The organism is Globicatella sulfidifaciens DSM 15739 (genome assembly GCF_900167405.1).
Taxonomy (GTDB): Bacteria; Bacillota; Bacilli; order Lactobacillales; family Aerococcaceae; genus Globicatella; species Globicatella sulfidifaciens.
Window position 1 is genome coordinate 57,672 of the sequence record NZ_FUWO01000005.1, and the last position, 57,671, is coordinate 115,342.

49 protein-coding genes and 1 pseudogene (2 of these 50 cut by a window edge) are annotated in these 57,671 nt (G+C 36.4%); 43 read left to right on the plus strand and 7 right to left on the minus strand.

Translation table 11 applies throughout. From position 1 onward, the window contains the following. On the plus strand, positions 1-793 hold the 3' end of the coding sequence (gene adhE / locus B5D12_RS03930) for a bifunctional acetaldehyde-CoA/alcohol dehydrogenase (protein ID WP_078755590.1). It extends 1,850 nt beyond the left edge of the window; the window shows 793 of its 2,643 coding nt (coding positions 1,851-2,643); its start codon lies beyond the left edge, outside the window; its stop codon occupies positions 791-793. A 639-nt stretch (positions 794-1,432) separates the two neighbouring features. Here adhE and plsY read toward each other — a convergent pair. Then, positions 1,433-2,044 carry a glycerol-3-phosphate 1-O-acyltransferase PlsY gene (plsY, locus tag B5D12_RS03935; protein ID WP_078755591.1) on the minus strand — a complete coding sequence of 204 codons (612 nt, stop codon included), beginning with the start codon at positions 2,042-2,044 and terminating at the stop codon, positions 1,433-1,435. A 738-nt stretch (positions 2,045-2,782) separates the two neighbouring features. Between plsY and parE the strand changes: the two are divergent. From parE to B5D12_RS04000, 13 genes and pseudogenes are all read left to right on the plus strand, one after another. Further along, a pseudogene (parE, locus tag B5D12_RS03940) lies at positions 2,783-4,828 on the plus strand (DNA topoisomerase IV subunit B); the annotation flags it as partial. A 274-nt stretch (positions 4,829-5,102) separates the two neighbouring features. After that, positions 5,103-7,580: a DNA topoisomerase IV subunit A gene (gene parC, locus B5D12_RS03945; RefSeq protein WP_078755593.1), complete on the plus strand. Its 2,478-nt coding sequence runs from the start codon at positions 5,103-5,105 to the stop codon at positions 7,578-7,580. Between the two features lie 248 nt (positions 7,581-7,828). After that, complete coding sequence (gene truB / locus B5D12_RS03950; protein WP_078755594.1) at positions 7,829-8,746, plus strand: tRNA pseudouridine(55) synthase TruB; 918 nt, start codon at positions 7,829-7,831, stop codon at positions 8,744-8,746. Positions 8,747-8,771: 25 nt separating this feature from the next. After that, complete coding sequence (ribF, locus tag B5D12_RS03955) at positions 8,772-9,761, plus strand: riboflavin biosynthesis protein RibF (protein ID WP_078755595.1); 990 nt, start codon at positions 8,772-8,774, stop codon at positions 9,759-9,761. Next, complete coding sequence (gene hemW, locus B5D12_RS03960) at positions 9,751-10,908, plus strand: radical SAM family heme chaperone HemW (protein ID WP_234982907.1); 1,158 nt, start codon at positions 9,751-9,753, stop codon at positions 10,906-10,908. The genes ribF and hemW overlap by 11 nt, the downstream gene beginning before the upstream one ends. A 9-nt stretch (positions 10,909-10,917) precedes the next feature. Further along, positions 10,918-11,814 carry a YitT family protein gene (locus B5D12_RS03965; protein ID WP_078755597.1) on the plus strand — a complete coding sequence of 299 codons (897 nt, stop codon included), beginning with the start codon at positions 10,918-10,920 and terminating at the stop codon, positions 11,812-11,814. Positions 11,815-12,281: 467 nt separating this feature from the next. After that, complete coding sequence (hrcA, locus tag B5D12_RS03970; RefSeq protein ID WP_078755598.1) at positions 12,282-13,295, plus strand: heat-inducible transcriptional repressor HrcA; 1,014 nt, start codon at positions 12,282-12,284, stop codon at positions 13,293-13,295. Between the two features lie 21 nt (positions 13,296-13,316). Then, positions 13,317-13,919: a nucleotide exchange factor GrpE gene (gene grpE, locus B5D12_RS03975; protein ID WP_078755599.1), complete on the plus strand. Its 603-nt coding sequence runs from the start codon at positions 13,317-13,319 to the stop codon at positions 13,917-13,919. 25 nt (positions 13,920-13,944) lie between these two features. After that, positions 13,945-15,771 carry a molecular chaperone DnaK gene (gene dnaK, locus B5D12_RS03980; RefSeq protein ID WP_066124738.1) on the plus strand — a complete coding sequence of 609 codons (1,827 nt, stop codon included), beginning with the start codon at positions 13,945-13,947 and terminating at the stop codon, positions 15,769-15,771. A 247-nt stretch (positions 15,772-16,018) separates the two neighbouring features. Beyond that, positions 16,019-17,161, plus strand: coding sequence for a molecular chaperone DnaJ (dnaJ, locus tag B5D12_RS03985; protein ID WP_078755600.1), 1,143 nt, complete (start codon positions 16,019-16,021; stop codon positions 17,159-17,161). A 335-nt stretch (positions 17,162-17,496) separates the two neighbouring features. Continuing rightward, positions 17,497-18,246 carry an isoprenyl transferase gene (locus B5D12_RS03990; RefSeq protein ID WP_268762607.1) on the plus strand — a complete coding sequence of 250 codons (750 nt, stop codon included), beginning with the start codon at positions 17,497-17,499 and terminating at the stop codon, positions 18,244-18,246. Between the two features lie 9 nt (positions 18,247-18,255). Next, complete coding sequence (locus tag B5D12_RS03995; RefSeq protein ID WP_078755602.1) at positions 18,256-19,050, plus strand: phosphatidate cytidylyltransferase; 795 nt, start codon at positions 18,256-18,258, stop codon at positions 19,048-19,050. Between the two features lie 192 nt (positions 19,051-19,242). Continuing rightward, on the plus strand, positions 19,243-20,913 hold the full coding sequence (locus B5D12_RS04000) for a formate--tetrahydrofolate ligase (RefSeq protein WP_078755603.1): 1,671 nt from the start codon (positions 19,243-19,245) through the stop codon (positions 20,911-20,913). 354 nt (positions 20,914-21,267) lie between these two features. On the opposite strand, the gene B5D12_RS04005 is transcribed toward B5D12_RS04000, so the two are convergent. The 3 genes from B5D12_RS04005 to B5D12_RS04015 are packed head-to-tail and all read right to left on the minus strand — an operon-like array spanning position 21,268 to position 23,722. Then, the gene (locus B5D12_RS04005) at positions 21,268-21,615 is read right to left on the minus strand and encodes a hypothetical protein (protein ID WP_078755604.1); all 348 of its coding nucleotides are present in this window, start codon (positions 21,613-21,615) and stop codon (positions 21,268-21,270) included. Beyond that, positions 21,612-23,030: a Y-family DNA polymerase gene (locus B5D12_RS04010; RefSeq protein ID WP_078755605.1), complete on the minus strand. Its 1,419-nt coding sequence runs from the start codon at positions 23,028-23,030 to the stop codon at positions 21,612-21,614. The genes B5D12_RS04005 and B5D12_RS04010 overlap by 4 nt, the downstream gene beginning before the upstream one ends. Before the next feature lie 2 nt (positions 23,031-23,032). Beyond that, complete coding sequence (locus B5D12_RS04015) at positions 23,033-23,722, minus strand: LexA family transcriptional regulator (RefSeq protein WP_066124721.1); 690 nt, start codon at positions 23,720-23,722, stop codon at positions 23,033-23,035. A 256-nt stretch (positions 23,723-23,978) separates the two neighbouring features. Between B5D12_RS04015 and B5D12_RS04020 the strand changes: the two genes are divergently transcribed. Then, a complete protein-coding gene (locus tag B5D12_RS04020; RefSeq protein ID WP_159443855.1) occupies positions 23,979-24,863 on the plus strand; it encodes a metallophosphoesterase in 885 nt (294 codons plus the stop codon). Between the two features lie 384 nt (positions 24,864-25,247). Here B5D12_RS04020 and B5D12_RS04025 read toward each other — a convergent pair whose 3' ends face one another. Further along, a complete protein-coding gene (locus B5D12_RS04025; RefSeq protein WP_078755607.1) occupies positions 25,248-26,063 on the minus strand; it encodes a Cof-type HAD-IIB family hydrolase in 816 nt (271 codons plus the stop codon). Between the two features lie 110 nt (positions 26,064-26,173). On the opposite strand from B5D12_RS04025, the gene B5D12_RS04030 reads away from it, so the two are divergent. Beyond that, the gene (locus B5D12_RS04030; RefSeq protein WP_071409227.1) at positions 26,174-26,485 is read left to right on the plus strand and encodes a metal-sulfur cluster assembly factor; all 312 of its coding nucleotides are present in this window, start codon (positions 26,174-26,176) and stop codon (positions 26,483-26,485) included. A gap of 11 nt (positions 26,486-26,496) precedes the next feature. Further along, positions 26,497-27,003: an acyl-CoA thioesterase gene (locus B5D12_RS04035; RefSeq protein ID WP_078755608.1), complete on the plus strand. Its 507-nt coding sequence runs from the start codon at positions 26,497-26,499 to the stop codon at positions 27,001-27,003. Positions 27,004-27,139: 136 nt separating this feature from the next. Here B5D12_RS04035 and B5D12_RS04040 read toward each other — a convergent pair whose 3' ends face one another. Further along, the gene (locus B5D12_RS04040; protein ID WP_078755609.1) at positions 27,140-27,769 is read right to left on the minus strand and encodes a lysophospholipid acyltransferase family protein; all 630 of its coding nucleotides are present in this window, start codon (positions 27,767-27,769) and stop codon (positions 27,140-27,142) included. 102 nt (positions 27,770-27,871) lie between these two features. Between B5D12_RS04040 and B5D12_RS04045 the strand changes: the two genes are divergently transcribed. The 19 genes from B5D12_RS04045 to B5D12_RS10540 all read left to right on the plus strand — a co-directional run bounded on the left by B5D12_RS04045 (position 27,872) and on the right by B5D12_RS10540 (position 47,243). After that, positions 27,872-28,630, plus strand: coding sequence for a glutaminyl-peptide cyclotransferase (locus B5D12_RS04045; protein ID WP_159443856.1), 759 nt, complete (start codon positions 27,872-27,874; stop codon positions 28,628-28,630). 551 nt (positions 28,631-29,181) lie between these two features. Further along, entirely contained in the window at positions 29,182-30,327 is a 1,146-nt protein-coding gene (gene tgt, locus B5D12_RS04050; RefSeq protein WP_078755611.1) for a tRNA guanosine(34) transglycosylase Tgt, read from the plus strand. Positions 30,328-30,380: 53 nt separating this feature from the next. Next, positions 30,381-30,725 (plus strand): preprotein translocase subunit YajC, encoded by a 345-nt coding sequence (yajC, locus tag B5D12_RS04055; protein WP_078755612.1) that lies wholly within the window; start codon positions 30,381-30,383, stop codon positions 30,723-30,725. 560 nt (positions 30,726-31,285) lie between these two features. Continuing rightward, positions 31,286-31,759 (plus strand): ribosome maturation factor RimP, encoded by a 474-nt coding sequence (rimP, locus tag B5D12_RS04060; protein WP_078755613.1) that lies wholly within the window; start codon positions 31,286-31,288, stop codon positions 31,757-31,759. 24 nt (positions 31,760-31,783) lie between these two features. Further along, complete coding sequence (gene nusA / locus B5D12_RS04065; RefSeq protein WP_078755614.1) at positions 31,784-33,085, plus strand: transcription termination factor NusA; 1,302 nt, start codon at positions 31,784-31,786, stop codon at positions 33,083-33,085. A 24-nt stretch (positions 33,086-33,109) separates the two neighbouring features. Next, positions 33,110-33,409, plus strand: a complete 300-nt coding sequence (rnpM, locus tag B5D12_RS04070; protein ID WP_066125739.1) for an RNase P modulator RnpM — start codon at positions 33,110-33,112, stop codon at positions 33,407-33,409. A gap of 1 nt (position 33,410) precedes the next feature. Next, positions 33,411-33,716 (plus strand): L7Ae/L30e/S12e/Gadd45 family ribosomal protein, encoded by a 306-nt coding sequence (locus tag B5D12_RS04075; RefSeq protein ID WP_078755615.1) that lies wholly within the window; start codon positions 33,411-33,413, stop codon positions 33,714-33,716. 94 nt (positions 33,717-33,810) lie between these two features. Then, on the plus strand, positions 33,811-36,138 hold the full coding sequence (gene infB, locus B5D12_RS04080; RefSeq protein WP_078755616.1) for a translation initiation factor IF-2: 2,328 nt from the start codon (positions 33,811-33,813) through the stop codon (positions 36,136-36,138). 154 nt (positions 36,139-36,292) lie between these two features. Beyond that, the gene (gene rbfA, locus B5D12_RS04085) at positions 36,293-36,664 is read left to right on the plus strand and encodes a 30S ribosome-binding factor RbfA (RefSeq protein ID WP_078755617.1); all 372 of its coding nucleotides are present in this window, start codon (positions 36,293-36,295) and stop codon (positions 36,662-36,664) included. A gap of 341 nt (positions 36,665-37,005) precedes the next feature. Further along, the gene (locus B5D12_RS04090) at positions 37,006-38,145 is read left to right on the plus strand and encodes a glycosyltransferase (protein WP_159443857.1); all 1,140 of its coding nucleotides are present in this window, start codon (positions 37,006-37,008) and stop codon (positions 38,143-38,145) included. Between the two features lie 9 nt (positions 38,146-38,154). Next, positions 38,155-39,570: a lipopolysaccharide biosynthesis protein gene (locus tag B5D12_RS04095; protein WP_078755619.1), complete on the plus strand. Its 1,416-nt coding sequence runs from the start codon at positions 38,155-38,157 to the stop codon at positions 39,568-39,570. Between the two features lie 96 nt (positions 39,571-39,666). Continuing rightward, positions 39,667-40,947, plus strand: coding sequence for an O-antigen ligase family protein (locus tag B5D12_RS04100; protein WP_078755620.1), 1,281 nt, complete (start codon positions 39,667-39,669; stop codon positions 40,945-40,947). Continuing rightward, positions 40,944-41,996, plus strand: a complete 1,053-nt coding sequence (locus B5D12_RS04105) for a hypothetical protein (RefSeq protein WP_078755621.1) — start codon at positions 40,944-40,946, stop codon at positions 41,994-41,996. Before B5D12_RS04100 ends, B5D12_RS04105 begins: the two co-directional genes overlap by 4 nt. Positions 41,997-42,007: 11 nt before the next feature. Then, positions 42,008-42,763, plus strand: coding sequence for a glycosyltransferase family 2 protein (locus tag B5D12_RS04110; protein WP_078755622.1), 756 nt, complete (start codon positions 42,008-42,010; stop codon positions 42,761-42,763). A 175-nt stretch (positions 42,764-42,938) separates the two neighbouring features. Continuing rightward, a complete protein-coding gene (locus B5D12_RS04115) occupies positions 42,939-44,321 on the plus strand; it encodes an efflux RND transporter periplasmic adaptor subunit (RefSeq protein WP_078755623.1) in 1,383 nt (460 codons plus the stop codon). A 1-nt stretch (position 44,322) separates the two neighbouring features. Continuing rightward, complete coding sequence (locus tag B5D12_RS04120; RefSeq protein WP_071409211.1) at positions 44,323-45,093, plus strand: ABC transporter ATP-binding protein; 771 nt, start codon at positions 44,323-44,325, stop codon at positions 45,091-45,093. After that, the gene (locus B5D12_RS04125) at positions 45,086-46,312 is read left to right on the plus strand and encodes an ABC transporter permease (protein WP_234982908.1); all 1,227 of its coding nucleotides are present in this window, start codon (positions 45,086-45,088) and stop codon (positions 46,310-46,312) included. Before B5D12_RS04120 ends, B5D12_RS04125 begins: the two co-directional genes overlap by 8 nt. A 149-nt stretch (positions 46,313-46,461) precedes the next feature. Further along, on the plus strand, positions 46,462-47,019 hold the full coding sequence (gene frr / locus B5D12_RS04130) for a ribosome recycling factor (RefSeq protein ID WP_078755625.1): 558 nt from the start codon (positions 46,462-46,464) through the stop codon (positions 47,017-47,019). 89 nt (positions 47,020-47,108) lie between these two features. Continuing rightward, positions 47,109-47,243, plus strand: coding sequence for a hypothetical protein (locus B5D12_RS10540; protein WP_268762605.1), 135 nt, complete (start codon positions 47,109-47,111; stop codon positions 47,241-47,243). A 322-nt stretch (positions 47,244-47,565) separates the two neighbouring features. Here the strand turns inward: B5D12_RS10540 and B5D12_RS04140 are convergent, their stop codons facing one another. Further along, positions 47,566-48,945, minus strand: coding sequence for an N-acetylmuramoyl-L-alanine amidase (locus B5D12_RS04140; protein WP_078755627.1), 1,380 nt, complete (start codon positions 48,943-48,945; stop codon positions 47,566-47,568). Between the two features lie 880 nt (positions 48,946-49,825). Here B5D12_RS04140 and hisS point away from each other — a divergent pair. The 7 genes from hisS to B5D12_RS04175 form a co-directional block, all read left to right on the plus strand. Continuing rightward, positions 49,826-51,145, plus strand: a complete 1,320-nt coding sequence (gene hisS / locus B5D12_RS04145) for a histidine--tRNA ligase (RefSeq protein WP_078755628.1) — start codon at positions 49,826-49,828, stop codon at positions 51,143-51,145. 2 nt (positions 51,146-51,147) lie between these two features. After that, on the plus strand, positions 51,148-52,917 hold the full coding sequence (aspS, locus tag B5D12_RS04150) for an aspartate--tRNA ligase (RefSeq protein WP_078755629.1): 1,770 nt from the start codon (positions 51,148-51,150) through the stop codon (positions 52,915-52,917). Between the two features lie 12 nt (positions 52,918-52,929). After that, complete coding sequence (locus B5D12_RS04155) at positions 52,930-53,829, plus strand: deoxyribonuclease IV (protein ID WP_066126089.1); 900 nt, start codon at positions 52,930-52,932, stop codon at positions 53,827-53,829. An 80-nt stretch (positions 53,830-53,909) separates the two neighbouring features. Beyond that, positions 53,910-54,575, plus strand: coding sequence for a DNA alkylation repair protein (locus tag B5D12_RS04160; RefSeq protein ID WP_078755630.1), 666 nt, complete (start codon positions 53,910-53,912; stop codon positions 54,573-54,575). 228 nt (positions 54,576-54,803) lie between these two features. Next, the gene (gene sufC, locus B5D12_RS04165; RefSeq protein ID WP_078755631.1) at positions 54,804-55,574 is read left to right on the plus strand and encodes a Fe-S cluster assembly ATPase SufC; all 771 of its coding nucleotides are present in this window, start codon (positions 54,804-54,806) and stop codon (positions 55,572-55,574) included. A gap of 11 nt (positions 55,575-55,585) precedes the next feature. After that, positions 55,586-56,896 (plus strand): Fe-S cluster assembly protein SufD, encoded by a 1,311-nt coding sequence (gene sufD, locus B5D12_RS04170; RefSeq protein ID WP_078755632.1) that lies wholly within the window; start codon positions 55,586-55,588, stop codon positions 56,894-56,896. Further along, on the plus strand, positions 56,889-57,671 hold the 5' portion of the coding sequence (locus B5D12_RS04175) for an aminotransferase class V-fold PLP-dependent enzyme (RefSeq protein ID WP_078755633.1). 435 nt of this gene lie beyond the right edge of the window; only the first 783 of its 1,218 coding nucleotides appear in the window; its start codon is at positions 56,889-56,891; its stop codon lies beyond the right edge, outside the window. The genes sufD and B5D12_RS04175 overlap by 8 nt, the downstream gene beginning before the upstream one ends.

Here is a 57,671-nt window from a genome sequence, read left to right on the forward strand (position 1 = left end):
GACACCATTTGCGGTTATTTCAGACAAGAAAAATAATATGAAGTACCCGTTAGCAGACTACTCATTAACACCAACTATTGCAATTATTGACCCTGCATTAGTAATGACAGTGCCAGATTTTGTAACAGCAGATACCGGTATGGACGTGTTAACGCATGCGATTGAAGCTTATACATCATTAATGGCAAACGATTATACCGATGGTTTAGCATTACAAGCGATTAAGATTGTATTTGAATACTTAGAACGTTCTGTTAAAGAAGCAGACTTTGAATCTCGTGAGAAAATGCATAATGCTTCAACAATGGCGGGTATGGCATTTGCGAATGCATTCTTAGGAATTTCTCACTCAATGGCTCATAAGATTGGTGGATTCTTCCATACTGTCCATGGCCGTACGAATGCGATTCTATTACCATATGTTATTCGTTACAATGGTACACGCCCTGCAAAACAAGGTAACTGGCCAAAATATAACTACTATAAAGCAGATGTTCGTTACCAAGATATTGCACGTTTATTAGGACTTAAAGCTGATACACCAGAAGAAGCAGTTGCTAGCTTAGCTCAAGCGGTTTATGACTTAGGTGAACGTTGTGGTATCCAAATGAGTATTAAAGCTCAAGGCGTGGACGAAAAAGAATACATGGCACGTGCAGAAGAAATTGCTTATCTTGCATATGAAGATCAATGTACACCTGTTAACCCACGTTTAGCATTAGTAAGTGATATGAAAGAAATCATCGAGGATGCTTACTATGGATACAAAGAGCGTCCAGGTCGTTTAAAATAATTTAGTTGATAGAAAATAATAAGAGCTTTGTGCTGATGCAGAGCACAAAGAACTCTTATTAACACGAAGCACAAAATAATTCGCTTCCTCTTCGTGTTAACTTCAATTGTGGACTAGTTTTTATGGGAGATAATGTCTAGTCATTTAGTATCGGAATAGCCAATCGGCTATTCCGTTGTTTTTTGTAAAGAAAACAGGCCAAGTGTAACATCACTTGGCCTGTTATTAATAAGGTTATACAAATTTTGTGTGGCCCCACCAGAAGAGAGTATTTCTGGTGGGCATCCACTAAATATTTAGTAGAGAAAATGGAATGGGTAAGAAGTGGAAAATGATCTATTGTTTTCTTGGCAATCTTCATTATTAAACACTCGAGTTTTAAGTATGTGTAAAAAAAGATTCACAAAAAAGAAACAGAGTTCTACCAAACATTTTTTTCAACAACAAGACAGCTGTCATGTTGTTGAATCTCTCACTTGAGAATAAGTACAAGCTTGATAGAGAAACATACCAGAGATATTTTCCAATCTTTCCTTAGAGAATCATCGATGGACATTGCTTTCTAAACTATCCTTAAAAAACAAGCAAGCCCCCGACAAAAAGGATAGCTAGTATATTATTACTCAATGATATTAGGTGTTATTTGCTATTATTTGTTGGTTTTCTAAGACCGAAATTAATACGACTTTCTTCACCTTTCATCAAACGTACCACATTAGTACGATGGCGATAAATCATAAAGGCGGCAATTGCGACAAAGCCAAGACCAAAAATTAACGGTTGGGTAAATAAAACATATAAGGCGGCTAATGAATAACTGGTTATGGCGGCTAAACTAATGGTACTTGTTAAATAGATTAATATAAATAACACTAATACAAAGCTTAGACCAATGAAAAAATTATAACCAGCTAGTACGGCAAAAGAAGTTGCGACCACTTTTCCACCACGAAAATTGGCAAAAATAGGATAAGCATGACCTAAAATAGCAGCTATACCGGCTCCCATGATTACCCAATCGGTATGAGGATAAAAGTAATGTGCCAGTAACATCGCTACCAGCCCTTTTAAAACATCGATTACTGAGACAAAAACAGCAGCTTTAAATCCAAAATTACGTCCAATATTGGTGGCGCCACTATTACCACTACCTAATTCTCGCACATCAATTTGGTGTTTCATTTTTGAATACCAAACACCGGTTGGAATTGATCCTAATAAATAACAAATAAATAAAAATATAAATTGCATAATAAACCTCCATCTTTGGATATACGCTATTATTTTACATTAAATAAAGTGAAACAACAATGATTAACTTATCTTATTTAAAAAGCAGGAGGCTGGGCAAAAACTTTTTAAATTCTGTTCAGGCATATCTATTTAATTCAAAGCGCAGTGGTTGAGTGGCCTCAATTGGCGTCTTAACGAGTTAGGTATAAACATAAAAAATTCAATCAAGTTATTACTCGATATTTAAAAGCGCAGTGGTTGAGTGGTCTCAAACTGCGTCTTAAGATAGCTGAGTATAATCTTGGAAAATTCGATCACGTTATTGTGCGTTAATTTATAGCGCAGTGGTTGAGTGGTCTCAAACTGCGTCTTTCGACTTGTTTGAGGCCTACTCAACTGTGCGGGGGTAGGCCAACGAAGCGAAAATCATTCGATTTTCTACTTCTGGTCTACTCCCAACTGTGCGGCGGGAGGCCGACGAAGCGAAAATCGTTTAATTTTCTACTTCTGGTCCACTCCCAACTGTGCGGGGGTAGGCCGACGAAGCGAAAACTATTCGATTTTCTACTTCTGGTCTACTCCCAACTGTGCGGGGGTAGGCCAACGAAGCGAAAATCATTCGATTTTCTACTTTTGGTCCACTCTCATGTAAGTTGTATTTGCTTAAATTACAAATTTCGAGTAATATTTGAAAAGCAGTAAAGTTATTTGCTATTATAGAAGAGTTGAGTATAAGAAAATTTTAGAGGTGATTAAATGTCAGAAACAAAGACGACACCAATTCAATATAATGATGACGCGATTCAAATATTGGAAGGTTTGGACGCAGTAAGAAAAAGACCAGGGATGTATATCGGTTCGACAGACCAAAGAGGATTACATCATTTAATTTATGAGATTGTCGATAATTCAGTCGACGAAGCTTTATCTGGTTTTGCTGATTATATTAAAGTAGAAATTAAAGCAGATGGTAGTGTTCGAGTACAAGATAATGGCCGCGGGATGCCGGTTGGTCAGCATGCAAGTGGGGTACCGACCATTCAAGTTATTTTAACTGTCCTCCATGCGGGGGGTAAGTTTGGTCAAGGGGGTTATAAATCCTCCGGAGGACTTCATGGTGTGGGCGCCAGTGTGGTAAATGCTTTGTCTTCATGGTTAGAAGTGACCGTTGAACGTGATGGCAATCTTTATCGAATGCGATTTGAAAATGGAGGGAAGCCTGCTACTAAATTAGTTAAATCAAAAGCTTCAAGTAAATCGGCTCATGGTACTACCGTGCATTTTATGCCAGATAAAAGTATTTTTGGTAATGCTCAAATTAATTCGGAAGTGATTGCTGAGCGATTAAGAGAGTCTGCCTTTTTATTAAAGGGCTTAACGATAGAATTAGTAGATGAACGCCATGACTACCAAGAACTTTTTCATTATGAAAAAGGTTTAGAAGATTTTATTCAATATTTAAATGAAGAAAAAGATGTATTGGGTGATGCGTTTAGTTTTTCAGCGGCAGTGGAAGAATTTGAAGTTGATTTTTCAATGCAATACAATGACGGATATTCCGAAACAATTTTATCATTTGCTAATAATGTTCGGACTGCTTCTGGGGGAACACATGAAGTCGGTATGAAAACCGGGATTACTAAAGCGTTTAATGATTACGGTCGTAAAGTAGGTCTAATTAAAGAAAAAGATAAAAACTTAGAAGGTAGTGACGTTCGCGAAGGTTTGACAGCTGTGGTATCTGTTCGTATTCCAGAACAATATTTACAATTCGAAGGTCAAACCAAAGAAAAATTGGGTACACCTAAAGCCCGGCCTTTAGTAGAAAATTTAATGTATGAACGTCTTTCAAGTTTCTTAAATGAAAATGGGAACTTTAGCCAAATGATCTTACGCAAGGCGATTCGTGCTCGTGAAACCCGCGAATTGGCGCGTAAAGCTAGAGAAGCCGCTCGTAGTGGGACTAAAAAATCATCACAAGAAAAATTGATTTCTGGTAAGTTAACCAAAGCTCAATCAAAAGATGCGAGTAAAAACGAATTATACCTAGTCGAGGGGGATTCAGCTGGTGGATCTGCAAAATTAGGCCGTGACCGCCGTTATCAAGCTATTTTGCCATTACGTGGTAAAGTAATTAATACTGAAAAAGCGTCAATGCAAGATATCATGAAAAACGAAGAAATCAATACGATGATTTATACTATCGGGGCAGGAGTAGGAACTGATTTTGATATTAATTCATGTAATTACGATAAAATTATTATTATGACCGATGCGGATACCGATGGGGCTCATATTCAAGTCTTACTCTTAACTTTCTTTTATCGTTATATGAAACCATTACTTGAAGCAGGAAAAGTTTATTTAGCAATGCCACCACTCTATAAAGTTTCAAAAGGTTCTGGTAAGAAACAACAAATAGAATATGCTTGGACCGATGAGGAGTTACAATCAGCTATTAAGAAGATTGGGCGAGGCTATATTTTACAACGTTACAAAGGTTTAGGGGAAATGAATGCGGACCAGTTATGGGAGACAACGATGAACCCAGATTCTCGAATTTTAATTCGTGTAACGATTGATGATGCGGCGCAGGTTGAACGCCGTGTGACGACCTTAATGGGAGCGAAAGTTGAACCGCGTCGTAAATGGATTGAAAGTAATGTTCAATTCACGATGGATGAAGAAGATACTTTATTAAAAGAAAACCAAGGGACTAGTCAGTCTACTGACCAAACAACTGAAGAGTTAATTAAAGAAGCTCATGGATTGAAGGATGATGATGAAATAGACACATTGGAAGAAGCAATGGATTTAGAAAATGCTGAAAATAGTAGCCCTAATCATCATGTAGTAGACGAGACCAATGACATGACCGAACAGAGTTCAAACGATACGAAAAACACTACTAATCGTAAAAGCAAAAAGCAATCAACGGTTAACCGTCCAACAGCCAAAACAACAAAGAAAAAATCTACTCAATCAAAATCAAAGACAGTAAAAAAAGAGACTGATAAGCCATTGGATAATGAAGATGATGAAAATGGCCAGTTAGAATTATTTTAGGAGGTAAAACATGGTAAAAGAAAATATTCAAGAATTAAATTTTGCCAGTGTCATTGGAGATCGTTTTGGACGTTATTCTAAATACATCATCCAAGAGCGTGCTTTACCTGATATCCGTGATGGCTTGAAACCGGTACAACGCCGTATTTTATATGCAATGTACATGGACCGCAATACCGCTAGTAATCCATACCGTAAGTCTGCTAAGACAGTAGGGAATGTAATTGGTAATTATCATCCTCATGGGGATTCTTCCGTTTATGAAGCGATGGTCCGCATGAGTCAAGATTGGAAATTACGCGAAACCTTAATTGATATGCATGGTAATAACGGGAGTATGGATGGCGACCCAGCAGCGGCTATGCGTTATACGGAAGCGCGTTTATCACCTATTGCCGATGAGTTATTACGTGATATTCAACATGAGACGGTTGAGCATCTGCTAAACTTTGACGATACACTAGAAGAGCCAACTGTTTTACCTGCTCGTTTTCCAAATTTATTAGTCAATGGTGCCACTGGTATTTCGGCTGGTTATGCCACTGAAATACCACCTCACAATTTAGGTGAAGTGATCGATGCAGTTGTCTATATGTTAACCCATAAGCGTTATCGTTTAGATGATATTATAAAATTAATTCCTGCACCCGACTTTCCCACAGGGGCGATTATTCAAGGGGCAGACCAAATCCGTAAAGCCTATGAAACGGGTCAAGGAAAAATTGTCGTACGTTCTTTAACTGAAATAGAAGACCTGAAAGGTAATAAGCAACAAATTGTGGTGACGGAATTACCATTTGATGTTAATAAAGCCAAATTAATTCAACGTTTGGATGATATTCGTATTCAGAAGAAAATTGAAGGGATATCGGAAGTTCGTGATGAAAGTGACCGAAATGGTGTGCGTGTGGTCATTGAATTAAAACGTGAAGTGAATGCTGAAGGAATCTTACAATACTTATTAAAAAATACTGAATTACAAGTTAATTATCACTTTAATATGGTCGCAATTCATAATCGCCGTCCGGAAGTGGTAGGCTTATTGCAAATGTTAGAAGCTTATATTGATCATCAAAAAGAGGTGATTACAAAGCGTACCAAGCATATGTTAACAACCGATAAAAAACGTCTACATATTGTTGAAGGTTTAATTCGGGTTGTGTCGATTTTAGACGAAGTGATTGCGGTCATTCGTAATTCTGATAATAAAGCAGATGCTAAGCGTAACTTAGAACGTGAATTTGATTTTTCAGAGGTTCAGTCAGAATCAATCGTTAACTTGCAATTATATCGTCTAACGAATACGGATATTGAGGCATTACAAAATGAAAAGCTTGAATTAAATGAGCGTATCATGATGTATCAAAATATTTTAAATAATGAAGATATATTGAAAAAAGTATTGGCCAATGAATTAAAAGACATTAAAAAGCGTTTTGCATCACCAAGAAGAACCATTGTTCAAGCTAAAGTGGAAGAAATAGTCGTTGAAACGAGCATTGTGATTCCCGAAGAACAAGTTTATGTATCAGTAACGAATGAAGGCTATATTAAACGAACCAGTGTTCGCTCTTTTAGTGCTTCTGATACGACTGACTTAGGAAGTCGCGATTTGGATTATCCTATCTTTGTTAAAGAGATGAGTACGCATGATGCGATTGTGTTAATTACGAATAAAGGTAACTATATTCATTTACCAGTTCATGAATTACCAGATATTCGTTGGAAAGATATGGGAATGCATATTTCAACTAATTATCATTTAGAAGATGGAGAGCAGTTAATTGCCGCTTTTAAATCGGTAATGGAACCAGACAAATTAAAGCCTGAAGCGAACCCAACATTGGTATTGACTAGCCGAAATGGTAAAATTAAGCAAACAACTTTATCACAATTTACAACTTATCGTAGCTATAAAACTAAGACGATGATGGCAATGAAATTACAAGATAAAGCAGATGAATTGGTGTCAGTTAACCTAGCAAAAGTCGACCATGATTATCAAGTGGTTGTAATTACTAAGAAAAGTTATGGAGTCCGTTATGAATTGTCAGAAGTGGCGATTAGCGGAACCAAAGCACAAGGTGTAGTGGCAATTAACTTGAAGGATGATGATCAAGTAGTCGCTTCATTATTAATTGATAAAGCAGTGGAACGTCCACAATTATTAGCATTAACCCAGAGAGCAAATATCAAACGTTTTGACGTAGAGATTATCTCTCAAGTGAATAACCGCTCCAGTCGGGGACATTTATTATTAAAAGAATTAAAAACGAATCCACATCGCTTTATTCAAGTTTTAGCTTTACAAAAAGGAAATATACCAGTAGTTATCTTAGGTGACACTGGTAAAACACTCGAAATTAAGGCGATGGATATTGCTATAACCGACCGCTTATCAAACGGATCTGCTATTCAAGAATTAGAAACTTTAGGTAAAGTTGTCGGAATGTATCCTGCGCGCTTAAAAATGTTAGATGAGGAATAGTTTTATTTCGATAGGCTCCATCAATAGGATGATAAATATTGATGGGGTCTTTTTTATTTTTTAAGGTGTGAAATGCGCATAAATTTGCTTTTAATCGTCTATCGTTTTCAGTTTGGCTTGTTTGAGAAAGCTTAGTACAACTCATGATAAGTATTTATTAAGTATATAATGAAAAATTAGTTAATCACTCACAAATGAAAGCAATATCTGATATAATTAATTTTGTATGTAAAGGAGAGAGGCACAGCATGAGAGGCTTATTACCCATTTGGAAAGAAAAAGGCATGACCAGTCATGATGTCGTTTTTCGTCTGCGCAAACTATTAAAAATGAAAAAAATTGGCCATACTGGGACACTTGACCCAGATGTAGACGGAGTTTTACTAGTCTGCTTAGGCGAAGGGACTAAATTGGTTGAATTATTAATGGATGGACAAAAAGAATATCAAGGTTCGATTACTTTAGGATATTCGACTGAAACAGAAGACGCTAGTGGAGAAAAAGTGTCGACCACACCTGTGTTAACTCCTGTCAATATTGATTTAATTGATCAAAAAATGGCTGAAATGGAAGGGGTTATCAATCAGGTTCCACCTTATTATTCAGCGGTGAAAGTCAATGGTCGCAAACTGTATGAATATGCAAGATCTGGGGAAAAAGTGGAGCGTCCGATAAGACAAGTACAAATTGATTCCTTTATACGCACCAGTGAGCCTGTTTATAATGAAAGTCAACAAACCCAAACATGGGATTTTCATGTTGTTTGTGGCAAAGGCACTTATGTTCGTACTTTAGCCGTTGATTTAGGAGAAAAACTAGGATTTGCCAGCCACATGTCGCGGCTAACACGCAATGCAACGGGTGGTTTCAATCAACAGCAAGCATTAACGCTTGCTCAAGTTCAAGCAGCAGTTGAACAAGGAACCATTAACGAGGCTATTTGTTCGATTGAATCGGCACTGACTGAATTTCCAAGCATCATCCTAACAGAATCACAATATCATGATGTTCAACATGGAAAATTATTACCACATGATTATTTTAGTTCATTAGTGTTGGAACCAACCGTCTTATTTTATCAAGGATTGGCTCGGGCCATTTACCAACCCCATCCCTTAAAACCAAATTTATTAAAACCATTAAGAATGTTCGTCGAGAACGAATAAGATTACTAGAAAGAAGGGTTTCGTAATGAATATAATAAAATTACATCATCCCTATAATCAAGAACAAATTTTTCCTGGACCGATTGTCTTAGCATTAGGTTTCTTTGACGGTGTTCATCGTGGGCACCAAGCAGTTATTAATACAGCAAAAAAAATTGCCAATGAAAAAAAGATTCCTTTAGCAGTGATGACTTTTAATCAGCATCCAAAAATTATTTACCATCAATTAGACCCAGAAGAAGTTACTTATTTGACTTTATTAGATCGTAAAGTTGAGCTATTAAGTGCATTAGAGGTTGATGTTTTATATTTAATTGATTATACATTAGAATTCGGGACGCAAAGTCCCCAAGAGTTTGTTGATCGTTATATTGTCGATCTCGGTGCGGTCACAGTAGTAGCTGGTTTTGATTATACCTATGGTAAGCAAGAGCTTGCCAATATGAAAACTTTGCCGGAGCATGCTAAAGGGCGTTTTGACGTCATTGAAGTTCCTGAATTAAAAAATAATAATTTAAAAGTTGGGACTACCAATATTAAGGATTTATTGGCGAACAATCAAATCGAAATTGCTAATGAAGAGCTAGGTTATTTATATCAAACCAGTGGAATGGTGGTACATGGAGATAAAAGAGGCCGAACAATTGGCTACCCGACTGCTAATGTGCAAATTAATCCTCAAGAAGTATTACCAAGTGTTGGAGTCTATGTTTGCGAGATTGAAGTAGATGGAAAATGGTATCAAGGCATGGCATCCATTGGTTATAATATTACGTTTGAAGCGAATCGCCAAAAAACCTGTGAAGTCTATATATTAGATTTTGAGCAAGACATTTACGGGCATTTTGTAAAAGTAAGATGGCATCATTATTTGCGTGGTGAAATGAAATTTGATGGCATTAAAGGTCTAATTCATCAATTAGACCAGGATTTAATTAATACAAAAACGTATTTTGAGCAGCTAGCACAACAGTCAACGATACCTGATAATGAAAAGGTGAAAGATGATGAATAGAGCGGATGCCGTTTATATCCATATTCCATTTTGCAAGAAAATTTGTCATTATTGTGCCTTTAATAAATATTTCTATGATGGACAACCAGTAGGTCGTTATTTAACGGGCTTAGCCAATGAAATGCGATTATATATGGATGAAGTAGAGTCTACCAAACCATTTGATACGATTTATGTAGGCGGTGGCACACCAAGTTGCTTAAATATTGAAGAATTAACGCACTTATTGGAGAGCATCCAACAAATATTGACCTATGATGATCAAACGGAGTATACATTTGAAATTAATCCTGGTGAATTAACTCCAGAAAAATGTCGATTATTGAAGTCTTTTGGTGTTAATCGCGTGAGTATGGGGGTACAGAGTTTTAACGATTTGTTATTGCGAAAAATAGGTCGTAATCATCGTGAACGTCATGTTTATCAATGTATTGAATGGTTAAGAGAAGCTGGACTAACGAATTTAAGTATTGATTTGATATTTAGACTACCGGGACAAACGTTAGCCGATTTTGATGATAGTTTAACCAAAGCCTTATCATTAAACTTACCACATTATTCACTCTATTCTTTGATCATTGAAAATCAAACAGTTTTTCAACAATTACAAAGAGAAGGCAAACTGCCATTGCCGTCTGAAGATGTAGATGCCGATATGTTTGAGTTAGCCATTCGTCGTTTACAAGAGCATGGTATTGAGCAATATGAAGTGAGTAACTTTGCACGACCTGGATTCGAGTCACGTCATAATTTGAAATATTGGCATTATACGCCATATTATGGTTTTGGTGCTGGAGCACATGGCTTTATTGATAATGTTCGATACTATAATAATGGACCTGTTCATCATTATTTAAAAGCTACGGAAGCGAATCAAAAACCGGTTGTGAATCGATTACCATTAACAGAGTCTGATCAGATGGAAGAATTTTTATTTTTAGCTTTAAGAACGACACGAGGTTTCTATTTAAGTGAATTTGCGGAGCGTTTTAATCAAGATGCGACCGAACTGTTCGATGATTTTTTTGTACAACAACAACACAATGGCTTATTAAATATTGCTGATGACCATGTTTATTTAACGAATCGTGGATTGTTTTTAGCAGATTCGGTATTTCGTAATCTATTAGGGACTATTACAAAGTAGGGGGAGCTTATGAAAAAAGATCATATTAGAATTTTGATGAATATCTTTTTGGTATTATTAGGTAATTTCATTTTTTCGATTGCCATTAATTCAGTGATTATTCCGAATGAATTAGGTGAAGGTGGTATCACGGGGTTCTCATTATTCTTTCTATATGTTTTTAATTGGAATAATGCTATTGTTAGTTTTGTGGTGAATACGATCTTACTAATTGTCGGTTGGAGGTTTTTAGATAAGAAGACTATTTTTTATACAATTTTAGCGATTGCGTCATTAACGATTTTTTTACAATATATCCATTTAGGAGCATTTATTCCTGAAAATACTATTGTTGCACCATTAGTAGCTGGTTTTCTAATCGGATTATCCGTTGGGATTGTTATCCATGGTAATGGAACGACTGCTGGAACGGACATTTTAGCTCTAATGATGAAAAAATATTTAGGGATTAGCGTGGCGCGTGGTTTGTTAATTTTAGATATTATGATTATTACCCCCTTAACTTTTGTCATTGGCTTAGAAAAAGGTGTGATGACGGTCATTACTTTATTGATTACAAGTCAAGTTCTTTCCTTTATTTTGGAAGGATTTAACCCACGTAAAGCTGTTACGATTATTTCGAATGAACATCAAGCGATCGCACAGAAAATTACTGATACATTAGATCGTGGTATTACTGTTTTAAACGGTTACGGTTTCTATACGCAACTGGAAAAGCATGTGCTATATATTGTCATTAGCGAACGTCAATTACTGGCATTACAAAAAATCGTTCATGAAATTGACCCTAAGGCATTTGTAACCGTCACCGATATTCATCAAGTAGTCGGCGAAGGCTTTACTTTCTTTATCGAACCTGAGAATGATACACAGGCAGTGACCAACCTTTCTAGTAATGAACCTTAATTTATTAAGGCATGGTAATATAGTAAAAGCTAGTCATTTCAAGTCGTTACCACGTTTTAATGATGGATTAATCAATGAAAAGTCTGGTATTGCGACCTAAAAGCCGTTATTGCCGTCAATCCAAACTTTCACATTATGAGATGGAAGCAAAGAGACGATTACGAAAGTCATAAAGTAAATAGCTAAGTCTATGTATTAAGTTAACTGTTAGTAAAAGGGCCCTAACCAACTTTTTTATGACTCGATTAGTGGCTTTGTTTTTAGCAATTATTTTCTATTTTAAACTAAACATTTTATCATTGTTATACAAAACCTTATAATAGCAACTTTCTGCCGATTAGCACTCTATATAGGAGAGTGCTAATTTTTTATTTAAAAGTGTTGACAAAGGCTATAGTAGGGTGTATGATATAGACAGGTTAGCACTCAAAGTATATAAGTGCTAATTAGTGAGGTGAGAAAAATAGATGAGTTTAACGCCTAGACAACAACAGATATTACAGTTGATTGTTAAATTGTACGGAGAGACTGAAGAACCTATCGGTTCGAGGACTTTATTGCAAAGAAGTGTCTTACAAGTAAGTCCAGCGACTGTTCGTAATGATATGATGGCGCTCGAGCAATTAGGTTTTCTAATGAAAGCTCATAGTTCAAGTGGTCGTATTCCTTCTTATGAAGGCTACCAATTTTACATTGATCAATTAATCGAACAACTAAAGCAAGAGTCTGAAAATAAGCCAGAACAATCAAGTAAGTTATTTGGTGAACGTTATTATGATGTTCAACAATTTGTCTTACATGCGACTAATCAGTTAGCACACTATACTGGTTATCCGGTAGTCGTTTTGATTTCGAATCTGAGTCATCGTAGGATGCGCGATTTTAAATTAACCAAATTATCGGATTATCAACTCATTGCGTCAGTGATTAGTGACCATGGACAGGTTGAAAGTCAATTATTTGATTTACCATATGCTTTAAAAGACGAGGCAATCGATAAGATTGAACAAATTATTCAAGATGAATTGATCGATTTAACATTAGATGATGTGTATCAACGTATGAAATTGACAATTCCCTTAAAAATTCAACAGGCTGTTTCAGTACAATTGAATTTTGCCTCTTTAATCAAAAAGGCAATCGAAGCACATGACAGTCAGTATTATCATGTTGCAGGAAAAAATCATTTGTTTGATCTCATTGATCCACAACTACCAACTGAAGGCTGGCGCACTTTGTTTGATTTAATCGATGGAAACGAAGCCTGGTATCAATTTTTAACTGATGCAAAAGTTGGTTTGAATGTCACATTTGATTTTACAACGCCACCGTATCACTTTAAAAATGTAAGTATCGTTACGGCGAAAAGTAAAATTGGCAATCATGTCATTACCTTTGGTTTGGTAGGTCCTGCGACAATGCCTTATCATAAAATTATGACAGGAATGCAAGATTTATTAATCGAACTATCGAATTATTAACAATTAAAAGGAGGTATCGTAGTGGCAGAAGAAAACAAACGTAATGAAGAATTAGAAAAAGATGTTCCAGAAGTTGAAGTTGATTCCCAAACTACCGAAGATGTTGTAGAAACAACAGCAGAAGTTAAAGCAACATCAACTGATGAAGAAACAGTAGAAACAAAGGTGGAAGAGAATCCACTTGCTGAATTAGAAGCAAAAAATGATGCTCTAGAAGATCAAGTGCTAAGATTACAAGCTGAAATTGCGAATATGAAAAGAACGAACGCTAAGGATCGTCAAGATTTAGCAAAATATCGTTCGCAAAAATTAGCAACTTCAATGTTAGAAGTAGTTGATAATCTAGAACGCGCTTTACAAAGCGAGACTAATTCTGATGACGCTAAAGCATTGAAAAAAGGTGTTGAGATGGTTCTCTCACAATTACAAAATGCTTTTGAAAGTGAAAACATTAAAGTCATTGATCCAATGGGAGAAAAATTTGACCCTAATTTCCACCAAGCAGTCAGCGTGATGGAAGCAGAAGAAGGTCAAGATTCTGACGTGGTAATCAATGTTTTACAAAAAGGATATTTATTGCATGAACGCGTGATACGACCAGCAATGGTTATTGTATCTCAATAATTAAATTATAAAGGAGAAATGTAAAATGGCTAAAATTATTGGTATTGACTTAGGTACTACAAACTCAGCTGTCTCTGTCTTAGAAGGTGGAGAAGCAAAAATTATTCCAAACCCAGAAGGTAATCGTACCACACCTTCAGTTGTTGCTTTTAAAAACGATGAAATTCAAGTAGGGGAAGTTGCAAAACGTCAAGCAGTAACAAATCCTAACACAGTAAGCTCAATTAAACGTTATATGGGTGAAGACCATAAAGTTTCAATGGGTGGCAAAGACTACACACCACAAGAAATTTCAGCGATGATTTTACAATACTTAAAAGGTTTTGCTGAAGATTATTTAGGCGAAAAAGTTGAAAAAGCTGTTATTACGGTTCCTGCTTACTTCAACGATGCTCAACGTCAAGCGACAAAAGATGCTGGCCGTATTGCTGGTTTAGAAGTAGAACGTATCGTTAACGAGCCGACAGCAGCAGCTTTAGCTTATGGTTTAGATAAAACTGATAAAGAAGAAAAAGTATTAGTATTCGACTTAGGTGGCGGTACCTTCGACGTTTCAATTCTTGAATTAGGTGACGGCGTATTCGACGTATTATCTACATCAGGAGACAACCACTTAGGTGGAGATGACTTTGACCAAAAAATTATGGATTATTTAGTAGCAGAATTCAAAAAAGAAAATGGTATTGACTTATCGAAAGATAAAATGGCATTACAACGTTTGAAAGATGCTGCTGAAAAAGCTAAAAAAGATTTATCTGGTGTGACTTCAACACAAATTAGCTTACCATTCATTACAGCAGGAGCAGAAGGTCCATTACATATGGAATTATCATTAACTCGTGCGAAATTTGAAGAATTAACCCATGAATTAGTAGAACGTACAAAACAACCTGTTCGTCAAGCAATTAAAGATGCTGGTTTATCACAATCTGAAATTGACGAAGTTATCTTAGTAGGTGGTTCAACACGTATTCCAGCAGTGGTTGAAGCTGTTCGTAAAGAAACTGGTAAAGAGCCTAACAAATCAGTTAACCCAGACGAAGTGGTTGCAATGGGTGCTGCTATCCAAGGTGGGGTTATCTCAGGTGATGTGAAAGATATCGTCTTATTAGATGTAACACCATTATCATTAGGTATTGAAACAATGGGTGGCGTGTTCACTAAATTAATTGACCGTAACACTACAATTCCAACATCTAAATCACAAGTGTTCTCAACCGCAGCTGATAATCAACCTGCAGTAGATGTACACGTATTACAAGGTGAACGTCAAATGGCAGCTGACAACAAAACATTAGGTCGCTTCCAATTAACGGATATTCCACCTGCACCACGTGGTATCCCTCAAATCGAAGTAACTTTCGACATTGACAAAAACGGTATCGTTAACGTAAGTGCAAAAGATTTAGGTACTCAAAAAGAACAAACGATTACGATTAAATCATCTTCAGGTTTAACTGATGAAGAAATCGATCGTATGGTGAAAGATGCTGAAGCCAACGCAGAAGCAGATAAAGCACGTCGTGAAGAAGCTGACTTACGTAATGAAGTGGATCAATTAATCTTCGCTACTGATAAAACTTTAGATGAATTAAAAGACAAAGTATCTGAAGAAGAAGTTAAAGAAGCAGAAGCAGCACGTGATGAATTGAAAGCAGCCGTTGAAGCAAACGACTTAGAAGCAATGAAAGCTAAACGTGATGCATTAAATGAAGTAGTTCAAAACTTAACCGTTAAATTATATGAACAAGCGGCAGCAGCACAACAAGCAGCAGCAGGTGCTGAAGCAACTTCAGATAACCAAAATGATGACGGCGTAGTAGATGCTGACTTCGAAGAAGTAGACGAATAATCAACCGATAATAAGATTATAAGGTCTGATTCGTTTTGAAGATAATGTAAGACTTTAATGAAGGCTTTTGTTATTAAATAAATTCGAACAACCTAATAATTGAGTATGATAGCTGGGGTGGGCGAGGAAGTCAGAATCGATGAGACTTGGCTTCCAGCTCACTCCTATTTAGTATTTTTCAGATGAATATTGATAAATTCTTAAATTTTGATTATGATAGATAAGTCTACAACGAAGGAGGTTGAAAATGGCAACTAAACGTGATTATTATGAAGTCCTAGGTGTTTCACGCGATGCCTCAGATGCAGAAATAAAAAAAGCATACCGTAAACTCTCAAAACAATATCATCCGGATATTAATAAAGAACCGGGTGCGGACGAAAAATTTAAAGAAATAACAGAAGCGTATGAAGTTCTAAGCGATAGCCAAAAACGTGCAGCATATGATCAATACGGACATGCAGCCAATGATCCTAACTTTGGTGGTGGTTTTGGTGGCTTCGGGGGTGGAGCCGGAGGGTTCGGTGGCTTCGAAGATATTTTTGATACATTCTTTGGTGGCGGCATGGGAGGTGCCAGTCGTCGTCCGAATGCTCCTCAACGAGGAAATGATTTACAATATCGTGTAACCTTAACCTTTGAAGAAGCCATCTTTGGAAAAGAAACGACTATTACCTATAAGCGTAATGAAGAATGTCATACTTGTCATGGTTCTGGAGCCAAAGAAGGTACTAAACCCGTAACTTGTTCGAAATGTCATGGAACAGGTGCGATTCAAGTAGAACGTAATACACCATTTGGTCGTGTGATGACTCAAACAGTCTGTGATGTCTGCCAAGGTACGGGGAAAGAAATCAAAGAAAAATGTCACACTTGTCATGGTTCAGGTATTGAAAACAAAGAACATTCTGTTAAAATTACTATTCCAGCAGGTGTTGATGATGATCAACAAATGCGTTTATCAGGACAAGGTGAAGCGGGTAAAAACGGTGGTCCTTATGGCGATTTATACGTTATTTTCCGTGTGAAACCAAGTGATAAATTTGAACGTAATGGTACTGAAATCTTCTACAATTTACCTATTAATTTCGCACAAGCGGCCTTGGGTGACGAAATTACCGTACCAACGGTTCATGGCAATGTAAAACTTAAAGTACCAGCGGGTACTCAAACGGATACCACTTTCCGTTTACGTGGCAAGGGAGCACCAAGTGTACGTGGAACAGGAAATGGCGATCAACATGTAACCGTCAAAGTGGTAACACCAACGAAGTTATCTGATAAAGAAAAACAATTATTTAAAGACTTAGCCAAAGAAAGCGGATCGAGTCTAAAAGGACATGACCCAGGCTTTTTTGACAAAGTAAAAGATATGTTTGACGGCAAATAATATATCCTCACTGAGTTGACTTTAAAAGTGGATCTTTCAAGCTGTTTGTAATGCAGAGATAGAATAAATAATTTATAATAATGTGTAACTTAGACATCTTCTCATTGTGCTTTTGATAGTCAACTGGAGGAGTTATCAAACCGGCCTTACTAGTTAGCTTACCCTAGCTAGTAGGTGTCGGTTTTTTATTTTGAATATCGTCAACAAGGAATGCGTTTTAGCTTTTTTTACCTGTAAACAGATAGATTACTATGATGGCGACAGTGGTTATCAGACAAAATGACAGAACTATTCTATTCTCTAGGCTTTTTTGATATAATAAATTTAAGTTTAGAATAAAAAAGGGAAAAGGATTATATAACATGTCTAAAGAATTACAAACAATACCCCAGCATGTTGCGATTATTATGGATGGCAATGGACGTTGGGCTAAAAAAAGATTGATGCCGCGTGTAGCTGGGCATAAACGTGGAGTCGAAACAATTAAGCGTATCACTAAATATGCTAATAGTAAGGGCATTAAGTTAATCACACTTTATGCTTTTTCAACAGAAAATTGGGGACGACCTCAAGATGAAGTTAACTTTTTAATGAAATTACCGGGTGATTTTTTCTCGTCATTTTTACCAGAATTAATTGAAAATAATTGTCGTGTTGAATGTATTGGTGATATTACCAAATTACCTGAGGATACCCAAAATATTTTAAATAAAGCGATTGCTGAAAGTGCGCATTGTACTGGACTAGTATTAAACTTTGCGATTAATTATGGTGGACAACAAGAGATGATTCAGGCCATCCAGGCGATTAGTCAAAAAGTTAAAGAGGGTGCAATTGAGATAGATCAAATTGATGAGGCATTAGTTGAAGATTATTTATTCACTGCACGTTATGGAGCTATCGCAAAACCTGACTTAGTGATTAGAACCAGTGGTGAGCAACGATTAAGTAATTTCTTATTATGGCAATCTGCTTATAGCGAATTGTATTTTACGGATGTCTTGTGGCCAGATTTTTCTGAAAAAGATTTTGAAGAAGCTTTGGTTGCTTTTAGTAATCGTAACCGTCGTTTCGGAAAAGTTTAGGAGGGACCGATGAGAACAAGAATTATTGGGGCGATAATAGGGATAGCAGTGCTTATTCCCTTTGTTTATTTAGGAAGTCATCCTTTCGCTTATGGCATCCTGGTAGTGGCTATTTTAGGATTATTTGAAATTGCTCGCATGAAACAAATTCAATATTTTAATGCGATTGGATTGATTTCTTCGCTTGCAGTCGCTTTAATCGTTTTACCAGAACATTATAATTTAAGTTGGATTACTAATTTCAATTCTCAGTTTTTATTTTATTTGTGTGGAATGGCGCTATTGGTTTTAACCGTCTATGGTTATAAAGAAATCAACTTTGAAGAAGTATCGGTATTAATGTTTGCGGCTTTATATGTAGGATTCGGCTTTCGTTTTATTATTTTAATTCGAGATATGGGCCTAGTCACATTAGCTTATCTATTCGTTGTGATTTGGGCCACTGATATTGGCGCTTATTTTATTGGTAGAGCCTATGGTAAACATAAATTAGCACCGGAAGTCAGTCCCAACAAAACGATTGAAGGTTCTATTGGAGGTGTCCTTTGTGCGATGCTTGCTGGTGTTGTCTTTGTATTTATTTTTCAACCTAATTTAGGTGATACCAATCATGTTTGGCTATTGAGTATTATCTTATCGCTAGTCGGACAATTTGGTGATTTAGTCGAATCAGCGTTAAAGCGTCATTTTAATGTTAAGGATTCAGGTAAATTTTTACCAGGACACGGTGGTGTATTAGACCGATTTGATAGTTTAATTTTTGCGAGCTTTATGTTTATGATTTGGCTCAATTTATTTCAATAAAAAGGAAAGCATCTTCATTCTTATAAGATTGAGGGTGCTTTTTGAGTTTAATACAAAAGTAGCACGAGTGGGAGAGGGAGAGGGTTATGCCAGACGCCTTTTGAGTTTAACAAACCTATTTGAAAAATGAAAAAATACTGAGTATAATGGAATTTAATTATTTAATTGTTAAGAAAGTAAAGAAGGTGCGAGATGAGTTATTTAACAGACATTGAGATTGCGCATTCAGTTGAAATGGCACCCATTGAACAAATTGCAGAAAAGTTAGCTATTTCAGATGAACAACTCCATCATTATGGAAAATATAAAGCGAAAATAGATTATCAGAAATTACCCGCTAAGGATCCAGGTAAATTAATTTTAGTAACAGCTATTTCACCGACACCAGCCGGGGAAGGAAAAACGACGACTTCGGTAGGATTAGCTGATGGTTTAAGATATATTGGCAAAAAGGCTGCCTTAGCATTGCGTGAGCCGTCATTGGGACCGGTCTTCGGTTTAAAAGGTGGCGCAGCTGGTGGTGGGCGTGCTCAAGTCGTTCCAATGGAAGATATCAATTTACATTTTACTGGAGACTTCCATGCGATTAGTGCTGCTCATAATCTATTAGCAGCGATGTTAGATAATCACCTTCATCAAGGTAATCATCTGCAAATTGATCCACGCACTATCGTTTGGAAACGCGTGGTTGATATGAATGATCGTCAATTACGCCATATCGTATCAGGACTTCAAGGCAGTGCTAATGGAGTCCCACGTGAAGATGGATATGATATAACCGTTGCCAGTGAGATTATGGCGATTTTATGTTTAGCAGAAGATTTAGCGGATTTAAAATCACGGATTGCTAAAATTATTGTGGCGTATAATGTCAAAGGTGAACCAGTAACCGCAGCTGATTTAAAAGCGGCTGGTGCCATGACCGTTTTATTAAAGGAAGCAGTCATGCCCAACCTCGTCCAAACCTTGGAACAGACACCTGCTATTATTCATGGCGGCCCCTTTGCGAATATTGCACACGGTTGTAATAGTGTGATTGCGACTCGCACCGCACTTAATTTAGCTGATTATGTCGTGACGGAAGCTGGATTTGGAGCTGATTTAGGAGCGGAGAAATTTCTCGATATTAAATGCCGTACTGCCCAATTGAATCCTCACGCAGTGGTATTGGTGGCCACGGTACGCGCTTTAAAAATGCATGGGGGTGTGGCCAAGACGGACTTAAATCAGGAAAATCTTGCAGCTGTTAAAAAAGGCTTACCGAACCTTCAACGTCATTTAACTAATTTGCAAACAGTCTATGGTGTCCCCGTCGTTGTGGCTATTAATAAATTTCCGACGGATACTGAAGCTGAATTACAAGAAATTTTGAGCTTATGTCAAAGTTTAGATGCAGAAGTGGTCCTTTCTGATGTATGGGCCCAAGGAGGAAAAGGTGGCGCTGATTTAGCACGAAAAGTAGTCGCGATGACTGAAAAAACGCCCGCTCCATTACGTTATGCTTATGAATTGGAAGATAGTATTGAAGAAAAAATTACCAAAGTGGTACAAAAAATTTATCATGGTAGCCAGGTTGTTTATGATAAAAAAGCGCGTAAACAAATACTTCAACTAACGAATTTAGGTTTTGCTAATTTACCGATATGCATTGCCAAAACTCAATATTCCTTTTCTGACAAACCTCAGTTAATTGGGGCGCCAGAAGATTTTGATATAACGGTTAAGGAATTGCGATTATCGGCGGGCGCCGGCTTTATCGTCGTGATTACCGGGGAAATTATGACCATGCCGGGCTTACCAAAAGTCCCAGCAGCCGAAACAATCGATATTGATAATGATGGTAATATTACAGGCTTGTTTTAGTCCTATGGGTTTGCTTGGGTAAAATGTGGCGTATTAAAAATGTTCGGTATTCATCAAGTTTTCTATTAATTCAGTAGTCAAGACTTGTGAGGTTAATTATTTTATCAAAGCTTTTAGGTCATTCAATCACTAATGTTGTGAGATAGGTCGGTTTTAGGAGCGCCTTTTAGTGAATTAAGCGTGCTGTTTTGCAATGCACAAACATTATCTTTTAACTTAGTGCCTTATTTTGTCTAGTAATTTAATCATGTTAGTTCGTGACAAAAAGGAAACCTCTAGTAAGTTAGTTGCAGGATAAATGTTAAAAAAATAGAGGAGTATCATGACGGATGAACAACGTCTTTGATATTCCTCTTAACTTTCAATTTCGTCGGCTAACTGCATCGTAATAATATCTTTAATCGGAATAAAATGATAATGTTGCTTAGTTTGGACACCGATTTGCTCGGTATTTAGCACCGTAATCGTTCCGGTAATGGTTTCGGTACCAACGACAAAATTGATGATCAATTGATGAACATAAGCTTGAGAAAGTAATAATAGTTTTTTATCGAGTGATAAAGCCTTTGAAAAATCAATGACATCGCCATTATCATTTAAGGCACTATTATGTTCTGATAAGAAAAATCCCATCCATTTAGCCATCTTACGATCATGGTACATACGAGCCGAACGAAAAGGTAAATAACTGCGATCAATCATGATAAACCATCTAACCCTCCTGCAGAATGTCCACCAATTAACTTACTACGTGCGACCATTCTAGAATTTTCCAATAGCGAATTCGCTTTTTGAACCGCAAGAAAACCATATTTACTGCGGATTTCATCAATGGCATGATCCATTTTTTCTTGCTTATCTAATTTAATGGGATCATCAAATAAGGTGTAAAAGGTATACACTTCATCCACTAAACCACTATAACGTACCGCAATACTTCTTACGGGATGTCCTTTATATTTTTTACGAAAAAGAGTGAGGACATATTGAGTTAAGCGCTTGGTGCTTTGAGTAGGATCAACCTTCATTTGGGTATTGATACTAGCTACTTCTACATCATTGCTGAAACCGATATGAATTGCCACATTCGTTGCTTTCTTATGGACACGTCGTAAGCGAATCGCGACTTGCTCGGCCATTTCACTTAGCACTAATTCAATATCGGTTTGTAAATAATAATTTTTAGGTAGGATTTGTGAGTTACCAATTCCTTTAGCGCGAGGATGGTATCGTTCTAACACATTGCTTTCATCCACACCATTAGCATGAAACCATAATTGTAGACCGATAATACCAAATTCTTTATTTAAATCATCAGGGTTAGCATTGGCTAACTCTTTAATAGAATAGATTTTTAATTTATTAAGTCGTTTTTCCGTTCGGCTACCAATACCCCAAAAATCAGTTAACTTAGGAATTTGCCATACTTTGGTTTCGACATCTTCATAAGACCAATTAGCTCGCATATTGCGATTATGCTTGGCTTCATTATCCAATGCTAACTTAGCGAGTAGGGGATTCGCATTACTCATACCAATCGTAGAATAGATGCCGGTTGCTTGAAAAATATCGGTCTGAATTTTTTTAGAAATTTGATCTAGCTTTATTTTGCGATTGGTCGTAATACGGTCAGGAATAAAATAATCAAGTGAACGCGTTAAATCGATAAATCCCTCATCAATAGAATAAGGCAATATCTCTTCTTTAGGGGAATAATTTTGGAAAATAGCTTGGATTTCTAGATTACGCTCAATGTATAAACCCATACGTGGTGGCACAATATACGTACGTTGTGCCCAATATTCAATATATTGTTTAGTTCTTAAATCACTTTTTAATCCTTGTTTTTTAGCAATATAAGGATCAAAACGACGGGTTTGAATATTAAAAGGTAAATCATAGCTACGACTCACATTTTTCTTGCCAAAGACCTTTTTAAATAAAGGGGAAGACGCTAAAATTAAACCATTTGAATTATCTGAACGACTCATCACACACAGGGAAGTCGTCAGTGGATTTAAGCCTAGTTCAACACATTCAACACTGGCATAGAAGGATTTCATATCGATAAACGCGATATCAGAGCGAGGCTCTCGCGAATAATCAATATAGCCCATTATTATCGCTCCAAGGGCATAAAATTACCGACGATTTTGCCGACAACACGTGGTTCTTCATCATAAGGGGCTAGTTTATCAGCATATTTTTTATTAAGTGAAACCAGTCTTAAGCCCTCTGCTTCACGGTAAACTTTCTTCAAGTAAGTTTGACCGTCCCAAACCACAGCATAAATCGCACCATCATAATCAAAACCAGTGTCTTTAATTAAGGCGACTGAACCATTTAAATATTTCGGTTCCATGGAATCCCCATAAATCCAAGAGGCAATATCGTAATCGATTTCTTCATCAAAATAAACTGTCTCATAATTGCGATCATCCATTGCAGAATATCCCGTCCCAGCTGATAACTTCTCGTAAACACGGTATTCGAATAATTGGATGGGTTGAGCTGTTTTTTCTTGTTGAAGCTGATCATCTAATGTTTTTTGCGTATAATTGAGCACGACTTGTTGATTCGGTGGGGTGAGTTGTAAATATAAATCAACAATCTCATATTCCGATTCGAAGTAAGTCGGAGTCACCTCTAGCAATTCCGCTAATAAATCTAAGTTTTTTTGATTAGGACGCGTCTTGTCCGCTTCCCAATTGAAATATGAAGCACGACTCACACCGACTTGTTTCGCAAGTTGACTTTGTGATAAGCCAAGTTCTTCACGACGTTTTTTTAATTGTTGGCCAGAAAACATTAAAATCACTCCTTTGTGTAAGTTTGTTAACTAACTTTATTTTAGCACGCTTTGTAGCGGAAAGCAATCAAAAGTTAGTTTTGTAACTGACGGTAATTTAAATGATTATCTAAAACTTTTAAGAATTGTCATTAAATGTTTACTCAAATATTTACATTTTCCATACTAATAACATACAGTTAATTAAGAAAATGTTTACATTACTTTGCTAATATTTAGATTATAAAACTAGGGAAAGGGTGAGGTAATGTATTTGATGATGAATCCAACAAATCAATTTCGTATTGTACAAATTACGGATATTCATTTAAATCATTATCCATTCGACGAAAATGATCAAATAATTTTAACGGATATCAAGCAAGCGTTAGAAATGTTAAAACCAGATTTAATTATGTTAACCGGTGATTATGTGAATACTTGTCAAAATGAGCAAGAAGAATTAATTTTCAGAAACTTTTTTGCTTTTCTGAACCAATTTCATGCCCCTAAAGCAATCACCTACGGCCATCATGATTCGGAACGATGTCTTGACCGAGTGGATATTGAAAAAATATTCAATGAGATTGTCGTAAATAAAGTTAAAAGGGAACATGAAGAATGGATTGAAGGCTTGTCACAATATGCCGTGATGATTAAAGGAGATAAGGGGTTATCCAATGTTCTTTATGTGATGGATTCTGGTCGGACAGCGCCTGGAATAGAGCGTACCAATGACTGGATATTGCCTAGACAGGTCGAATGGTTTAGAAAGGTATCCCGACGTTATACAGAGATGAAGTATAATTTAGTATTTATGCATTCACCGTTACCAGAATATGATCAAGCGCGAGTTAATATTTTAGCGGGAGAATTAAGAGAGCCAAATCAATGCATCTCGTTTAGTCGTATTAATACTGGACTATTTTCAGAGTTCTTTTTTTCAGAACAAATAGACTCAGTTTATTGTGGACATAATCATTTAAATAATGCTGAAATGATGTGGGAAGGAATTCGTTTAATCTATGGTATGTTTTGTGGAAGAGATGAGAAATCCGGGGATTTCCGAGGAGTTCGTTATATTGATATTGACGGGGCAACAGGCGCGGTTACGACTGACTTTAGATATTTTTATGAGTTCAAAAAAGGTGACAACCAATAGCAAATGCCATGATTGTCACTTTGTTAGCTTAGTCTCAAAAAGTCTGTATCTTTATCCTGAGATGCCATTTGATAATCGAAACTTTATGAAACGAAGATACTAAGCTTAAATTGATAAGACCAGTCAAGTTATTATTCGTTATTTATAAGCGAAATAATTAAGTGGCATCAAACTAGTCTTTAAGACGTTGTTTAATGCCACTTTACTGTGCGGGGGAGGTAGATGAAGCGAAAATATTTTAATTTTTTCCTTCTTACCATTCCCTTATTATTATATATTTGATGAGTGCTTAATAAGCCAATTAATATTGATACCTTTGAGTTTAATTTTTATAATAAACGCTAAAATTAATTGGGCTATACAACTCTATCACGCAACTACACTTTAAATCGCTAAATCAAAATAGCGGATGAGGTAATCAGCTAAACCATCTTCATCATTGGTTAGGCGAGTAATGTCATTAGCTGCGGCTTTAATTTCTTCGGTTGCATTTTTCATGGCAACGCCTAAACCGGCAAACTCAAGCATTTCTAAGTCATTATTTTCGTCCCCAAAAGCTAAAATATTATCAACTGGAATACGATAGAAATCAGCTAGAGCTTTGACACCGACTGCTTTATTAATCGATTTGCGGACAATTTCTAAACATGGTAAGCTCCCACCCCAAGTTCGAACGGATACTTGGTCGCCATAATGTTCTTCAATTTTCTCACGAATGTCAGCCATTTTTTCTTCGGGTGAGAAAACGGTAATGGCCGTTGGATTATAAGTTAAAGATTCACGATTTAAACGGTCAACTAAGGCCAAATCAAAAGGATAAAAAGGACTATCAGGTAAATTCATTGAGCTCGTAAAGAGGCGATCTTTGCCCTCAGCACATAATAAATCAATGTTAAGTCGATCTTGATTCGCAAATAAATCAAAAGCAATTTCTTTATCTAAAGTTAAATGATAGCTCGGAATATAATGATCACGGCCTGGGAAATGACAGAGAGCCCCATTAAAGTTTACCATCGGTGCTTCAATTCCGATTTCACGATAAATATCACTACTATTACGGTAAGGGCGCCCTGTTACAATACAAACGAGGTGGCCAAGGTTACTAACAGCACGGAGTGCTTGAATGGTTTTAGGTGTTAATTTTGATTGGTTATTTAAGGTAGTCCCATCCAGGTCTATCGCAATTAAATGTTGTTTCATGCTTTCTCTCCTTTGAATAATTTCTTTTCTATTATAACAGAATTTTAATAACTTGCAAAAATCCATAATTCTAGTAATATATATCTTGTATGATAGAATGAGGTGTTGAGATGACGGAAGAAACACAAGCAGCAGTGATGGCCGCTCTTGAAACGGTCATTGACCCAGAATTAGGGATCGATTTAGTAAATTTAGGATTAATATACAATGTTGAAGTCAATAATGAAGGCGTTTGCGCGATTGATATGACATTAACGACGATGGGATGTCCTTTAGCCGATGTGATCGTAACGGATGTACGCAATGCTGTCTTAAAAGTCGATGGTATTAGTGATGTAATGATTGAATTTGTGTGGTATCCGGCCTGGGGACCTGAACGCATGTCGCGTTATGCTAAAATTGCTTTAGGGATGCCATTTTAAAGGAGTAGGACATGGAAAAAAACGAAAAATATTGTCAAGATTCAAGAACAGTGACCACACATTATATCTTACCAAGTGATACCAATGGTCATGGTACATTATATGGTGGACGTTTAATGGAAATGATTGATAGTGTCGCTTACCTGGCTTTTGCTAAGCATACCCGTTTAGTGGGGGTAACAGCGTCAATGGACCAATTAAATTTTATTGCGCCATTACCGGAAGGGGATGCGGTAACGATTGATACTTTTGTTTCAGGAGTTTCTAATCGCTCTGTTGAAGTGTTTTGTAAAGTAACGGGAGAACATCCACAAAAAGGCAAAACTTATTTAGCCGCAACAGCTTTTTTAACCTTTGTAGCAACCCAAAAGCCTGAACATCCTGAAGGTATCGTAGCGGTTATTCCACAAACTGATGAAGAAAAATTGGTGTGCGAAGGGTATGAAAGACGTCGTGCAGCACGTTTAAATGACCGTGAGAAAGATAAAGAATTTAATAATCGTTTGACTTTAAATTAACATTAAAGCCACCTCATTTTTTTCGGAGTTAGTGCGAAAAAAGTGAGATGGCTTTTCATTTTTTATATAAGCTAGATGGTTTTGTGTCTTTATAACCGTACACAATCAGTATAGAACCTAAAGCAAATCCTATATTTTACTTTTTAGGTTTAGGTACATAGACATACTCAGGGTCTAGTTGCTTATCTAATAAGTCGAATTGTTCAGCGATTTGAGCATCAACATTGGCTAACATTTCCTTGTCATATTTTTGGGTTGAATCAAAGGGAATCGGTTGTCCAAAGGCAATTTTAGCTCGTTTACGGGTAATAAATTGCCAAAAACCAATAGGTGGCTGTATGGCTACCGGTACAATGGTGGCTTTACTTAGTTTTTGGATAAAGGCCGTTCCACTTTTAATTTCGGTGGTATGACGGGAACCTGATGGGAAAATCCCTAAATTTAAATTTTCTTTTGTTAAGACATTGACAGCATGTTTAATGGTTGTAGTGGATGGTTTCTCACGATTAACAGGAAAAACATTACCCTTAGCTAATAATTTCGCTAACCATTTTTGCTTAAATAAAGAATCTTTGGCCATAAAGGCAACCTCTTTAGGATAGATCACATCTGCTAAAAAGAAGGGATCTGTCATTGAACGATGCGTACTAGCAATAATAAGCGGTTGATCCTCAGGAAGATTTTCTAAGCCACTTATTTGCGGTTTACCATTAAATAAATGGAAAATAAATTTAATCATATGAACAGCAAATTGATAAAAGGTCATTTGATAACCTACTTTCTTTCTATATTACACTAACTTTAATTCTACCAATTTTTTCAGAAATAAGCTACAATTAAATATGAACTCACGAGGAGTGATATGAATGTGAAAGATAGATATAAAAGCTTATTTTTATTATGGATACTTGGTGTGCCGGTTACAGTGCAAGCAGCTGATTCAGTATTAGTAATTGACCAATATCCCATCAATGAACCCGTCTTTACCCAAGGTTTGGAAGTGATAGAGAATCGCTTAGTATTAGGAACAGGATTATATGGCGAATCGGAAATTGGTTGGATTGACTTAGAAACTGGCGACTTTCAAGTACAAGATCAATTAGATGATGATTATTTTGGGGAAGGGTTAACCGCTACTTCGGACTATTTATGGCAATTTACGTGGCGAGAAGAAAAAGCTTTTAAACGTTCATTAAATGACCTAACTTTATTAGAGGGAATTTATTTTGAGGGGGATGGATGGGGAATGGCTTATGATGACAAGGCTGATGTGATTTGGACTTCTGATGGTAGTGCTCAATTGACCAAGCGAGACCCTGAAACTTTAGTGGCACTTGACACCTTAACCGTCACACAAAACAATCAGATGATTGAACGCATTAATGAGTTGGAGTATGCTAATGAGGCTATTTATGCGAATGTGTGGCAGACCAATAAAATAGTGAAAATAAATATAGAAGATGGTCAAGTAGAACAAGTATGGGACTTAACCGATTTAGTGGAGGAACTTCATTTTACTGATGCTAATCCTGATAGGGTATTAAATGGCATTGCTCATCTTGAAGGGGAACGGTTTTATGTGACAGGTAAATTATTTCCTATAATATGGGAAGTGGAATTGAATTAGTCTGTTTTTGCATCTCCCAATAATTGTTTTATATTATTTCGAAAAATTGAAGAGGGAGTGGACCAGAAGTAGAAAATCGAATGATTTTCGCTTCGTCTGTCCACCCCCGCACAGTTGGGAGTAGACCAGAAGTAGAAAATCGAATGATTTTCGCTTCGTTGGCCTACCCCCGCACAGTTGAGTAGGCCTCAAACAAGTCGAAAGACGCAGTTTGAGACCACTCAACCACTGCGCTATAAATTAACGCACAATAACATGATCGAATTTTCCAAGATTATACTCAGCTATCTTAAGACGCAGTTCGAGGCCACTCAACCACTGCGCTTTTAATTAAATAGATATACCTGAACAGAATTTAAAAAAATTTTGCCCAGCCACACCCTAAATTGCAATTTATCAATAAATGTTTGAGTATTGTGGGAAAATTGTAAATCAAACCAAACATGGAGAGTGCACAGGTTGCAGAATCCAAATAAACTAAAAATTAATTGTCGAAACGATTATTCATTGATACAATAGAAAAGCAAATCAAAAAGAAAGAGGCGAGCTAATTGAGTGAACCAGTAATTCGTTATGAATTAATTAAAGAAGAGAAACATACCGGCGCGAGACTAGGTAAATTACATACGCCACATGGCACCTTTGATACTCCAATGTATATGCCCGTTGGGACTTTAGCAACCGTCAAAGGATTATCACCTGAAGAATTAAAAGAGATGGGAGCCCAAGTGATATTGAGTAATACCTATCATCTATGGTTACGACCAGGCGATGACTTAGTAGCGGAAGCAGGTGGCTTACATAAATTTATGAACTGGGATCAAGGGATTTTAACTGACTCCGGTGGATTCCAAGTGTTTTCATTGAGTGATATCCGTCGTATTGAAGAAGAAGGCGTTCATTTTAGAAATCATTTAAATGGCTCAAAATTGTTTTTAACGCCTGAAAAAGCGATTCATATTGAAAATAATTTAGGTGCTGATATGATCATGAGTTTTGATGAATGTCCACCATTTTATGAAACACATGATTATGTGGAAAAATCAATTAACCGCACGACTCGCTGGGCAGAGCGTGGCTTAAAAGCGCATCAACGACCACATGACCAAGCGTTATTTGGTATTTTACAAGGAGCAGGTTATAAAGATTTAAGATTGCAACATGCCCGTGATATGATTAGCTTAGATTTCCCTGGATATTCAATTGGTGGCTTATCCGTGGGTGAGTCTAAAGAAGAAATGAATGAAGTGTTAGAATATTTAACACCGGTTATGCCTAAAGACAAACCACGTTATTTAATGGGGGTTGGATCACCAGATGCGTTAATTGATGGTGCTATCCGCGGTGTTGATATGTTTGACTGTGTATTAGCCACTCGTATTGCTCGTAATGGAACAACGATGACAAGTACTGGACGTTTAGTAGTGAAAAATGCTAAATATGCCAGAGATTTTCGTCCATTGGATGAGCATTGTAATTGTTATACTTGTCGTAATTACTCTCGTGCTTACTTACGTCATCTATTCAAAGCCGATGAAATGTTTGGTTTAAGACTAGCTTCTATTCATAATGTTCATTTCTTATTGAATCTAATGAAACAAGTTCGTGAAAATATTATGAACGATTCTTTATTAGAGTTCAAAGAAGATTTCTTTGAGCGATATGGTTATAATAAAGAAAACGCTCGTGCATTCTAATGATTATTTTGTTATAATTATTAGGTGATTTAAATTATGAGAGGATGACTTGAATGGAACTTTTAGCAACGTTTTTACCTTTTGCTTTGATGATGGGGGTAATGTGGTTTTTAATGATTCGCCCACAAAAGAAGCAAGCACAAGAACGTAAAACAATGTTAGAAAACATGCAACCGGGACACCATGTGGTAACAATTGGTGGCTTACATGGTATTTTAGAAGAAATTAATCGCGCTACTCAAACGGTCGTGATTGATTGTGAAGGTGTTTATTTAACATTTAATTTATCCGCTATCGCAACGGTTAAAGAAGCAACGCCAACTCAACCGACCACTACTGTTGAGGAAGAAGTTGAAGAAGAAATTGTTCATGATGCAGAGGTTGCACCTGAAGCGTAATAACTTGAATGGTATTTTCCCGCTAGTCAATCAAAACTAGTGGGATTTTTATTTCTTACATATTTATGATGATGCGTATAGTTAAATTCATCAACCAAGACTGTTGTTTTTTTGTAACAAATTCGTGATGATGGCTCAGAACATTAAATTTATCAGATTCGATTCTAGAGTCGTAACAATAATTTTAAACATAGAGTTTTAATAACGTTGTGTTAATGACGTTTAGCTTCATCCATTTATCGTCCTGATGGTAACGTTTAGGTTCATGCTTTACCGATGTAATACTATTGTTTAGCTTCAACACCATACAATCGTGTTACTAACGCTTAGGTTCATCACGATTAACAGCGTCATTTTTTCATTGACGCTAAACCTAATAGAATCATCATTTTATCATTCTTCACCCCTTCGCCACCATGCAAAATTATCTTTTTCTTGTAGTCTGATGATATCTGTGTTACAATAATGTTATAGAGTAAGTAGTTAGTGACTGAAGGAGTGAGCGGCGACGCTCGCTCCTTTGTTACGAAAAAGGCAAAATTTTGAATAAGAGGTGAAGTATGAGCGCAATTATTGATAAAGTCACACCTTTAGTCCAACCCATTATTGAGGATTTAGGTTGCGAACTGGTAGATATCGAATACGTAAAAGAAGGTAGAAATTGGTACTTACGAATTTTTGCAGATAAAGAAGGTCGCATCGACATTGAAGACTGTGCTTTAATTAGTGAAAAAGTAGGGGAAGTATTGGATGGGATTAAACCTGATCCATTTCCAGAAGCTTACTTTTTAGAAGTATCTTCACCAGGCGCTGAAAAGCCTCTAAAAACAGAAGAGGCCATTCAAGCTGCAATAGGTGAATATGTTCATTTCGACTACTATGTGCCACAACACGGTGAAAAGCAACATGAAGGTTTCTTAGTTGCAGTTGAAGATGACCATTATGAATTAGAAGTACGCATTAAGACAGCAACAAAAATACTTAATATTGAAAAAAAAGCGGTCGCTAAGGCTCGATTAGCGATTCAATTTTAGTTGATTGAGGAGAAAAGGAAGATAATGAGTAAAGATTTAGTAAAAGCAATTCAAGTGCTAGAAGAAGAAAAAGGAATCTCACGTGCAGTGATTAAAGATGCCTTAGAAACAGCTTTAGAATTGGCTTACAAAAAGAATTATGACCAAGCGCAAAACGTTGAGGTTGATTTTAATGAAGAAAAAGGCTCAATTAAAGTATTTGCCGTTAAAGAGGTAGTAGAAGTTAACTACGATAGTACTTTAGAAATTAGCCTAGAAGAAGCTCAAAAAATTAATCCCGTTTATGAAATTGGTGATAAAATTCGTTTTGAAGTAACCCCAAAAGATTTCGGTCGGATTGCAACACAAACAGCTAAACATGTTATTATGCAACGTATTCGTGAAGCAGAACGTGAAATTATTTTTAATGAATATAGCCAATACTTAGATGAAGTATTAACGGGTACTGTTGAACGTCAAGATTATCGTTATGTTTATGTTAATTTAGGGCGTGCCGAAGCAGTAATGCCGATTAATGAGCAAATCCCGGGTGAACAATTTACCATGGATGAGCGCATTATGGTATATGTGGCAAAAGTTGATAAAACAACTAAAGGCCCACAAGTGGTAGTGAGTCGTGCCCACGAAGGTTTCTTAAAACGTCTATTTGAAAAAGAAGTTCCTGAAATTTATTCAGGTATCGTTGAAATCATGAGTATTGCCCGTGAAGCTGGCGATCGTTCAAAAGTAGCGGTTCGCTCAAGAGATACTAATGTTGACCCGGTTGGTACTTGCGTGGGTCAAAAAGGACAACGTGTGCAAACAATCGTTAATGAGTTAAATGGTGAAAATATGGATATTGTACAATGGGATGAAGACCCAGCTGTATTCATTAAAAATGCGATGAATCCTGCAACGGTTGAAGAAGTTATCTTTGATGGCGACAATCCTTCTTGTATAGTGGTTGTACCGGATCACCAATTATCATTAGCTATTGGGAAAAAAGGTCAAAATGCGCGTTTAGCAGCACGCTTAACAAAACATAAAATTGATATTAAATCGGTAACTGCTTATCAAGAATATTTAGCCGAACAAGAGGCGCTAAAATCTGAATTAGCAGAAGATGATGAAGCAACAGTTGAAGCAGTTGATTCAGTTACAACTGATGAAACAAACGAATTAGATATGACTGTAGATGAAACGATTGGTGAAGTTGAAATGGCGATAGAGACTGCAAGTGCTGACGCAGATGCAGAAGATTTAATCATTGAAACCACCACCGGTGACACTGAGACTGTCGAAGAGTTAGTTGAAGAGCTTGAAGCAGAAGAAGATATGGAAGGCTAATTTAGAAATAGGTGAATCATCATAATGAAACAACAACCGTCAAAACGAAAAGTTCCATTAAGAAAATGTACAGTTTCAGGAGAAATGTTTCCTAAAAAAGAATTAGTTCGCGTTGTCAAAACGAAAGAAGGAGACGTTTCAATTGATCCAACTGGACGTCAAAATGGACGCGGAGCTTATATTGGCTTAGATCCAGAATTAGCGAAACTAGCTAAGAAAAAACGAACATTTGATGCTGCTTTTAGTATGAAAATTAGTGATGAATTTTATGATGAATTGTATCGTTACATAGCACATCAAAAAGCACGTAAGGAATTATTCTAAAATGACTCCACAACAGAAAAAATTAAATTTACTTGGTCTAGCACTGCGTGCGGGATTTTTAGTCAGTGGCGATGAAATGGTTGAAAAAGCCATTAAAAATAATAGTGTCAAACTAGTCGTATGTGCTAGTGATGCGAGTAGTGCCACTATGGAACGTTATCAATCTTTATGCGAAACATTTAATGCAAGATTGATTACTGAATTCACGAGAGAACAGATTTCAGATGCAATTGGCAAGAGCCGAACAATTTGTGCAATTGGAAATTCTGGTATGATTAAAAAATTCTTATCATATGAGGCTAAGTAAAATGATTAATAAATTAATGAAGAAAACCCTGTAATCGCAAAGGCTGACGGCGAATAAACTGTCTAGTACTTTGCAGAAGTAGGAAGGTGATTATATGACAGGAATTCGAGTATATGAATTTGCGAAACAAAATAAATTATCAAGTAAAGAAGTATTAGGATTGGCGAAACAGAATGGGATTGAGTTCAACAGCCATATGTCCATGATGGATGAAAAACAACAAAAGACTTTGTTAAATAAGTTAAATCCTGCTAATACCGCTAAGAAAACTAATCATTCACAACAAGATAAGAAAGCAAAAAAACCACATAACGGTAAAGCTATGAGTGAAGAGGTAAAAATGGTAGAGAAAAAAGAAAACAATCAACCAACAAAACAAACAATGGACAATTCTACTAAAGGAAAAGCTAAGCCTAGAAAATTAGTTGAAGAAGTTGAGAATGATGAAGATAACCCTGCGATTAAGAAAGCAACCAAAGGTGCAAAAGCTAACAAAGATAAAGCACCAGTAAAAAAAGTTAAAAACAAAGCAGATGATGCAGGGGAAAATAAAAAAGCATTTGAACCTCGAGGACGTCGCAATCGCCGTCGTGGTCGTAATAACAAAAATAATCAACAACAAACACAATCTAAAGGGATTACACAACGTAAATATAAAGAATTACCTGAGAAGTTAGTGTATACCGAAGGAATGAATATTCAAGATATTGCAAAATTAATTTATCGTGATGCTTCTGAAATCATCAAAAAATTATTAATGATAGGGGTTATGACTAACCAAAACCAAGCATTATCTAAAGATGTCATTGAATTAATTGCTTTAGAGTACGGAATTGAACCGGAAGAAAAAGTTGTAATTGATAAATCTGATTTGGAAGTTTATTTCAATGAAGAAGAAGTTAATGAAGAAGAATTAACAACGCGTCCACCAGTTGTAACCATTATGGGACACGTTGACCATGGTAAAACAACTTTATTAGACCAATTAAGAAATTCTCGCGTAACGGAAGGCGAAGCCGGCGGCATTACGCAACATATTGGGGCTTATCAAGTACAATTACAAGGCAAAACCATCACGTTCTTAGATACGCCTGGACATGAGGCTTTCACGACGATGCGTGCTCGTGGTGCGAATGTTACGGATATTTCAATTATCGTAGTCGCAGCTGATGACGGTGTGATGCCACAAACAGTAGAAGCAATCAACCACGCCAAAGCGGCTGATGTCCCAATTATTGTGGCAGTTAACAAAATCGATAAACCAACTGCTAATCCAGATCGTGTTATGCAGGAAATGACTGAACATGGTTTAATCCCTGAAGACTGGGGTGGCGATACTATCTTTGTCCCAATCTCAGCTAAATTTAATCAAAATATCGATGAATTATTAGAAATGATTTTATTAGTAGCTGAAGTTCAAGAGTTAAAAGCGAACGCCAATCGTTTAGCAATCGGTTCAGTGATTGATGCTCGTTTAGATAAAGCAACGGGTGCGACGGCGACATTATTAGTACAAGAAGGTACACTAAATGTAGGAGATCCAATCGTAGTAGGAAATACTTATGGTAAAGTCCGTACGATGTTAAATGATACCGGTCGTCGTATTCGTCAAGCAGGTCCAGCTACCCCAGTTGAAATTACTGGTTTAAATGATGCACCACAAGCCGGTGACTTATTCGTAGTTTTCCCAGACGAAAAATCAGCTCGTCAAGCTGGTGAAGAGCGTGCTAGACGTGCATTAGAGGAACATCGTGATGCTAATAAGAAAGTAACGTTAGATAATTTATTCGAAAGCTTACAAGAAGGCGAATTAAAATCAGTTAACGTCATTATTAAAGCGGATGTTCAAGGTTCAGCTGAAGCATTAAACGCATCTTTACAAAAGATTGATGTGGAAGGTGTTCGCGTAAACACAATTCACCAAGCAGTTGGAGCAATAAATGAAAGTGATATTTCATTAGCAGCAGCCTCAGGTGCAATTGTGATTGGATTTAACGTGCGTCCGACCCCTCAAGCACGCGCACAAGCAGAACAAGAACAAATTGATATTCGTTTACACCGAATCATTTATAATGTTATCGATGAGATTGAAACAGCGATGAAAGGTATGTTAGAACCAGAATATGTTGAAGAAATCACTGGACAATTAGTGGTACGTGAAACATATACTGTTTCCAAATTAGGAACGATTGCCGGGGCATATGTTTTAGATGGCTATATTCGTCGTAATTCAAAAGTCCGAGTGATACGTGATAACATTGTTATCTATGATGGGGAATTAGCGAGCTTAAAACGATTCAAAGATGATGCACGTGAAGTGACGAAAGGCTTTGAATGTGGAGTTATGATTGAGAAATACAATGATATCCGTGTAGATGATATTATCGAAGCTTACCATATGGTAGAAGTAGAAAGAAAATAAGATAGCACTACGCATAACAGTTTGAGTCTTAATAACAGTTTGAGTCTTAATAACAGTTTGAGTCTTAATAATAGTTAGAGTCGTAAGATAGGATAGTTCTTCCACTCATCCAATTAAAAGTGAGTGGAAGTTATCTATTAAGAGGAGGCTAATCATGGCAAATTTCAGACATGGTCGCGTTAAACAAGAAATTTTAAGAGAAGTTAACCGTCTTTTAATGCGTGAGATTAAAGATCCGCGTGTAGAAGGTGTGACCATTACCGATGTTGAATTGACAGGTGACTTACAACAAGCAACGATTTATTATAGTACACTTTCTGATAAAGCTAGCGCTCGTCAAAAAGAGCAAGCTGGTTTAGAAGCAGTGACAGGTAAAGTGCGTTCAGAACTAGGTAAAGCCATTAAGCTTTATAAAGTACCGGAGCTTAAATTTGAACGTGATACCTCTGTTGATTATGGTAATCGTATTGATGCTTTATTAGATAAAATTAAACAATCAGACGAAATCACCTATGAAGGTGAATAAAATCTGATATTAATGACTGTACAAAACTTATTTAGTTTTGGCAGTCCTTTTTTTATGTGTGCCCATTATGCGTGTAAAGTTGACGATTTAAGACCACTAGTTTAACACATTTTAAACAGTGATAACTTAAGTCAAACCGTCTCAGTAAGACTTTACAATAGGAACAGTTAGCTATTTCATTCATGAAAAAGAATAATTTATAAAATGATATTGGTTTTTAATTTTAATTCACCATTATTTTCCGTTCAATAAACACTAAATTGAGCTTAATAGAAATTCGTGCGTAACAAATAAGAGTGTGATATAATAGCAAGGATATGAACACTATAGGAGTTGAATCAATGAGAGTTTTACATATAATGAGTGGTTTCGGAGGCGGTATTTCATCTTTTATTTATAATAAAGCTATTGCCCTTAATGACAAAAATATTGTGTTTGATGTCGCCACTTATGATGAGTGTTCTACATTGTTTACGGATGCGATTCATAGTATGGGTGGGCAAATTTACCGTCTTGAAAATCCCAAAAAAGTAGGTTGGAGAAAATTTAAAACAACCTTTGAAAAAATCTTAAATGAACACGAGTATCAAGCGATTCATTGTCATATAACGGGGTATCGGGCGCTAGCTTATTATCTAGTTAGTCGTCCTTATGTGAAACGCTTCTTCCTGCATGCCCATATGACAAAAGCTTTATATGTTACAGGATTTAAACAAAAATTACTGCGTAAGTTAGATCAAACGATTAATAAATTTATTACAGATAGTTATGTCGGTTGCGGTCGCTTAGCTAATATAGCTATTTACGGTCCGATACCAGTGGAACAAATGATGGTGATCCCTAATAGTATTTCGACTGAAAGGTATTTATTATCTGATGATGAGTTTGAGCATAGACGCAATCAGCTAAAAGCTCAATATGGTTTAGATGATCAAACACTCGTGATTGGTCAAATCGGGCGTTTGCATAAAGTAAAAAATCAAGAACACACGCTTCGCTTAGCGGAGTATATTCGTAAACATCAATTAAAAGCAAAAATCTTTATTATTGGTTCAGGAGCAGATTTCGAATCACTCAATCAATTGGTAGCAACAAAAGATTTAAAGGATTATGTGACCTTTTTAGGTAGAATTGATAAAACCGAAACAGTGATGCCAATGTTAGATGTGCTTATTATGCCGTCATTGTATGAAGGCTTACCGACCGTTGTCGTAGAAGCTCAAACAGTTGGGATTCCTTGTTTGATGAGTGACACCATTACGGATGAAGTCGATTTCGATAAAGGACAAGTAGATTATCTTTCATTAAATGAACCAATAGCAAATTGGTACCAATCATTGAAAAGCTTGAGCCAAGTACCACGACTATCGAAAAATGAAAGAGAACAAATACTGTTCGAGCGAGGTTTTACAAACGAACAGTCGGCTAAAATTTACCTTGATTTTTTAAATCAAAAGATTAATAGCTATTTAATTAAATAGGAGAAAATAATGAAACATTTTATTAAACGATTGTTAGGATTCAGTTTAGGCCCAGTATTTGGTGCGTTTATTTCATTTATCCAAATACCAATCATCACTTATTTTATCTCGAAAGCAGAGTATGGAAAGGCGAGCTTATTCTCAAGTTTAATTGTAGCACTGCCTAATTATATTTATATTGGACTCGATCAGGCATATACAAGAGAATACCAAGAAGCCGATGATAAAAAACAATTGATTCAACAAGCCGCTTTAATTCCAATGATTGTCGGCATTTTATTGTTTATCGTGTCAATTTTTTTTGCACCAGAGATTTCCAATTGGTTATTTGATAGCACTGAATATACTTACATTGTCCTTTATGGGGGTGTGTGGGTTTTAGCAACTATTATTGAACGCTTTATTTTATTATCAATTCGAATGGAAGAAAGAGCGATTGAGTTTTCTAGTTTTTCAATGATTTTAAAATTCAATGTTTTCGTATTATCCATGCTTTTAATTTGGATGGGTTGGCGCGATTTTAAAGTCATTGTATACGGGTTAATCTTTGGTCAATTACTGGGCGATGTGGTCCTTTTCTGGCGTTATCGTCAGTATCTTGATATTAGAGGATTTAAACTGAATCGTGAGTTAATTAAACGAATGTTAAAATTTGGTCTACCCTTGATGGTGGCCATATCATTAACTAATTCGTTGACTTTAGTGGATAAAATCTTCATTAAAAATTATACGACTTTAGAAGACGTCGCAATTTATGGAGCAGCTTCAACGATTATTGCGGTTATTGGTGTCGTTAAAACAGCTTTTACCTCTTTCTGGATACCAACTGCTTATCGTTGGCATGAGGAGCAGAAGGAGATTCGTCACTTTAAATTTGTAAGTGATGCAGTCTTGTTTTTATTAACTGGTATCTTTTTTGGATTATTATTATTTAAAGATTTAATTGCTCATATAGTGGTAGCGGAAGCTTATCGCGATGTCAAATATATTTTTGGTCTATTAGCATTCCCACAAATTATGTATACTTTATCTGAGACAACCAATTTAGGGATTGTCTTCTCTAGAAAAACATATTTGAATATCATTGTTAGTGTTTTAACTTTTTTACCTAGTATGGTATTAAATTTAGTCCTTACGCCTGTTTGGGGGTATCGTGGGGCAGCAGCAGCATCATTTGCAGCTTATATTATGTTTTACTTTGCGAGAACTTATTTATCAAACCGTGTTGGCTTTGGCTTTAGTCAAGTGAAACCGACGATTTCTATTATCATTATGTCGATTGCGGCTTTTCTAAATGTTTTTGAATTACCGTATATAGAATGGTACACTTTAGGCTTAGGTTTATTAGCATTAGTGGCACAGTGGTCGACCGTTCAACAAGCAATTGAAATAAAAAATGATAGTAAAAATTGGGACTTTACCTAGTTAAGTCTAGTAGTAATCAGTCAATAAAAACAGAGAGACTCAGAAGGATGTGAAATGACCTTCTAAATATATTTCACGAGGAGGGAATGACAAAGCGTGCAACTTTATATTTTAATATTAGTAATGGCTGTCTTCTTAGGAAGTAAATTGCTTGCCATTCCAACACCATTCGCCCAAATGACGATTTACCGATTATTAGCGATAGGGGTGCCAGTCATTTTGACCTATCAAGTGGCGATAAAAAAGAAAAATTTAGTTATCATACCTAATAGTGATGGGACTCGTGCTTTAGTTGGCTATCTTTTATGGTGGCTATATTCCTTATTATCGGTTATTTGGGTGGTTGATATTGTTAGCTGGTTCCAGGCGATGTTTTTAATGAGTTTGGGATTGTTCGTGATGCTAGCTCTTTATTTTTGGGTTACGAGCGAAAGACAATGGCAAACCTTAATTTACGGAGTTTGGTTTATGATCTGTACCCAAGTTATATGGGGATATCATGAAATTCTCACTGGTAAATATTTATTTGCTAATTTAGACAAGTTAGATAAGTATCGCACCTTTGGTCGGATTCCATCAACGCGCATGCCGGTTACCTATTTTGCTAATCAAAATGATTATGCCACTTTATTATTAGCATTTATCGCGATTTCTACTATTTGTTATCACCGAACTCAATCATTTTGGTTAAAAATAACAACGATTTTATTTGGTGGAGCCGCCAGTTATTTAATTTATCGTACGGATTCACGGATGGCTTTATTAGTATTATTGATGATGATTGGATTATATACGATTTTTCAATTTAATTTTAACTTAAAAAGAAAACATTGGCTTATTCTATTAGTCGCTGGCTTAATGATGGTCATAGGGATTTTCTTTTTAAAACCTACTCTAGGTAAGAGTATTATGACGATGTTATTATCACAACAAAACTATGTCTTATCTGGGGACGGTGCAAGAATCAACCTTTGGAAAAATGGGTTAATCTTTTTAGCCGAAACTTATGGCTTGGGTGTTGGTGCAGGAAATATCGAAACGTGGATGGCACAGGTACCTTATTATCCTATTAATGGATTAGTGAATATTCACAATTGGTGGTTCGAAATATTAGTCGCATATGGATTGGTATCTTTTATTATTTACATAGGTGTCTATTTTATCTTAATGAGAAAACTTTGGATAATGTCCAAAACCAGTAATCATCATCAAAGACAAACGTCATTAGGTTTATTAGTTTTTATGATAACATTTATCTTTTCTAGTATAACAAGTGCTTCTAATATGCTTATTGAATGGCATTGGATTATCTTTGCACTTATTATAAGTTATGTTAACATTATTGAGGTCAGAATGAATAAGGAGTGTAAGCGATGAGTTTAGTCACGATTATTAGTGAATTAATCAGATTTTTAAAAGACTATGCCTTAAAAATAATTTTAAGTGCATTATTAATAGGATTGGCTGTAGCCAGTGCGCGCTATTATTTTGGTGGATTTGAAACACCTGAAATGGAAGCAGCTTATCAGGATTTAAAACAACGATACGAGCAAGAACCAGCAGAATTTCAAATTATTTTAACGAACGCAGAAGGTGCTTTCTTTAGTAATTCATTTTTAATTGATGAATACTTTGGTCAGCCTGAAGTAGTCGAAAAAATTGAAAAAGAAACTGGTATTGAATTTGCTGGATGGGTAGAGAGTGAAAACATATTAGAATTAATCAAAACGAGTCAGTTTCGTGGGGCAATGGCAGCCTTAAGAGATGGATCGACGGAAATGATTACAGTACGGGTGGCGGTCGGAGAATCGGCTGAGGAAAACTTACAAATTGCTCAAGCCTATCAAAACTTAATCGTGGAAGAAACCCTACCATTTTTAGAATCTTATAAAGTCTCACTGGTTAATAAAGCAGAAATTGGCGAACAGTTATCGGAATTAAAATTTCCAAATTTAGCTACTACTGAAACATTGGAACATTATAACCGTATTTCAACTCGTTCAGCCATTGTTTTCGGAGTGGCTGGTGCAATTGGTGGGGCAGTATTGACGGCTTTAGCATTATTCTTATTACGTTTATTTAAATCAAAAATTGGTTATGCATTTGATTATAGTTGGGCAATGGAAGATCGTCATTTTATATTCAACCGTACGAATACTGAACATGAAGCGGATATTGTAGCGTTTATGTCAATCCCTAAACGCGATCATCGTTATGTCGTGATTCAAGGTGATCCAGAAAAATTATTGCCGGTAGAAGATCAAAAGGATTTAATCTTTGTGACAAAAGTACAAGATATCCAAGCTGATGTTGATGAAATTATCTTTGTAATTTATGCTAATCAAACGGATAAAGCTTGGTATAATGAACAATATCACATGGCAAAATTATACGATGTTCCTATTAAAATTATACAATTGATGTAGAAGGTGACTTTATGGACAAAGGATTAGTTTCAATTGTGACCCCGGTATATAATGCCGAAAAATTTATTAAACAAACAATTGAAAGTGTGATAAATCAAACGTTTGCTAATTTCGAATACATCTTGGTGGATGATCAAAGTCAAGACCATTCTGTCGCGTTCATTAAATCTTATGCAAAGCAAGATAAGCGGATTAAATTAATACAATTAGAACAAAATAGTGGGGCAGCTGTGGCTCGTAATACAGGTATTGCTGCTGCTAAAGGGCAATATATCGCCTTTATCGATAGTGATGATTGTTGGGCACCCTCAAAATTAAGTGAACAAATTAAATTTATGCAGGACCATCAATATGCCTTTACTTATACCAGTTTTTCACTAGTAGATGAAGCAGGACAGACACTTAAAGAAGCAACGCCGATACCTGAGAGTTTAACCTATCATCAATTACTAAAAAACACTGCCATTGCTTGTTCAACTGTTGTGATAGATCGTGCTATAGTTGGCGATTTTCGGATGCCTTTGGTGCGTAAAGGTCAAGATACCGCTACTTGGCTAATGTTAATGCGTGAACGCAATGTAAAAGCCTATGGCTTAGATCGAGTTTTAAATGAGTATCGTCAAGTTGCCGGTTCGATCTCGAGTGACCGTTGGGGCGCTTTAAAAAGAACATGGAATACTTATTATAATTTAGAACAATTACCTTTACCAAAAGCAGTTTATTACTTTTGTTGGTATGTTTGGAACGCCATACGCAGAAGATTATAATTATAAATTTTTTATAAACATAGAAAAAACATTTGATTTATTGCTTAATAGACAATATTAAATAATAAGTTAGACGTTCTTTTCTGTGTTTTTTTATTTTAACATTTATTTTTTAGACCTAAAATGTTATGATAGCGATAATATAAAGCACAAGATTAATGGTAGGATGTGGCATATGAATATTAAGCGTAAATTAATTTTAGGAATTATTGGCGGTCTCATTGCTTTAACCGGCATCTTCTTTTTTGCGAAAAACACTTTTTTCCCAACACAACAAGATGAGATGATGGGGAGCGAAAATATGGAGCTGGGGCCAGATGGCATGCCGGTTGAAGGCGAAATGGCCTATACATTATATAATTTATTCAGACAAGATCCCGTTACTGTGGATGCGAGTGTGAAATTAAAGACTGATACCGCGTATTTTTATCAAGCGGATTTAGGTGAAATTGAAGCCATTTTAGTTAAAGATGGGCAAAAAGTGACTAAAGGCACCACTTTATATAATTACAAGCAAACCTCAAAAGAAAATCAATATGCTCTTGAGGATTTATACCGTGAGCAAACGAAATTATATAATACCCGCCAAGCATTAATTAAACAATTAAGTGATTATACAGGCGGAGAATATAATTATCAAGGGGATCAAATTGCGTATTATTGGGGGAATGATGGTAAACAAGTCTATTACATTGTCAAAGAAATTGGCAAATCAACCTCGCCTTCAGTCAATGTCCCGGCTAATACCAACACTGATAGCTCTCTTTCTCAAGATAGTCCTGAAGGTGCTTTCGATACCGTAGGTATGGAGATGTCAGCTACAGATCCTAGTGAAGGTATTAAAGAACAAGTCCGTCAAGTCAATGAGCAAATTGAAGAATTAGAAATTAAATTAATACGTCAACAAGAACTACAAAATAATAAAGTTATCGCTAAGACCGATGGGATTGCGATGGTTAACCCAGATGCCAAAGATAATCCTAATGTACCTGTAGTACGTATTGTGTCTGAAGAAAGCTCTGTTGTCGGGAGTGTAACGGAATACGATTTTTATGCTTTAGCAGTCGATCGTGCCGTCCATATTTATATACCAGCAGAGGACCGGACGGTAACCGGTAAGATTGTGGATTATGATAAGATTCCTTCTTATAGCGGAACCAATGGCCAAACAGATTCAGCAGAAGGTCTAGTGGCTTCTAGCCCAGGTGGTGGTAGCAATGCGAGTCAATTTAGTTTTGTTGTACAACCCGATGAACCTTTACAAGCTGGGTTTTCTGCTAAAGTGAATATCACATTACCCGGTTATGCGATTCCTTCGGATGCAATTATTGAAGAAGGGGAAGAACATTACGTCTTTTTATATTTAGATGGTAAAGCAGTCAAAACTAAAATTGAATTGATGACTCAAGGTTTACAAAAAGTGGTCTTAAAAGGGTTGAATGAGGGGGATCAATTGATCATGTATCCTTATGACTTAACCGATGGTCAAGCAGTGTCCGTGGTTGACCCGATGGCCATGCCTCCAGCAGAAGAGCCAATGGATGGGGATGTGCAATAGTATGACTAGCGAAATGCAACAGCAACCGCTCATTGAAATGAAAAAGATCAACAAATATTATCAAGTGGGTGAGCATCAATTACATGTTTTACGTGATATTGATTTATCAATTTATCGCAATGAGTTTGTGACCATTATGGGACCATCCGGCTCTGGAAAATCCACTTTAATTAATGTTTTAGGATTTTTAGATAATAAGTTCGAAGGCCATTATAATTTTGATGGTAAACCAGTAGAAGCAAGAACCGATAAACAAATTTCTGTTTTACGTAATGAAATGGTTGGTTTTGTCTTTCAAGATTTTAATTTAATTCCTACTATGACGGTCAATGAAAATATACGTTTACCACTGTTGTATAAAGGTATGCCGGCTAGAAAAACTAAAGAAAGAGTTCAACAAGCTCTAGAGAGTGTCGGTTTAGGTAGTAAGTTTAATAGCCGTCCACATGAATTATCCGGGGGCCAAAAGCAACGGATTGCCATCGCAAGGGCATTAATTAACCAACCACGATTTATTATCGCTGATGAACCGACGGGCGCATTGGATACTAAAACATCCAAAGTGATTATGGATATCTTAGCCCGTTTACATCGTGAACAAGGGGTAACAGTAGTATTAGTAACACACGATCCTAACTTACAAGCTTATGCGACTCGAAAAGTACGTATTGTCGATGGGCAAATTCATTCGAATGAAGTGAGTGAAGCCACTTATGAATTAAGTGAAAAACCATTAGTTTTTGATGAGGTGTTAAATAATGAGGATGAGTGAAATTTTTAAATCGTCGTTATCAACCTTAAAAATGAATGGTCGACGAACGTTTTTAACGATGATTGGTATTATCATCGGCATTGCTGCGGTTATTACAATATTAAGTCTTGGGAATGGTTTTCGAAAGAAAACCTTGGATGAATTAGCACAAGATTCCAAGGGCCGTCCCAGTCAAATGTTCCATTTTAATGTATCCAATATGGATGCAGACTGGTCAAAATTAGATCCATTTGATACAAATACTTTGGATGGCATCCGCCAAATTCCAGGCGTTGATGAAGTCGTCCCATCTTCTGATGATGAGGATTCAGTTAATTATGCTACCTTGGATTTTGCCAATAAAGAATCCAAGACCTATGGCACAAAATATCTCGATGTAACGAATCAGCAAATATTATATGGGCGAAATTTATATGACTTTGACTCTAAGGCAGCTAAACGTAATGTTATTATTGACGATATCGTTGCAAGCGATATTTTTGAAAATCCAGAAAAAGCCATTCATCAATCCATTAAGATTGATGGGACCAGTTATATGATTGTCGGAGTCTATGCAACAGAGTTAACGGTAAAAGAAATCGAAGACATCCAAAATTACGGGTTTGGCGGTTCTGATGCACCTCAAGTCATTATTCCTAGAGGAACCAATAAATTACTCAATCCCAATGCGAATATGGACTTTAGTATTAAAGCATTTTACAAACCAGATTCCAATGTTAGTGGCATTAGTCGTAAAATATCGGATTATTTAAAAGAAAATGGCTCTGAGAAAGATAACGGCACGTATGAATATTTCGATATGTCTGAGATGATGGAATCGATTGGTCAACAAGTGTCAATGGTGACCTACTTTATTGGGGCTGTGGCAGGAATTTCGTTATTTATCGCTGGGGTAGGTGTAATGAATATGATGTATATTTCTGTTTCTGAGCGAACGAAAGAAATTGGTATCCGTCGTTCATTAGGAGCTACGCAAAATAGTATTCAATGGCAGTTCTTATTAGAAGGGATCTCCATCACAACTTTAGGCGGCCTAATTGGTTATCTGTTCGGTGTTGGTATTGCGATTATAGCGGGCAATTTCTTGCCATTTAAAGCTTTAATCGATGTCCCGACCGCTTTAATCAGTGTTTCGATTTCTGTATTAATCGGCATTAGTTTTAGTGTCTTTCCGGCTAGAGCAGCTGCTAGAAAAAATGTGGTTGAAATATTACGTTAAGATAAGTTATTAAAGGAGTAGATGCTTGAATTTATAAGTTATTTGCTCCTAATTTTTACAAAATATTTCATTAGGACTCTGCTTAGAATAGGAATTCATGAAAGAGTATGCTATAATGATAAAAAAGAGTCAATATAGGAGGAGTCTTTATGGCAGCCGACATTTTAAAGGAAACAAAACAACGAATGAGTAAAGCAATTGATGCTTACCGCAATGAATTAGCAACAATTCGTGCAGGACGTGCAAATGCTAGTATTTTAAATCATGTGAACGTATTGTACTATGGCGTTCCCACACCATTAAATCAATTAGCAAGTATTACCGTCCCAGAAGCAAGAATGTTATTAATCTCACCTTATGATAAATCATCTTTAACTGAGATTGAAAAAGCGATTTTACAATCTGATGTGGGGATTACCCCTTCAAATGATGGGAGCGTGATTCGTTTAGTCATTCCTGCTTTAACTCAAGAGCGTCGCCAAGAATTAGTTAAACAAGTAGGTAAAGAGCAAGAAAATGCTAAAATTGTTTTACGTAATATTCGTCGTGATGCAATTGATCAAACGAAAAAAATGCAAAAAGATAATGAATTAACTGAAGATGATGTGAAAGATTATGAAAAAGATATTCAAGTAATCATTGATGAAGCAACTAAAGAGTTAGAAAAAGTTTCTGCGGAAAAAGAAGCAGAAATTTTAGGTGACTAATTTTATATTTATGATTGAGGATGGACCAAAAGTTTGAAATACTGTTTGGTTCCCTCTTTTTTTATAGTCTGTGGTTGAGTAGCTTTAAAATGTTTTTAATGAGGTGGCATCAACTGGATAAATACAATCAAGTAATTGCGCGTAAAGTAAAAGCACGGTGGGTGAGTAGTCCTAAAGTAGCTGACAATATTCGTGAAAAATTCAGTCAATTTATCCCACGCTAATTAAAAGTGCAGTGGTTGAGTAGCCTCAATCTGCATCTTAAAGACTTGTTTGAGAACTATACCAACTTTTTACAGGGGTAGGCAGACGAAGCGATTTTTTTAAATTTTCACTTTTTGCATACTACCAACTGTGCTTTGGTAGGGCAAGCGAAGCAAAAATCATTCGCTTTTCTATTTCTGGTCCATTCCCATTAGTTTGTGAAATATTATCTACTTTAATGATAAATGGCTATTCATTGTCTGAAGATTTTTCAGAATGACCGATAGTTTTTAAACAACCAAAAGACCTTGAAGTCCAAAGATGACATTCAAGGTCTTAAATTTATTTATCAAAATATTCTTCTAATGCTGTTACAATGACATTGGTTACTGCTTCTTGATAATCAGCTGAGGTGATATATTGTAAATCAATCGCATTGGACATATAACCTATTTCCAATAATACAGCTGGACGCGTATTTTCTCTAAGAACAGAGTAATTGCCGAATAAGGTTCCGTTATTCGGTAATGCGAGTGTCGAGATCGCATAATTAATACTTTTTGCTAATTCATAATCATCTTCATGGAAGTAATAGGTAGTGGAACCTGACCAGCCAACTTGACCTTTATCAAAATGAATACTGATGAAGGCATCGACTTGTTGCTCATTACTTAAATCACTACGCGGTATCAAATCGATGAATTCATCGGTTTCACGAGTCATAAGGACTTTTGCTCCAACCGCTTCTAATTTTTGTTTTAATAAGAGCGAAGTAGACAAGGTAATGTTTTTCTCATAGACGGATTCATCTTCGGTAGTTGCACCGGCTTCTTCACCACCATGACCCGGGTCAATCATAATGACCGCATCTTGTAATGATTGAGCAGTCTTCTCAGTCACATGGCCAATCGAATCAGCTTCCATTCCCGTAATTCGACTTTCTACATAACCTTGTAGACCATCACTATCTTCAACTAAAATAAATTCTGTTTCGTTGCCATCTGCCGAAACAACTTCATCAATGTATTTGAATTTTTGACCATAAGCAATATCATAAATACGATTGGCATTCAATGAAGGAGCATCAAATAATGGTTCAGCAGAATATCTTACAACCACTATTTTTTCAGCTGCTTCTTTTGCTTTTTGAATGGCTACGGGGTCATAGACTTCATCCAGTTTATCAGGATCAATTGAAGGCACATCACTTAAATTGATTAAATTAACGGCGCGTGTCTTAATGTATCCATATCGCCCATCGACTTCAACTTGTAGCCAGCCTTTTTTCTCAAAGCGAACAATCAGGTAATTTTCAGGTTGAATCGTAGTCATCACAGCCGATTTTTCGTTCGTTTCGGTATAAACCGGTGTATCAACTAAAATATGAGCCGCAATAGCATGATCACTAGTTAATGTTTCACTTTCAATAAACCATTCAGGTACCCAACCATCGCTACGAGCATCAAGTCTCAGTTTATACCAACCATTTGCTTTAGATAAAACATCATAGCTTTTACCTTTTTCTAAGGTTACGATACTTTCAGAATTTGTTGCGGGTTCTATCCTTGCTACTATTTGATCTTTTTCGATTGTGAGTTGTTCATCTGTAACTAAACTGAAAACAGCTAAAGAACCAATTAATAGCATTAATACGGTCATGAAAGGAGGGAAATATTGACGCGATAAGAGTAATCGCATAAATTTTATTAGATTATCCTTCATAATTCCTCCAATATAAAACAATTCTACTTTATGTTATTATAAGACATTTTTCATAGAATGTTCAAACTTTTTAATAATGTTATCGAATAGTAATCTATTTGTGATAATAGTGACATTTTAACGAGTGCAAATTTGTTGATAGATTAAAAATATGTTAAAAGCGTTTAAACTATCAATTATTTTTTATCAAAATAAACTTGACAAATCCCTTAACTAACGGTAATCTTATACAAAGATGAATAGCATATTCGATAACATAGACAAGTAGCTAGCCGACCTTCAGAGAGTACATTCCGTGGCTGAAAGAATGCACCTAGGCAAGAGCGAAGACACTATCGAGAAGAATAATGAAAAGTTATTCCGTTAGCCGCGATATGGCTTTGAGGTGATAGTTTGACTATTACAAAGTTAGGTGGTACCACGTATTGAACGTCCTAAAGCAATTGTTTTGCTTTAGGATTTTTTTACTTTATTAGACCGATATAGCAATCCTCACTGTGGTAACCAAACAATTAGGGTGATAACCAAACAGTTGGTGTTACTGTTCAATCATTCGAGTTTTTGCCTCATATCGAATGACGTGATTCATAGGATAGCTATTACTAAAGTATTAATTTCCAACATTTAATAAGGAGAAAACCAAGAGGCTGGTCATAATCTTGATAATTTTAGTTAAGATTATTGTTCGTAAGTTAATTGTGCACTGGTTGAGTGACCTCAAACTGCGTCTTAATGAGGCTGAGAATAATCTTAACCAAATCACTCAGATTAGTGCTCGATAATTAAAAGCGCAGTGGTTGAGTGGTCTCAATCTGCGTCTTAATGAGGTTAAAAATAAATTTGATAATACTAAATACCATTCTACTAAGGAGGAACTAACATGATTAAAAAGATGAAAGGGACAGAAGATATTCTGCCTAAAGACAGTTATAAATGGCAATATTTAGAAGATACTGTTCGAGCGATTTTTGACACTTATCAATTTAAAGAGTTAAGAACGCCAATTTTTGAAGCGAAAGAATTATTTGCTCGATCAGTCGGTGATACGAGTGATATCGTTTCAAAAGAAATGTATGACTTTAAGGATAAAGGCGATCGTGATCTAGCGTTAAGACCTGAAGGAACAGCCGCGATTGTGCGTGCTTATGTTGAACACAAGTTATTTGGTCCTGAACATCCACAGCCTTTAAAAGTTTATTATATCGGGCCAATGTTCCGTTATGAGCGTCCACAAGCAGGGCGTCAACGTCAATTCCATCAAATTGGGGTTGAGGTATTCGGTAGTACTAATCCTGCCACTGATGCTGAAGTGATTGGTTTAGCTTGGGATATTTTATCTGAATTAGAAGTTGAAAATGTGGAATTAAACATTAATTCATTAGGTAAACCAGCGGATCGTCAAAAATATCGTGAAGCCTTAATCGAGTATTTTACTCCTTTAAAGGATCAATTAAGTGAGGATTCTCAACGCCGTTTAGCGGATAATCCTTTACGTATTTTAGATAGTAAAGATGCCAAAGATAAAGCCTTAGTAGCACAAGCACCGACAATTTTAGATTTCTTAAGTGAAGACAGCCATCAACATTTTGAACAAGTTCAAGCGATGTTAAAAGCCTTAGACATTCCTTATACCGTCAATCCTTTAATTGTACGAGGTTTAGATTATTATCAAGATACGATTTTTGAAATCATTGTCAATGATGATGCGATTGGCGCTCAATCAACCGTCATCGGTGGTGGACGTTATGATGGCTTAGTGGAACAATTAGGCGGTCCCCAAGCACCTGGCTTTGGTTTTGGATTAGGGATGGAACGCTTATTATTATTATTAGAACAACAAAAGATTGAATTACCAGAAGAAGAACCATTAGATTTATTTGTATTAACAATGGGAGATGCGGTTAATATTAAAGCTTTACAAATCGTCCAAGCAGCCCGTCAAGCAGGCTATTTTGCTGAACGTGATTATTTAGGTCGTAGCTTAAAATCTCAGTTTAAAACAGCAGATAAATTAAATGCTAAGTTAACCTTAACGTTAGGTGAAAATGAATTAGAGACTGGTAAGGTTACCATCAAAAATAAAGCATTAGATAAACAAAAAGAAGTGGCGATTGATGATCTATTGGCAGATTTCGAGAACATTTATCGTGAGTTGACGACCGATACTTCAGCCATCGATAAATATTTTAGAGGAGAATAAACATGGAACAAAGAACAGTATATGCAGGTTTAGTAAGTGAAGAATTAGTTGGCAAAACAATTACGCTTAAAGGTTGGGTACAAAGACGCCGTGACTTAGGTGGTGTTATCTTTATCGATTTACGTGATCGTGAAGGTTTTTGTCAAGTGGTATTTAATGCCGAGAATCTATCGGCTGAACAAATGGATTTAGCGGATCATTTACGTAGCGAATATGTCGTAGAAGTATCAGGGGTTTTAAATAAACGTGTCGCTGAGCAAATTAACCCGAATATTCCGACCGGACAATATGAATTAATGGCTCATGAATTAAATGTATTAGCTAAAGCAAAGACACCACCCATTTATATTGAAGAACGCTTAGACGTTGAAGAGGAAATACGTTTACGCAATCGTTATTTAGATTTACGTCGTCCTAATATGTTCAATAACTTACGTTTACGTCACAATGTCACAAAAGCGATTCGTGAATACTTAGATAGTTTAGATTTTATCGATGTTGAAACACCTTATTTAACCAAATCAACCCCAGAAGGTGCACGTGACTATTTAGTGCCAACGCGTCGTGAAGCTGGTAAATTCTATGCCTTGCCTCAATCACCACAAATCTTTAAACAATTATTAATGGGTGCTGGTATTGACCGTTATTATCAGATTGTTCGTTGTTTCCGTGACGAAGATTTACGTGGTGACCGTCAACCAGAATTTACTCAAGTCGACTTAGAAACAAGTTTCTTATCACAACAAGAAATTCAAGCAATTGTTGAAGAAATGTTAAAACGTGTAGTAAAAGCAGCTCGTGGGATTGAAATGACAGAAGCTTTTCCAACAATGACTTATGAAAAAGCAATGAATGAATATGGGGTAGATAAACCGGATATTCGTTTTGAAATGAAACTAGTTGATTTATCAGAATTTGCTGCTCAATCTGAGTTTGGTGTCTTTAAATCAACGATTGAAAACGGTGGACAAGTAAAAGCCATTAACTTAAAAGGGTTAGCGGATGCTTATACACGTAAAACAGCCGATGAACTCATTAATGTCGTGAAGCCTTATGGTGCGAAAGGGTTAGCATGGTTAAAAATTACCGATGAAGGTTTCAATGGCCCGATTGCTAAATTCTTTGCTGATGAAACAAGTTATAAAGCCATTACTGAGCCAACGAATGCTGAACCCGGTGATATCTTATTCTTCGTAGCGGATCAAAAAGATGTCGTAGCGGCTTCTTTAGGTGAATTACGTGTTCATTTAGCCAAAAAGCATGAATTGTTTGATCAAGATGAATTAGCTTTTGTCTGGATTACAGACTGGCCATTATTTGAATACGATGAAGAAGCCAAACGTTATGTGGCAATGCACCATCCGTTTACCGCACCACAAAATATGGACTTAGCGGCTATGAAAGAAGACCCAGCTAATGCATTAGCACAAGCATATGATATTGTATTAAACGGTTATGAAATCGGAGGCGGCTCAATCCGTATCTTCACGCGTGAAATGCAAAATCAAATGTTTGAGTTATTAGGTTTCACACCGGAACAAGCACAAGAGCAATTTGGTTTCTTAATGAATGCTTTTGATTATGGCTTCCCACCACATGGTGGCTTAGCATTAGGTTTAGATCGCTTAGTCATGATATTAGCTAAAGAACCAAATATTCGTGAAGTGATTGCCTTCCCTAAAACAGGGCGTGGAGTCGATTTATTGTCAAATGCCCCAAGTTATGTTGCAAATGATCAAGTTAGAGAATTACATTTACGCATTCAAGAATAGGAGAGTAAATTAATGTTTATTGGATCTCATGTTTCAATGTCAGGTAAGGATATGCTTCTAGGTTCAGCCAAAGAAGCTGCTTCTTACGGTGCCAATGTCTTTATGATTTATACGGGCGCACCACAAAACACACGTCGTAAAGATATTTCGACTTTTAAAATTGAAGAAGCTCGTGAATTTATGGCAGCTAATGGTATTGATTTCTTTACCGTCCATGCTCCTTATATCGTAAACCTAGCCAATACCACTAAAGAAGGATATTTTGATTTCGCAGTTGAATTTTTAAGAGAAGAAATTAATCGTGTGGAAGCGGTAGGTGCCAATCAGGTTACTTTGCATCCTGGAAGTCATGTTGGAGCAGGTGAAGCGGTGGGGATTGCCCAAATTATCAAAGGTCTAAATGAAGTGATTCGCCCGGATCAAAACGTGCAAATCGCTTTAGAAACAATGGCCGGAAAAGGTACGGAATTAGGACGTACTTTTGAAGAAATTGCACAAATGATTGATGGTGTTACCCATAATGATAAATTATCGGTTACTTTCGATACCTGTCATGTTTATGATGCGGGTTATGATATTGTCAATGATTTAGATGGCGTGTTAAACCAATTTGATAAAATCATCGGTTTAGATCGCTTAAAAGTCATCCATATTAATGATTCAAAAAATCCATTCCATAGTAATAAAGACCGTCATCAAAATATTGGCTTAGGGTCGATTGGTTTTGAAACCATCAATAAATTGGTACACCATCCACAATTGATGCATTTACCCAAAATCTTAGAAACACCATGGGTGCCAAAACCCGATAATGAGAAGGTAAAAGTAGCCCCTTACAAGCAAGAAATTGCGATGTTAAGAAAAGGTGTATTCAATGAAAACTTAATGGATGATATTTTAAATAATCGTTAATCCTGATAGTATAGACTACCAACAGCAAATCTTTTGTTATTGGTAGTCTTTTTTAAGATGAAGAATAGGAAGGTGCCAACGTGTCCTCAAAATTTGAAATTATTTTGACGAAGTTAAAATCCAATGCAAACCCACAGAAAGCGGTGGAAATGAAACAATATATGCGCAATCGCTTTGAGTTTTTAGGCATTCAAACCCCATTACGTCGCGAATTGACCAAAGAATTTTTTAAAGAAGAAAAGAAAAATAAGGTAATCGATTGGGCCTTTATTTGGGAGTGTTATCGATCTGAATATCGTGAAATACATTATGTCGCTTGCGATTATTTACAGGCTATGAGTAAATGGTTGGAATATGATAATATTCTTGAATTATATGATTTAGCTAGTCGACATCAGTGGTGGGACACGATTGATCGTCTTGACCGAATAATCGGCAATATTGGTTTAAAGGATAAAAGAATAGATGCCGTAATGTTGGATTGGTCTCAAAGTGACAATTTTTGGATTCGACGATTAGCAATCGATCATCAAATTGGTCGTAAAGATAAAACCAATGTGCCTTTGTTAAAGCAAATTATTCTCAATAATCTAGGCAGTGACGAATTCTTTATTAATAAAGCGATTGGTTGGAGTCTAAGAGAATATGCTAAAACCAATCCACAATGGGTTAAGGCGTTTTTAGATGAACATCAACATCAATTAGCACCCTTATCCTACCGAGAAGCGAGTAAGCATTTAAACTAGTTACTGGTAAGGACAGTCGAAAAATCGTATCAAGTACTTCGTTAAGGTCGAAAAACCGCATCAAGTATATCGTGAATGATGCGACTTGACCGAAAATAAAAAAGCACTCTACTTGTGAAAGTACACGAATGTGCAAAGAGTTAAGAAAGTCCCAACCGCATTTTGAAAAGATTGAAAGAGCACAAAAATTTAGTTACAATATATTTATGAATTTAAGGAGGCGTTCACATGTCTGTATTAGAAATAAAAGATTTACATGTCAGAATTGAAGACAAAGAAATATTAAAAGGTGTGAATTTAACACTTAATACTGGTGAAATCCACGCGGTAATGGGACCTAATGGTACTGGGAAATCAACTTTAGCTGCTGCCATCATGGGGAATCCTGCATTTGAAGTGACTCAAGGAGAAATTTTGCTTGATGGTGAAAATGTGTTAGAAATGGAAGTGGATGAACGAGCTAGAGCCGGTCTTTTTTTAGCCGTTCAATACCCAAGTGAAATTCCTGGTGTTACTAATGCAGAATTCATGAGAGCAGCGATTAATTCTCGCCGAGCGGAAGATGAAAAAATGGATGTTCGTACGTTTATTAAGAAATTAGATGAAAAAATGGGCTTATTAGATATGCCTGAAGAAATGGCAGGGCGCTATCTAAATGAAGGTTTCTCTGGTGGAGAAAAGAAACGAAATGAAATATTACAATGCTTGATGATTGAGCCAAAATTTGCGATTTTAGATGAGATTGACTCTGGTTTAGATATTGATGCATTAAAAGTCGTTTCTAAGGGTGTTAATGCCATGCGTGGTGAACAATTTGGTTCTTTAATTATTACTCATTATCAACGTTTATTAAATTATATTGAACCAGATGTCGTTCATATTATGATGGACGGAAAAGTGGTCATGACCGGAGGTCCTGAATTAGCACAACGCTTGGAAGCAGAAGGTTATAAAGGGATTAGTGAAGAACTAGGTCTAACGTTAGAAGAGAAAGAATAGGAGTGAATTTAATGTCATTAAATGAATTACACTCACAGTATGAACTATTACCCTTTGCCTATGAATTACCCACATGGTTTACTCAATTACGTGATGAAGCTGCAGAAAAATGGGAAGCATTAGAACTGCCAAAAATTGAACGCGCTAAATTTCATCGTTGGCCATTATTTGATAACGTGATTGCGGATGAAGAAGCCTTAATGAATCCTTTGACTTATGGCGCAGCAGCGGCATTGGAGATGGAAGTAGAAGAAGGGGCTAAAATCGTTCATGCTGGAAATAGTACTATTATGGAAAGTTTACCAATGGACTTAAAAGAACAAGGCATTATTTTGATGGACTTGTTTGAAGCATTAGTGGAGTATCCCGAATTAGTTGAACAGTATTTTGGCACTGTTATTCCTCATCAAAGTGATAAAGTGATTGCTTATAATACAGCTCATTTAAATGGTGGTTTATTTATCTATGTACCTAAAAACATTGAAATTAAATTACCGATTGAAACTATCTTAATGGCGGATGCCCGCTATCAACAAGCTTTTAATAAGCGAGTATTAATCGTAGTTGATGAGAACAGTTCCGTTGATTATTTAGAACGTGTTCAAGCTGAAGGAGAAGCAACCTTTAGCACGACTATTATCGTTGAAGCGATAGTAAAAGAAAGAGCTCGATTAAAATATATGGCCATCGATACCTTACCACAGAATACCCATGCCTATATTAAACGCTATGCAAGGACTGAACGTGATGCTCATATCGATTGGGCGATTGGAGAAATGAATGATAGTAATGTTATTTTAGATTTGGATACTTATTTAGATGGTAATGGATCTGAATCACAAGTGGCGATTGTCGGTATTTCTTCTAATAAGCAAGTTCAAGCCATTGATTCAAAAGTTGTTAATCGTGGTCACCATACGATTGGGAATATTTTCCAACATGGTGTCATCTTAGACCGTTCGACCTTAACCTTTAATGGCATTGGTTTAATTGAAAATGGCGCCAAACATGCTGATGCGCAACAAGAGAGTCGCGTTTTAATGTTATCAGATAAAGCACGCGGAGATGCTAACCCGATTTTATTAATTGAAGAGTTTGAAGTGACCGCAGGCCATGCTGCAAGTATTGGACAAGTCGATGAACAACAATTGCATTACTTAATGAGTCGTGGTTTAACAAAAGAAACAGCAGAATATTTAGTCATACGTGGATTTTTAGGACCGGTTATTTTAAGTATGCCTTCACAAAAAGTACGCGATGAATTAATGGAAGTCATTGATCATAAATTAATGAGTATTAAGGCGGATGATTTAAATGATTAATTCATTACGTCAACAATTCCCGATTTTAAATCAAACGGTCAATGATGAGCCGTTGATCTACTTTGATAATGCAGCCACTACCCAGAAGCCGCAGGTGGTATTGGAGGCTATGATGCGCTATTATCAAGAAGACAATGCTAATATTCATCGTGGTGTTCATAGCTTAGCTGAAAGAGCGACTACACAGTATGAAGCGGTTCGATCTAAAGTGGCTCAATTTATCGGCGCTAAAGCAACGAATGAAATCATTTATACAAGTGGGACAACGGCGAGTCTAAATTTTTTAGCGCGTGGTTTGATTGAACCCATAATGAAAAAAGGCGATATTATTTTAACTACGACTTTAGAACATCATTCTAACTATGTGCCTTGGCAAGCCGTTTGTCAAAGAACAGGTGCCAAATTAAAAATGTTACCTTTAACAGAGGATTTTACAGTTGATTTGGCTCAATTGCCTCAAGCAGAAGCGTTAAAATCCGTTAAAGCATTGGTAATCCAACATGTCTCCAATGTATTAGGCGTTGAACAACCCCTTCGACAATTGACTGAGTGGGCACATCAACATAATATTGTCGTGATAGTAGATGGTGCCCAAGCTGTCGCTCATCAAAGTCTAGACATTGAAGCCTTAGGAGTCGATGCTTATTGTTTTAGTGGTCATAAACTATATGGACCAACGGGTATTGGAATTTGCTATCTCAATCGTCGTCATCATGCAACATGCCAGCCATTTTTTTATGGTGGAGAAATGATTCATTATGTTGGAGATGAAACC

Coding starts and splice junctions, on each gene's coding strand:
- B5D12_RS04125 (WP_234982908.1), top strand. CDS start 45,086: ATGAGTGAAATTTTTAAATCGTCGTTATCAACCTTAAAAATGAATGGT.
- frr (WP_078755625.1), top strand. CDS start 46,462: ATGGCAGCCGACATTTTAAAGGAAACAAAACAACGAATGAGTAAAGCA.
- B5D12_RS04035 (WP_078755608.1), top strand. CDS start 26,497: ATGGAAAAAAACGAAAAATATTGTCAAGATTCAAGAACAGTGACCACA.
- B5D12_RS04095 (WP_078755619.1), top strand. CDS start 38,155: ATGAAACATTTTATTAAACGATTGTTAGGATTCAGTTTAGGCCCAGTA.
- hrcA (WP_078755598.1), top strand. CDS start 12,282: ATGAGTTTAACGCCTAGACAACAACAGATATTACAGTTGATTGTTAAA.
- B5D12_RS04025 (WP_078755607.1), bottom strand. CDS start 26,063: ATGAAACAACATTTAATTGCGATAGACCTGGATGGGACTACCTTAAAT.
- B5D12_RS04030 (WP_071409227.1), top strand. CDS start 26,174: ATGACGGAAGAAACACAAGCAGCAGTGATGGCCGCTCTTGAAACGGTC.
- B5D12_RS10540 (WP_268762605.1), top strand. CDS start 47,109: ATGTTTTTAATGAGGTGGCATCAACTGGATAAATACAATCAAGTAATT.
- infB (WP_078755616.1), top strand. CDS start 33,811: ATGACAGGAATTCGAGTATATGAATTTGCGAAACAAAATAAATTATCA.
- rimP (WP_078755613.1), top strand. CDS start 31,286: ATGAGCGCAATTATTGATAAAGTCACACCTTTAGTCCAACCCATTATT.
- B5D12_RS04110 (WP_078755622.1), top strand. CDS start 42,008: ATGGACAAAGGATTAGTTTCAATTGTGACCCCGGTATATAATGCCGAA.
- B5D12_RS04090 (WP_159443857.1), top strand. CDS start 37,006: ATGAGAGTTTTACATATAATGAGTGGTTTCGGAGGCGGTATTTCATCT.
- B5D12_RS04075 (WP_078755615.1), top strand. CDS start 33,411: ATGACTCCACAACAGAAAAAATTAAATTTACTTGGTCTAGCACTGCGT.
- yajC (WP_078755612.1), top strand. CDS start 30,381: ATGGAACTTTTAGCAACGTTTTTACCTTTTGCTTTGATGATGGGGGTA.
- rnpM (WP_066125739.1), top strand. CDS start 33,110: ATGAAACAACAACCGTCAAAACGAAAAGTTCCATTAAGAAAATGTACA.
- B5D12_RS04140 (WP_078755627.1), bottom strand. CDS start 48,945: ATGAAGGATAATCTAATAAAATTTATGCGATTACTCTTATCGCGTCAA.
- B5D12_RS04120 (WP_071409211.1), top strand. CDS start 44,323: ATGACTAGCGAAATGCAACAGCAACCGCTCATTGAAATGAAAAAGATC.
- B5D12_RS04115 (WP_078755623.1), top strand. CDS start 42,939: ATGAATATTAAGCGTAAATTAATTTTAGGAATTATTGGCGGTCTCATT.
- B5D12_RS04015 (WP_066124721.1), bottom strand. CDS start 23,722: ATGTTTTCTGGCCAACAATTAAAAAAACGTCGTGAAGAACTTGGCTTA.
- ribF (WP_078755595.1), top strand. CDS start 8,772: ATGAATATAATAAAATTACATCATCCCTATAATCAAGAACAAATTTTT.
- aspS (WP_078755629.1), top strand. CDS start 51,148: ATGGAACAAAGAACAGTATATGCAGGTTTAGTAAGTGAAGAATTAGTT.
- B5D12_RS04155 (WP_066126089.1), top strand. CDS start 52,930: ATGTTTATTGGATCTCATGTTTCAATGTCAGGTAAGGATATGCTTCTA.
- sufC (WP_078755631.1), top strand. CDS start 54,804: ATGTCTGTATTAGAAATAAAAGATTTACATGTCAGAATTGAAGACAAA.
- rbfA (WP_078755617.1), top strand. CDS start 36,293: ATGGCAAATTTCAGACATGGTCGCGTTAAACAAGAAATTTTAAGAGAA.
- B5D12_RS03995 (WP_078755602.1), top strand. CDS start 18,256: ATGAGAACAAGAATTATTGGGGCGATAATAGGGATAGCAGTGCTTATT.
- B5D12_RS04000 (WP_078755603.1), top strand. CDS start 19,243: ATGAGTTATTTAACAGACATTGAGATTGCGCATTCAGTTGAAATGGCA.
- B5D12_RS04020 (WP_159443855.1), top strand. CDS start 23,979: ATGATGAATCCAACAAATCAATTTCGTATTGTACAAATTACGGATATT.
- nusA (WP_078755614.1), top strand. CDS start 31,784: ATGAGTAAAGATTTAGTAAAAGCAATTCAAGTGCTAGAAGAAGAAAAA.
- hemW (WP_234982907.1), top strand. CDS start 9,751: ATGATGAATAGAGCGGATGCCGTTTATATCCATATTCCATTTTGCAAG.
- B5D12_RS04040 (WP_078755609.1), bottom strand. CDS start 27,769: ATGACCTTTTATCAATTTGCTGTTCATATGATTAAATTTATTTTCCAT.
- hisS (WP_078755628.1), top strand. CDS start 49,826: ATGATTAAAAAGATGAAAGGGACAGAAGATATTCTGCCTAAAGACAGT.
- B5D12_RS04105 (WP_078755621.1), top strand. CDS start 40,944: ATGAGTTTAGTCACGATTATTAGTGAATTAATCAGATTTTTAAAAGAC.
- parC (WP_078755593.1), top strand. CDS start 5,103: ATGGTAAAAGAAAATATTCAAGAATTAAATTTTGCCAGTGTCATTGGA.
- B5D12_RS04010 (WP_078755605.1), bottom strand. CDS start 23,030: ATGGGCTATATTGATTATTCGCGAGAGCCTCGCTCTGATATCGCGTTT.
- dnaJ (WP_078755600.1), top strand. CDS start 16,019: ATGGCAACTAAACGTGATTATTATGAAGTCCTAGGTGTTTCACGCGAT.
- plsY (WP_078755591.1), bottom strand. CDS start 2,044: ATGCAATTTATATTTTTATTTATTTGTTATTTATTAGGATCAATTCCA.
- truB (WP_078755594.1), top strand. CDS start 7,829: ATGAGAGGCTTATTACCCATTTGGAAAGAAAAAGGCATGACCAGTCAT.
- dnaK (WP_066124738.1), top strand. CDS start 13,945: ATGGCTAAAATTATTGGTATTGACTTAGGTACTACAAACTCAGCTGTC.
- B5D12_RS03965 (WP_078755597.1), top strand. CDS start 10,918: ATGAAAAAAGATCATATTAGAATTTTGATGAATATCTTTTTGGTATTA.
- sufD (WP_078755632.1), top strand. CDS start 55,586: ATGTCATTAAATGAATTACACTCACAGTATGAACTATTACCCTTTGCC.
- B5D12_RS04005 (WP_078755604.1), bottom strand. CDS start 21,615: ATGATTGATCGCAGTTATTTACCTTTTCGTTCGGCTCGTATGTACCAT.